Source organism: Erythrobacter sp. GH1-10, assembly GCF_045363165.1.
Lineage (GTDB): Bacteria > Pseudomonadota > Alphaproteobacteria > Sphingomonadales > Sphingomonadaceae > Erythrobacter.
The window spans coordinates 115,041-172,450 of sequence record NZ_JBJFLP010000002.1; the positions used below are offsets into that span (position 1 = coordinate 115,041).

At 61.3% G+C, this 57,410-nt stretch carries 51 protein-coding genes (2 of these 51 cut by a window edge); 43 read left to right on the forward strand and 8 right to left on the reverse strand.

The features are described from left to right. The 3 genes in view from ACI5KX_RS14555 to ACI5KX_RS14565 are tightly spaced (at most 15 nt apart) and all read left to right on the forward strand, a layout consistent with a single transcriptional unit that may run on beyond the window. Positions 1-3,039: the 3' portion of a CHAT domain-containing protein gene (locus tag ACI5KX_RS14555; RefSeq protein ID WP_406811474.1), read on the forward strand. The gene continues 105 nt to the left of window position 1, outside the view; only the last 3,039 of its 3,144 coding nucleotides appear in the window; its start codon lies beyond the left edge, outside the window; it ends in the stop codon at positions 3,037-3,039. A gap of 15 nt (positions 3,040-3,054) precedes the next feature. Then, entirely contained in the window at positions 3,055-3,486 is a 432-nt protein-coding gene (locus tag ACI5KX_RS14560; RefSeq protein ID WP_406811475.1) for a PAAR domain-containing protein, read from the forward strand. An 11-nt stretch (positions 3,487-3,497) separates the two neighbouring features. After that, positions 3,498-3,992: a DUF4123 domain-containing protein gene (locus ACI5KX_RS14565; RefSeq protein ID WP_406811476.1), complete on the forward strand. Its 495-nt coding sequence runs from the start codon at positions 3,498-3,500 to the stop codon at positions 3,990-3,992. A 3-nt stretch (positions 3,993-3,995) separates the two neighbouring features. Here ACI5KX_RS14565 and ACI5KX_RS14570 read toward each other — a convergent pair whose 3' ends face one another. Then, positions 3,996-5,345 (reverse strand): M23 family metallopeptidase, encoded by a 1,350-nt coding sequence (locus tag ACI5KX_RS14570; protein ID WP_406811477.1) that lies wholly within the window; start codon positions 5,343-5,345, stop codon positions 3,996-3,998. Positions 5,346-5,458: 113 nt separating this feature from the next. Between ACI5KX_RS14570 and tssK the strand changes: the two genes are divergently transcribed. From tssK to ACI5KX_RS14600, 6 genes are read left to right on the forward strand one after another with little or no spacing between them, the layout of a single operon-like run. Next, positions 5,459-6,796: a type VI secretion system baseplate subunit TssK gene (gene tssK, locus ACI5KX_RS14575; RefSeq protein ID WP_406811478.1), complete on the forward strand. Its 1,338-nt coding sequence runs from the start codon at positions 5,459-5,461 to the stop codon at positions 6,794-6,796. Then, the gene (icmH, locus tag ACI5KX_RS14580) at positions 6,793-8,271 is read left to right on the forward strand and encodes a type IVB secretion system protein IcmH/DotU (RefSeq protein WP_406811479.1); all 1,479 of its coding nucleotides are present in this window, start codon (positions 6,793-6,795) and stop codon (positions 8,269-8,271) included. The genes tssK and icmH overlap by 4 nt, the downstream gene beginning before the upstream one ends. A gap of 24 nt (positions 8,272-8,295) precedes the next feature. Next, on the forward strand, positions 8,296-11,787 hold the full coding sequence (tssM, locus tag ACI5KX_RS14585; RefSeq protein ID WP_406811480.1) for a type VI secretion system membrane subunit TssM: 3,492 nt from the start codon (positions 8,296-8,298) through the stop codon (positions 11,785-11,787). Further along, positions 11,769-12,275, forward strand: a complete 507-nt coding sequence (gene tagF / locus ACI5KX_RS14590; protein ID WP_406811481.1) for a type VI secretion system-associated protein TagF — start codon at positions 11,769-11,771, stop codon at positions 12,273-12,275. The genes tssM and tagF overlap by 19 nt, the downstream gene beginning before the upstream one ends. After that, positions 12,272-13,003, forward strand: coding sequence for a PP2C family protein-serine/threonine phosphatase (locus ACI5KX_RS14595; protein WP_406811482.1), 732 nt, complete (start codon positions 12,272-12,274; stop codon positions 13,001-13,003). Before tagF ends, ACI5KX_RS14595 begins: the two co-directional genes overlap by 4 nt. Further along, complete coding sequence (locus ACI5KX_RS14600) at positions 13,000-15,042, forward strand: serine/threonine-protein kinase (RefSeq protein WP_406811483.1); 2,043 nt, start codon at positions 13,000-13,002, stop codon at positions 15,040-15,042. Before ACI5KX_RS14595 ends, ACI5KX_RS14600 begins: the two co-directional genes overlap by 4 nt. 9 nt (positions 15,043-15,051) lie before the next feature. Here ACI5KX_RS14600 and tagH read toward each other — a convergent pair whose 3' ends face one another. From tagH to ACI5KX_RS14615, 3 genes are read right to left on the reverse strand one after another with little or no spacing between them, the layout of a single operon-like run. Then, positions 15,052-16,596: a type VI secretion system-associated FHA domain protein TagH gene (gene tagH / locus ACI5KX_RS14605; protein WP_406811484.1), complete on the reverse strand. Its 1,545-nt coding sequence runs from the start codon at positions 16,594-16,596 to the stop codon at positions 15,052-15,054. Further along, entirely contained in the window at positions 16,593-17,180 is a 588-nt protein-coding gene (locus ACI5KX_RS14610; protein WP_406811485.1) for a DUF6931 family protein, read from the reverse strand. Before ACI5KX_RS14610 ends, tagH begins: the two co-directional genes overlap by 4 nt. Positions 17,181-17,217: 37 nt before the next feature. Next, positions 17,218-19,206 carry a type VI secretion system Vgr family protein gene (locus ACI5KX_RS14615; RefSeq protein WP_406811486.1) on the reverse strand — a complete coding sequence of 663 codons (1,989 nt, stop codon included), beginning with the start codon at positions 19,204-19,206 and terminating at the stop codon, positions 17,218-17,220. Positions 19,207-19,420: 214 nt separating this feature from the next. On the opposite strand from ACI5KX_RS14615, the gene ACI5KX_RS14620 reads away from it, so the two are divergent. From ACI5KX_RS14620 to ACI5KX_RS14690, 15 genes are all read left to right on the forward strand, one after another. Then, complete coding sequence (locus ACI5KX_RS14620) at positions 19,421-20,128, forward strand: OmpA family protein (RefSeq protein WP_406811487.1); 708 nt, start codon at positions 19,421-19,423, stop codon at positions 20,126-20,128. Positions 20,129-20,158: 30 nt separating this feature from the next. Further along, positions 20,159-21,187, forward strand: coding sequence for an ImpA family type VI secretion system protein (locus tag ACI5KX_RS14625; RefSeq protein ID WP_406811488.1), 1,029 nt, complete (start codon positions 20,159-20,161; stop codon positions 21,185-21,187). An 89-nt stretch (positions 21,188-21,276) separates the two neighbouring features. After that, the gene (gene tssB, locus ACI5KX_RS14630; RefSeq protein WP_406811489.1) at positions 21,277-21,813 is read left to right on the forward strand and encodes a type VI secretion system contractile sheath small subunit; all 537 of its coding nucleotides are present in this window, start codon (positions 21,277-21,279) and stop codon (positions 21,811-21,813) included. Positions 21,814-21,880: 67 nt separating this feature from the next. Then, the gene (gene tssC / locus ACI5KX_RS14635) at positions 21,881-23,371 is read left to right on the forward strand and encodes a type VI secretion system contractile sheath large subunit (protein ID WP_406811490.1); all 1,491 of its coding nucleotides are present in this window, start codon (positions 21,881-21,883) and stop codon (positions 23,369-23,371) included. 45 nt (positions 23,372-23,416) lie between these two features. Beyond that, positions 23,417-23,899: an Hcp family type VI secretion system effector gene (locus ACI5KX_RS14640; RefSeq protein WP_406811491.1), complete on the forward strand. Its 483-nt coding sequence runs from the start codon at positions 23,417-23,419 to the stop codon at positions 23,897-23,899. 25 nt (positions 23,900-23,924) lie between these two features. Next, a complete protein-coding gene (locus tag ACI5KX_RS14645) occupies positions 23,925-24,716 on the forward strand; it encodes a type VI secretion system accessory protein TagJ (RefSeq protein ID WP_406811492.1) in 792 nt (263 codons plus the stop codon). 2 nt (positions 24,717-24,718) lie between these two features. Next, complete coding sequence (gene tssE, locus ACI5KX_RS14650) at positions 24,719-25,249, forward strand: type VI secretion system baseplate subunit TssE (protein ID WP_406811493.1); 531 nt, start codon at positions 24,719-24,721, stop codon at positions 25,247-25,249. Then, on the forward strand, positions 25,249-27,105 hold the full coding sequence (tssF, locus tag ACI5KX_RS14655) for a type VI secretion system baseplate subunit TssF (protein WP_406811494.1): 1,857 nt from the start codon (positions 25,249-25,251) through the stop codon (positions 27,103-27,105). The genes tssE and tssF overlap by 1 nt, the downstream gene beginning before the upstream one ends. Next, a complete protein-coding gene (gene tssG, locus ACI5KX_RS14660; protein ID WP_406811495.1) occupies positions 27,069-28,097 on the forward strand; it encodes a type VI secretion system baseplate subunit TssG in 1,029 nt (342 codons plus the stop codon). Before tssF ends, tssG begins: the two co-directional genes overlap by 37 nt. Positions 28,098-28,120: 23 nt before the next feature. Then, the gene (gene tssH, locus ACI5KX_RS14665) at positions 28,121-30,844 is read left to right on the forward strand and encodes a type VI secretion system ATPase TssH (protein ID WP_406811496.1); all 2,724 of its coding nucleotides are present in this window, start codon (positions 28,121-28,123) and stop codon (positions 30,842-30,844) included. Between the two features lie 40 nt (positions 30,845-30,884). Continuing rightward, positions 30,885-31,121, forward strand: coding sequence for a hypothetical protein (locus ACI5KX_RS14670; protein WP_406811497.1), 237 nt, complete (start codon positions 30,885-30,887; stop codon positions 31,119-31,121). A 58-nt stretch (positions 31,122-31,179) separates the two neighbouring features. After that, positions 31,180-32,268 carry a hypothetical protein gene (locus ACI5KX_RS14675; RefSeq protein ID WP_406811498.1) on the forward strand — a complete coding sequence of 363 codons (1,089 nt, stop codon included), beginning with the start codon at positions 31,180-31,182 and terminating at the stop codon, positions 32,266-32,268. A gap of 168 nt (positions 32,269-32,436) precedes the next feature. Next, complete coding sequence (locus ACI5KX_RS14680; protein ID WP_406811499.1) at positions 32,437-33,495, forward strand: efflux RND transporter periplasmic adaptor subunit; 1,059 nt, start codon at positions 32,437-32,439, stop codon at positions 33,493-33,495. Next, on the forward strand, positions 33,492-36,602 hold the full coding sequence (locus tag ACI5KX_RS14685; protein ID WP_406811500.1) for an efflux RND transporter permease subunit: 3,111 nt from the start codon (positions 33,492-33,494) through the stop codon (positions 36,600-36,602). The genes ACI5KX_RS14680 and ACI5KX_RS14685 overlap by 4 nt, the downstream gene beginning before the upstream one ends. Beyond that, on the forward strand, positions 36,599-37,996 hold the full coding sequence (locus ACI5KX_RS14690) for an efflux transporter outer membrane subunit (RefSeq protein WP_406811501.1): 1,398 nt from the start codon (positions 36,599-36,601) through the stop codon (positions 37,994-37,996). Before ACI5KX_RS14685 ends, ACI5KX_RS14690 begins: the two co-directional genes overlap by 4 nt. Here the strand turns inward: ACI5KX_RS14690 and ACI5KX_RS14695 are convergent. Then, a complete protein-coding gene (locus ACI5KX_RS14695; protein WP_406811502.1) occupies positions 37,968-38,822 on the reverse strand; it encodes a DUF2569 domain-containing protein in 855 nt (284 codons plus the stop codon). The genes ACI5KX_RS14690 and ACI5KX_RS14695 overlap by 29 nt on opposite strands. Positions 38,823-39,116: 294 nt before the next feature. On the opposite strand from ACI5KX_RS14695, the gene ACI5KX_RS14700 reads away from it, so the two are divergent. The 13 genes from ACI5KX_RS14700 to ACI5KX_RS14760 all read left to right on the forward strand — a co-directional run bounded on the left by ACI5KX_RS14700 (position 39,117) and on the right by ACI5KX_RS14760 (position 50,555). After that, on the forward strand, positions 39,117-39,293 hold the full coding sequence (locus ACI5KX_RS14700; protein ID WP_406811503.1) for a Flp family type IVb pilin: 177 nt from the start codon (positions 39,117-39,119) through the stop codon (positions 39,291-39,293). A gap of 73 nt (positions 39,294-39,366) precedes the next feature. Then, on the forward strand, positions 39,367-40,272 hold the full coding sequence (gene cpaB / locus ACI5KX_RS14705; RefSeq protein ID WP_406811504.1) for a Flp pilus assembly protein CpaB: 906 nt from the start codon (positions 39,367-39,369) through the stop codon (positions 40,270-40,272). Further along, the gene (locus ACI5KX_RS14710; protein ID WP_406811505.1) at positions 40,259-41,710 is read left to right on the forward strand and encodes a type II and III secretion system protein family protein; all 1,452 of its coding nucleotides are present in this window, start codon (positions 40,259-40,261) and stop codon (positions 41,708-41,710) included. Before cpaB ends, ACI5KX_RS14710 begins: the two co-directional genes overlap by 14 nt. Beyond that, complete coding sequence (locus tag ACI5KX_RS14715; RefSeq protein ID WP_406811506.1) at positions 41,700-41,984, forward strand: hypothetical protein; 285 nt, start codon at positions 41,700-41,702, stop codon at positions 41,982-41,984. Before ACI5KX_RS14710 ends, ACI5KX_RS14715 begins: the two co-directional genes overlap by 11 nt. A gap of 17 nt (positions 41,985-42,001) precedes the next feature. After that, positions 42,002-43,510: a TadE/TadG family type IV pilus assembly protein gene (locus ACI5KX_RS14720; RefSeq protein ID WP_406811507.1), complete on the forward strand. Its 1,509-nt coding sequence runs from the start codon at positions 42,002-42,004 to the stop codon at positions 43,508-43,510. Then, a complete protein-coding gene (locus ACI5KX_RS14725; protein ID WP_406811508.1) occupies positions 43,507-44,001 on the forward strand; it encodes a TadE/TadG family type IV pilus assembly protein in 495 nt (164 codons plus the stop codon). Before ACI5KX_RS14720 ends, ACI5KX_RS14725 begins: the two co-directional genes overlap by 4 nt. Next, on the forward strand, positions 43,998-44,609 hold the full coding sequence (locus ACI5KX_RS14730) for a TadE/TadG family type IV pilus assembly protein (RefSeq protein WP_406811509.1): 612 nt from the start codon (positions 43,998-44,000) through the stop codon (positions 44,607-44,609). Before ACI5KX_RS14725 ends, ACI5KX_RS14730 begins: the two co-directional genes overlap by 4 nt. 45 nt (positions 44,610-44,654) lie before the next feature. Continuing rightward, on the forward strand, positions 44,655-45,797 hold the full coding sequence (locus ACI5KX_RS14735; protein WP_406811510.1) for a CpaE family protein: 1,143 nt from the start codon (positions 44,655-44,657) through the stop codon (positions 45,795-45,797). Between the two features lie 3 nt (positions 45,798-45,800). Next, positions 45,801-47,198: a CpaF family protein gene (locus ACI5KX_RS14740; protein ID WP_406811511.1), complete on the forward strand. Its 1,398-nt coding sequence runs from the start codon at positions 45,801-45,803 to the stop codon at positions 47,196-47,198. A gap of 3 nt (positions 47,199-47,201) precedes the next feature. After that, positions 47,202-48,203 carry a type II secretion system F family protein gene (locus ACI5KX_RS14745; RefSeq protein ID WP_406811512.1) on the forward strand — a complete coding sequence of 334 codons (1,002 nt, stop codon included), beginning with the start codon at positions 47,202-47,204 and terminating at the stop codon, positions 48,201-48,203. Position 48,204: 1 nt separating this feature from the next. After that, a complete protein-coding gene (locus tag ACI5KX_RS14750) occupies positions 48,205-49,173 on the forward strand; it encodes a type II secretion system F family protein (protein WP_406811513.1) in 969 nt (322 codons plus the stop codon). A 14-nt stretch (positions 49,174-49,187) separates the two neighbouring features. Then, positions 49,188-50,021, forward strand: coding sequence for a tetratricopeptide repeat protein (locus tag ACI5KX_RS14755; RefSeq protein WP_406811514.1), 834 nt, complete (start codon positions 49,188-49,190; stop codon positions 50,019-50,021). Positions 50,022-50,069: 48 nt separating this feature from the next. Next, positions 50,070-50,555, forward strand: coding sequence for a prepilin peptidase (locus ACI5KX_RS14760; protein ID WP_406811515.1), 486 nt, complete (start codon positions 50,070-50,072; stop codon positions 50,553-50,555). Positions 50,556-50,764: 209 nt separating this feature from the next. Here ACI5KX_RS14760 and ACI5KX_RS14765 read toward each other — a convergent pair whose 3' ends face one another. Next, positions 50,765-51,193 carry a MarR family transcriptional regulator gene (locus ACI5KX_RS14765; protein WP_406811516.1) on the reverse strand — a complete coding sequence of 143 codons (429 nt, stop codon included), beginning with the start codon at positions 51,191-51,193 and terminating at the stop codon, positions 50,765-50,767. A gap of 79 nt (positions 51,194-51,272) precedes the next feature. Here ACI5KX_RS14765 and ACI5KX_RS14770 point away from each other — a divergent pair, with 79 nt between their 5' ends. From ACI5KX_RS14770 to ACI5KX_RS14795, 6 genes are all read left to right on the forward strand, one after another. After that, entirely contained in the window at positions 51,273-52,421 is a 1,149-nt protein-coding gene (locus ACI5KX_RS14770; protein WP_406811517.1) for an acyl-CoA dehydrogenase family protein, read from the forward strand. Then, positions 52,418-52,846 (forward strand): thioesterase family protein, encoded by a 429-nt coding sequence (locus ACI5KX_RS14775; RefSeq protein ID WP_406811518.1) that lies wholly within the window; start codon positions 52,418-52,420, stop codon positions 52,844-52,846. Before ACI5KX_RS14770 ends, ACI5KX_RS14775 begins: the two co-directional genes overlap by 4 nt. Positions 52,847-53,049: 203 nt before the next feature. Then, positions 53,050-53,934 (forward strand): DUF5694 domain-containing protein, encoded by an 885-nt coding sequence (locus ACI5KX_RS14780; RefSeq protein WP_406811519.1) that lies wholly within the window; start codon positions 53,050-53,052, stop codon positions 53,932-53,934. A gap of 304 nt (positions 53,935-54,238) precedes the next feature. After that, complete coding sequence (locus tag ACI5KX_RS14785) at positions 54,239-54,706, forward strand: hypothetical protein (RefSeq protein ID WP_406811520.1); 468 nt, start codon at positions 54,239-54,241, stop codon at positions 54,704-54,706. A gap of 20 nt (positions 54,707-54,726) precedes the next feature. Continuing rightward, complete coding sequence (locus ACI5KX_RS14790) at positions 54,727-54,918, forward strand: helix-turn-helix transcriptional regulator (protein WP_406811521.1); 192 nt, start codon at positions 54,727-54,729, stop codon at positions 54,916-54,918. Between the two features lie 90 nt (positions 54,919-55,008). Further along, positions 55,009-55,923: a TraB/GumN family protein gene (locus tag ACI5KX_RS14795; protein WP_406811522.1), complete on the forward strand. Its 915-nt coding sequence runs from the start codon at positions 55,009-55,011 to the stop codon at positions 55,921-55,923. Between the two features lie 55 nt (positions 55,924-55,978). Here the strand turns inward: ACI5KX_RS14795 and ACI5KX_RS14800 are convergent, their stop codons facing one another. Then, a complete protein-coding gene (locus ACI5KX_RS14800; RefSeq protein ID WP_406811523.1) occupies positions 55,979-56,344 on the reverse strand; it encodes a hypothetical protein in 366 nt (121 codons plus the stop codon). A 233-nt stretch (positions 56,345-56,577) separates the two neighbouring features. Further along, positions 56,578-57,410, reverse strand: partial view of an arylamine N-acetyltransferase gene (locus tag ACI5KX_RS14805; RefSeq protein WP_406811524.1) — the 3' portion only. Its footprint extends 106 nt past the window's final position; the window shows 833 of its 939 coding nt (coding positions 107-939); its start codon lies off the right edge, out of view; the stop codon is at positions 56,578-56,580.

A 57,410-nucleotide genomic window follows, 5' to 3' on the forward strand; every position in this document is an offset into this window, starting at 1 on the left:
TCACTTGGCGCCAATGCCAATGGAGACCCGTGCACGGCATCGCCGAATTTCACCGATCCGCTGTTTGGCGAAGCCTATTCGAAGTATACGAACTCGTTTTCGGTAAACTGCAGCGGTACGTCGACATCGACCCTCGCCCGGGTCCGCGTGTTTGACAGTCTCCAGAAGCGAAGCGATTTCACGAATTCCAGCCTGACATGCGGTGAAGCAATCCCGATCACGCTCGACGGGTTCTCCAACGCTTCTGCACGCACCTGTGTCGATCCTTCGCTCGGGTTTTCGACCGTGGTGGTCGATGCCGAGGTCGGCGGCGTGCCCTATCAGATTTCAGCGGCATCGAATGCAGTCGGTGCGGGCTACCAGGCGGCGCTTATCCTGGCCGGACTGGACTCTTCCGAGGGCGCCACATCCGCCCGCACTCCGGTCGATATCGCGGCTCTTCCGGGTCTACCCGGAAACGTCGAGGCCGCTCCGGTCGCGACTTCCGCAAGCGAAGAGGCCACCGCCGTTCTGGGGCGCGGAACCGCGCTGGTTTTCCGCGGGCTCAATGCCGATGCGTCTCGCTACCTGCGCGGCGCGCTTAACGACCTGCCGCCAGACACCTCCAACCGCGACCGGGCCGAGATCCTGCTCGAGGCGGGACTTGCGGATTCGAACATCCAGTTCTTCCAGAGTGCGCAGACGAATCTGGATGCTGCGGAGGAATTGATCGGCGGGCTGAGTACCGCAGACCAGCGCATTCTCCGACCGAAGCTGGGAATCTACCGCGGCCTCGACGCGCTCAATCGACGGAATTTCGAAGAAGCGAGGGGGCTGTTGGCTCCGCTCACAGCTCGTGCGAGCAGTTCCGCAGGGGATCTGAGTGACCCGACGATCCTCGTCCGGCTCAACGCTACTGCCGGAGACTCCACCGACGTTCGCTCCTCCATTGCGCTGCCCGATCTCGAGGTGTTGCGCGAGACCTTCCTTGCGATCCAGGCGAGCTGGGCGCTGAGTGTCGCCGAGTTGTCGGTCGGCAACGAGGGGGCGGCGCTTGCCGCGATCACGACCGCCGAAGAAACCTACGCCGATCTTGCGGAATCGGTTTCGGAAGCGGGAATCGAAGAGGTCGGACTGTACTGGCTCAACGCGAAGCTGCTGCGCCAGCGTGGCCGGGTGCAGGCGGGGTCGGGCGATTTCGACAATGCGATCTCCTCGTTCGATCTTGCTGTCGACCAATTGACCCGCGGCGCACTTGCCAGATCGGGAACCGGCAGTGATCCGGCGATCGCCGAAGTCCAGCTGGAACGCGCGTCGCTGATCGAGCGGGCCGGGCGTTCCGAAGCGGAAATCGAAGCCGCCTACAACGCGGCGATCGATGCCATGCTCGATGCGCGTGAAGAAAGCTCGGCTTTCCCCACCGCTCTCTTGCATCCGTTCCTGGAGCAGCTCGCCCAGGGCATGGCGGCGGGTGACCAGGATTCTGCCGCGCGATTCTTCGAGGTGCTGCAGGTTTCGGGCGAATCCAGCGCGGCGCGCCAGGTCAGCCAGTTGCAGGATATTGTTGCCGAGGACTCCAATGTCGGGGGCCAGCGCCGCCTGCGTCAGGACCTTCGCAGGCAACTTACCCAGCTCGAACTCGACATCGTCGATGCGCGCCGGTTGGGGCTTCCGGTCGAAGAGCTCGAAACGACGCTGGCGCAGGTGCAGGCGCGCTTCTTCGAAATCGATGCCGAGCTGCAAGCCAACTCGCGACTGAGCCAGGTCTCCTCGAAGCCGGCCCAACTGGGCGAAGTGCAGGAAAAGCTCAAGGAAGGCGAAGGCTATATCCGGCTGTCGGTGATGGGGGACCGCGTGTTCGGCATTCTGATCGAGAAGGGCACCGCGCATGCGATCCTGCCCGAACAGTCGACTGCCGAAATTCTCACCCTGAGCAGGCAGGTCAGGCAATCCGCCGACTTCAACGAGGAAACGGGCAGGGTGCCCGGTTTCGCGGTCGATCTTTCTGCGGTGCTGTACCAGTCGCTGTTCAGCGAAGTCGACGAAGTCATTAAATCGAAAGAGGAGCTCGTTTTCGATGGTGGCGAGATTCTTTCGGGCACCCCGGCGGCTATGCTTGTCACCGATGTGCAATCGGCAATCGATTACGGGCGTCAGGCGAACAAGCGCGATTACAGCCGGATCAATTTCCTTGCGAGCCTGATGCCGACATCGGTGGCTATGTCCCCGCGCAGTTTCATCGCCTCGCGCAGCTTCGCCACGACTTCGGCGACGAAGCCGCTGCTCGGCTTCGCATCGCCCCAAGGGTTGGGGAACCAGCCGGTGGGAAGCGGCGGCAGGTTCCAGATCGGTCCTTGCCTGCTCGATGCCGACAAGTTCCGCCAGTATACCAACCGGTTTGCGCCGATCCCGTCGACTGAAATCCAGCTTGCTTCCGATGCGCTGGGACTACCCGGCAATCCCGATCTCATTTCGGGCGCGGAGTTTTCCGACACCTCGGTCAAACGGCTGGGTGAGCCCAACGGGATGCTGTCGGACTACAAGGTCCTGCACTTTGCGACCCACGGGATCACCGAGGGCCAGTTCGATTGCGATCGCGCCCCGGCCGCGCTGATTACATCCTATGGCGGCACGGCGGAATCCGATCTCCTGCTCAGCTTCGAGGAGATCGCAGGCCTGCGGCTCGACGCGAACCTTGTGGTGCTCGCTGCCTGCGACACCGCTTCGGAAACCAGTGAGGAAGCGCAGATTCGCAGCGGCGAGGCCCGCCCGGGCAGCACGCTCGATGGACTTGTCCGCGCCTTCTTTGCCGCGGGCGCGCGCTCGGTTCTGGCGACCTATTGGGAGGCTTCGAACACCGGCCCGACCGAGTTCTTCATGGATCAGTTCTACTCCGCCGGGCGAAGCGATGACATCGCGAGCGCGCTCAACGATGCGCAGCGCACGCTGCAGAGCATTCCGGAAACCTCGCACCCGTATTTCTGGGCCGGTTTCTTCGTTGTCGGCGACACCGATAACCGTATGCTCGACGGCCCGGGCTCGCAGCTCGCCGCGAAATGAGATAAGGACTTCGGCATGCCGCCTGCCGCACGTATCACTGATATGCACACCTGCCCGATGGTCAATCCCGGGCCGGTTCCGCATGTCGGCGGGCCGATCGTCAAAGGACAGCCCAATGTCCTCACCGTGATGATGCCGCAGGCGCGCGTGTCCGACCAGTGCATTTGCGCGGGTCCGCCGGATGTCATCGTCAAGGGCTCGATAACAGTGCTGGTCGGCAGCCTGCCCGCCGCGCGCATGGGCGATATGACCGCGCACGGCGGGGTTATCGTCATGGGCGCTCCAACCGTCCTCATCGGCGATGGCGCCAATGCAGGTGGCGGCGGCGCCGGTGCCGGAATGGGGATGTCCACACCGGTTCCCTTCTCCGCGCCGAACCTCCAGACCAAGGCCATGATCGGCGCGCACAAGAAGGCGAAGCCGTTTTGCCGCATTTGCGAGCAATAGGCTGACCTCGGATGCAGGATTGGTATGCGATCGTCGACGGTGCCGCCGATCCGAGGCTTTATCCGATTGTTACCGCCTCCTCCCGTTATGCGTGCCTGTATGAAAAGGATTACCCGGAGGAGACGCGCGCCGCGTTGCCCTATCTCGTCAAGCTGATCGATGGCGAGCAGTTGCCCGATCTGTGGCGACGGCATGAATCCGGGCGCTTCTGGGGGATCGTGCTGCAATCCTCGCTCGATCTTCCCGCCCTGCGACGGCACCTCAGGAAGTTCACCACAGCCAGATTGCCGTTGGGGGACGTGGTTCTGTTCCGGTTCTGGGATCCGCGCGTGTTCACGACTTTCGCAGAGAATAGCGAACGTGAAGAAATCGAACCGTTTTTCGAAAAGATCGATACTGTCATCGCCGATCTCGGCCCGGAGGGACGTAGGCGTTATTCATGGGCCAACGGCCTGCAAATGGCGCAGGCCGCGCCCGTTGCGCACGAGCAGACCACCGCGCAATAGGATTTAGCGGGCTGCCATCGCCTCACCTGCGGAAACCAGGTTGTCGCGGTGGGCCCTGAACATCGCCAGCGCATCGCCACTCAGGCTTTTTTGCTCCGAAGTTTCGAAAGTGAGCGGATCGGTGTCCACTCCGTCGATCCAGATCTCGTAGTGCAGGTGCGGCCCGGTCGATCCGCCGGTCGTACCGACATAACCGATGATGTCGCCCTGCCGAACCGGCTGTCCCACGGTCAGACCGGCGGCGAACTGGTTGAGGTGCATATATTTGGTTTCCATACCCTCGCCGTGGTCGAGCTTGACGAGGTTGCCCGCACCGCCCGCCATCGCGCGGAAGGTGACGGTCGCGTCGCCCGATGCGTATATCGGCGTGCCGGTGGGAGCCGCGAAGTCGACTCCGCGGTGCTTTTTCTGGACTTTCGAGATCGGGTGGGTGCGATACCCGAACTTCGATGTGATTCGCGCGCCATCGACCGGGGTCTGCATCAGGCTACGGACATTGCCGGTGCCCTGTGCGTTGAACCATTGCGTCTCGCGCTCGTCGGGCGGAACGAACGAGTAATAGGTCCGCGATTTCGAAGGCGTTTCGAGTGTCACCGTCAGCAGTTTCGGAATGCCTACGATACGGCCCGATTCGGTCACCTGCTCTTCCCAGGTTGCGCTGAAATCGGCACCGATCCCGACTTCCGTCTGGAAGTTGTAGTCGAACGAGAAGATCTTGGTGAACTCGCTGACGAGGCTGTCCGGCATGCCGGCAGCGACCGCCGAAACGTAGAACGTGTTGTGCTCGATCGTTCCTTCGACGCTGCGGACCTTGGTGGTCGCGGTTTCGAGCAAATTCTCGCGGTCGTAATTTCCTTCTGCATTCCGGACGAGCCGAACCGCCGTTCCATTGTCGAGTTCGGCAACCAACGACTGGACGAAGGGTTCGGTCTGGGTATCGCCCAGTTCCACTTTTACCAGCATCGGCGCATCGGCGCCGAGCGCAGCGACCGCCTCTTCGGCTATGACATAGGCATCGCCGAGCGGCACGTTCATCGTCTGGAGCGATGCGCCCAGCTCGTTCATGCCCTGGACCTGGATAATCCGCGTCGCGGTTGCAGGCGGAGCCGGTTCGGTCGATTCCGCCGGGACATCAGGAATTGCAGCGGAAACGGCTTCCCCTGCGTCTGTTCCGGTCGGCCAGAAGAGATAGAGGGCGCCCAGCACGATCAGCAGGGCCAGACCTACGCCAAGCCAGACTGTTTTTCCGCCTTTGCCTGTCTCCGCCTGACCTGCCGGAGCTTCGCTGCCCGTGTCGAGCGGCTCGGGAGAAACCCAGGTCTTGGGATTAAAGCTGGTGGACTCGTGGTTCATGGCTACCGTTCTCGCCATTGTCGCACAAAATGCGAAAACCTCCCAAGGACAAAACACATGCTTTATCTGGCAAGCCCGCTGTGCTTAACTGTGCGGATTGGGGGGAGTAAAGTATGAGCGACCGAAATCGTGTTGCCTGGCGGGAAGGGATGTTCCTTCGGCCGCAGCACTTTCAGGCGCAGGATCGCTTTATCGAATCCTTCGTGGCGGCGCGCCACGATTGGGCCCTGCCCTATTCCTGGGGGGTCGCCGAACTCGAAATCGATCAAGGGCTTGCCGAGCTCGGCCAATTCGCGATCCGCTCTGCGCGCGGGATCATGCCGGACGGAACGCCGTTTTCGATACCTGCCGACATGCCCTCCCCGCAGCCCGTCGCCGTGAGCACAGAAGTGCGCGACGCGACCGTTTACTTGACTTTGCCGCCACGGCAGATGGGCGCGACCGAGTTTACAGACGCGGACGGCGCTTCGCTCGATGCGAGATTTGTCGTCTCCGAGGTCTCGATCACCGACAATTTCTCGGCCGAGCGCACCGCTGAAGAGATCGAGGTCGGATCCCCCAATTTACGATTCGGTCTGACCCCCGATGAAACCGAAGGCCGTTTGCTGCTGGGCATTGCGCGCATTCGCGAAGTTTCGGGCAAGCGGCTCGTGTTTGACGATCGCTTCATTCCGCCCGCGCTCGATATTCGCGCCTCGCGTTTGCGCAACGGGCTGACCGACCTGATCGGACGGGCCGAGCAGATGGTGAGCGAGCTGGCTCTGCGTGCCGCAGAGACGACCGAGGGCGGCCAGGACACGTACAAGGCGTTCCTGTTACTGCAGGCGCTGAACCGCTGGGGCGCGATCCTCAAGCATCTCGTTTCGATGCCGGCGATCCATCCGGAGCGGATGTTCGAAAATCTCGTCGCCATGGCGGGCGAGATTTCGACTCTGACCCGCAAGGAGCGGCGCCCGCCCGAGCTGCCCGAATACGATCACGAAAACCTGGCCGGATGTGTCGATCCGGTCATCGACCTCCTCCAAATGCTGCTTTCTGGCGAATTCGATCGCTCGGTCGAGCCGCTACCGCTCGATTCGCGCGGACCGGGCCAGTTCCTGCACGTCATCAAGAACCGCACCCTGCTCAAACAGAGCTACATCTATCTCGCGGTGGCGGACAAGACGAAGTCGATGGAAGATATCCGCAAGCGCTTCCCAGCGGTGTCGAAGATCGGCCCGAACACCAAGATGCGCGAGCTCGTAGGGTCGAACCTGCCGGGTATCCCGCTGCGCCACACGACCACGCCGCCGAGCCAGATCCACGTCCTTCCCGGCTATGTGTATTTCGAACTCGATCGGGGCAGCCCCGATTGGGCCGAGATTTACGAGGCGCCGGCGATGGGCCTGTTCGTGTCCGACGACTGGCCAGAGCTTAAACTCGAACTATGGGCGGTTAAGCAGAAACAATGAGCGGAGACGACCGGAACAAGACCGTATTCAGGCCCTCGCCGCTCAAGAAGGGTGGCGGCCAGGACGGGACTCCTCCGGCAAGCCCAGCTCCCTCAGGCGGATTTTCCGGTGACGACGATTGGGGCGCGCCGGCACCGGCGGGTGCGCCGCCACAGTCTCCACCGCCTCCGGCTCCTTCATCGGGCGGGTCGTTCGAGCCACTGGGCAACGATCCGTTCGCCGACAATCGACCGCCTGCTGCAAGCGGCGGGCCGGCGGTGAGTTCTTCGGACGAGAAGTTCAAGGACACGGTGCCGCCCCCGCCCCAGCCGCGCAATGATCGCAACGTGATGATGGCGCACGCCGCGCCGGTTCTGGCGATGGCAGCGGCGGTGCAATCGGGGCGCTGGCAGGTCTCGATGGGTGAATTTCACCGGCGCGCGAAGGAATCGATCGGCCACTTCGAAACCGCAATCCAGAAGGTCTATCCCGAAGGCGTGCGCCAACGCGCAAAATACGCGCTGTGCGCCACGATCGACGACATTGCCCAGAACCTGCCCGGGGCGGGCGGTGGCGGCGCGCAATGGGCCCAGCGCAACATGGTGGTGACCTTTTTCCGGGAGAATATCGCGGGTGATCGCTTCTGGGATTTCGTGAACGAGATTCTGCGAGATCCCGAGAAAAATCGTGACATGATCGAGCTGTTCCATGCCTGCCTTGCTGCCGGGTTCGAGGGGCGTACGCGCGCCATGCCCGATGGCTACAGCAAGAAGCAGCAGGTGATGTCGAACCTGGTGGGCGCGCTCGAACATGTGCCCAGCCTTTCGCAAAGCGAAGTGGTGAGCCACTGGAAGGGCGAGAACGCACCGCGCAAGCCGAACAATTTCTGGAGCGTCATCGGCCTCGTCGCGGCGGGGGCTGCCGCTCTGTTGTTCCTGATCTACCTGATCTTCTTCGTGACACTGATGTTCACCGGCGAAGATCCGCGCGACAATGTCGCCGCCATTTTCCCCGACGATCCGGTCTCGCTCAATCGCAGCGCCGCTCCACTCGCTCCGCCGCCGACCGATACCGAAGCGCGCTTGCGCGAATTCCTTTCGGACGAGATCGACCAGGGTCTGGTCACGGTTCAGAAGAACCGGGTCAGAACTACGGTCGGCACGCTGTTCGAACCGGCCTCGGCCGATCTGGTGAGCGGGCGTGCGGCGATCTTCGACAAGATCGGACAGGCGATCAATCTCGAGAGTGGACCGGTCACGATCGAAGGCCATGCGGATTCGGACAAGATCAGCCCGACGATCCAGTTTCCGGACAATATGGCCCTGTCGCGGGCGCGCGCGAATACCGTCGCCCAGATCGTCCGCGGCCAGCTCGACGATCCATCGCGCATCACCGTTGTCGGCATGGGCGATACCGTGCCGATCGCATCCAATTCGACGCCCGAGGGCAAGGCGCAGAACCGCCGTGTCGAATTCGTTGTCGAGCTTGGCGATTAATCCTCAAGGCGTGGGAGAGGACCGATGAAAAAGTTCTTTACCAGCTGGTGGACGATATCGATCGTCACCATGGTATTGCTCGCCGCGCTGGTGTGCTTCGGCATTCCGTTGTTCGTCGAATGGATGCAGCCGTGGTGGGTGCGCGCTCTCTTCGGCGGACTGTTCCTGCTGCTGTGGGTCTTGTGGTGGTTCCTGCGGCGTCGCAAGATCAAGAAGGCCGAAGCGGCGCTCGCCGCCGAACTCGCCGGGCCCGATGCGAGTGAGGAAGAGGCCGTTGCGGTTCAGGGCCGGATGGCCGAAGCTCTCAAGGAGCTTCGCAAGGCCAGCGGCAGCAAGCGCGGATATCTGTATTCGCTCCCGTGGTACGTGATCATCGGTCCTCCCGGCGGGGGCAAGACCACCGCACTGGTCAATTCGGGGCTACGGTTCCCCTATTCCGACCAGGTGCTGAAGGGCAGCGGCGGGACCCGCAATCTCGATTTCCTGTTCGCAGAGGAAGCGGTGCTGGTCGACACGGCGGGCCGCTACACCACGCAGGATTCCGATAGCGAGGTCGACAGCGCGGGCTGGACTCGGCTGCTCGAGCTGCTGAGGAAGCACCGCCCGTTCGAACCGATCAACGGTGTGTTCGTCGCTATTCCGGCCGACGATCTCCAGCGCGGGGACGTGCGCGTGATCGACGAGCATGCGGCCATCATCCGCCGCCGCCTGCGCGAAATCCGCGAGGCGTTGCAAACCGAAGTGCCGGTCTACCTGCTGGTGACCAAGGGCGACCTGCTGGCGGGCATGACCGAGTATTTCGACGATCTCGATGTCGATGGCAGGCGCGCGGTATTGGGCCATACCTTCCCGTGGAAGGGCCCGAAGCTGACATCCGAAGACGTGACAACCGCGTTCGACGACTTCGTGAATGACGTGGCCGAGCGCGAACCCAAGCGGCTCGAAGAAGAAAAGGACATTCGCCGTCGCGGACTCATTCTCGGCTTCCCGAGCCAGCTCCATGCACTGCGGCCTGCGCTGCACCGCCTGATCGAGGGCGCGTTCCTCAACGAGGATCGCCCGAGCGGTCGGCTGCGCGGGTTTTACATCACCTCGGGCACGCAGGACGGCAGTGCAATCGACCGCATCCTGCAAGGCGTCACGCAGGCATACGGCAACCAGTCGGGCGCGGCAGGAAAGGGCGAAGGCAAGGCTTATTTCCTCAACCGGCTGTTGCAGGACGTCGCCTTCAAGGAGGCGGGCCTCCCGGTTTCCGATGCGGCGGTGCTGCGCAAGCGCAAGACCCAACTGACCGCGATCGTGGGCGCGATTGCGGCCTTCGCCTTGTTGACGGTCATTCTTTGGGCTGTGAGCTTTGCCGGGAACCGCGAATTCCAGCGCGAGACCACGGCAGAGGCGCTCGCGCTCGCGCAGGATTTCGATGGATCGCGGCTCGATCTCGTGCGCATCGGCGACAACGACGCTTCGCTCGAACAGGTGCTTCCGCTGCTCGATGCCCTGCGCAATATGCCTGAAGGATATCAGGCGCAGGAAGACGGCGGACCGTCGCTCTGGCGGCGGTGGGGGCTGTTCCAGTCCGGTCTCAGCCAGCGCAACGAGGAAGCCTACCACATCGGCCTGCGCCGTATCCTCCTGCCGCGCATCATGCTCAGGCTCGAAGAGAAAATGCGGCAGGAACAGGGCGACGCGCTCGCGCTGTATGAACCGCTCAAGGTCTATCTGATGCTCGGCGGGCACGCGCCCGAAGGTGCGATCGATCCCGAAACGATCCAGCGCTACATCCAGAAGGACTGGGCGAACGAGGTCTATCCCGGAAACGAGCTCAGCAATGTCCGCGCGCGGCTGGCCGATCACCTCACGGCATTGAGCGAGGATCCCAACATTTCCGCCGCGTGGGAGGGCCAGCAGGCTCCGCTCGATGCCCAGCTGGTCCGCGCATCGCGCCAAGTCGTGCTGACGATGAGCCTCGCCCAGCGCGCCTATGCGATCATGCGCGAGAAGGCCTCCAACCCGGACGAGGACTGGTACATGTCGGCAATCCTGACCTCGGGCGATGCGGCGGCCTTCGCCAATCCCGAAGAGGTCATGAATGTCTCGGTTCCGTATTTCTTCACCAAGGACGGGTTCGACAAGAGCTATCTGATCGCGCGGCAGACCGCTCGTTCGGACCTTGAATCGGAACTTTGGGTGCTGGGAGACGATGCCAACACCGCGAGCACCCAGCGCGAGCTCGGCAATCTGGCGGCAGGTATCTCGGGCACCTATGCCAGCGAGTACATCGCCCACTGGACGCGTGTGATCGAATCCCTCGAAGCCGGCAATTACTTCGACGACCCGCAGGTCTTCCGTGCCTTCACCAAGGACCCTTCGCCGCTGCGCAAGGTGCTGCTCGAAGTGCGCGACAACACATTGTTCGCCGAAGGCGGCGCGGTCGATGAAGCGGGCAACCTGCTCGAGGAACAGGTCAACCGCAACCGGATCGTGCGTAATGTGACGCGCGTGGCGGGGGCGGCGGAAGGTCGCGGTCTCTCGGCCGATGCCGAAATCCGCATGGCGTTCGACGAGATCAACACCTGGACCGGAAGTCGCGAAGAAGCGGGACGGATCGAGGCCTTCATCGCTTCGATCCGAAAGGTGTTCGAGGAAACCCAGATCGGCAGAGGTCCGGGAGGTGACAACAACGAAGGCATGGCACGCGCCCGCGGCGAGCTCGATACCGAAGCCGCGACGGCACCCGGTCCGATCCAGGGTTTCGCGCAGGATGTGAAGACCGGCGGTGCAGCAACCCAGGTCGGGATGCTGCAAGGCCAGGCAGACCTTGCCTACACCGGGGAGGTCCTGCCCTCATGCGTGCAGGCGGTGGAGGGCAAGTTTCCTTTCGACGCCGGATCGGACGAGGATGCCGGCATCTCCGATGTGCGCAGCGCATTCGGATCGGGAGGCACGATCCCGACCTTCGTCTCCGCCCAGCTTGAGCCATATCTGGACCGTAGCGACGATTTCTGGCGCTGGAAGGAAGGCGATCCGGTCGCGGCCTCGTTCAACCCGGTGATGCCGGGCAACCTCCAGAAAGCCGATGCCTTGATGGAAGTGATCAACGAAGGCCTGCCGCTCACGCTGGTGCTGAGCGACCTTGGAAACGAGGCCAGCCGCGTTGAGCTTACGACGGGAGGGATCCCGTTGCGGTTCGACCTCGCCGAGAACTCTTCCCAATCGCTGCAGTGGCAGTTTGGCGGGGGAATGGTGCCCTCCTCGGAAATCAAGATCTTCGCGAACACCGGTATCGAAGGTCTCGATCCGATGGAGGAAGTCATGTGGCGTAGGCCCGAACAGGGCCCGTGGTCGCTGTTTCGCTTGTTCGAACGGGCGCGAATCCGCAACATTTCGGAGAACACGGTCGAGGCGGAATTCAACCGCGGACCCGGCAAGGCAGTATTCGAAGTTTCCTTTCCGGAAGAGCTCAATCCGTTCAGTGGCGGCGGACTTTGGTCGGTGAAATGCCCCGAGACGCTGTGATCGAAGGCGTTCTCGAACACCCGGCAATCATCGGTAAGCTGCCGGGCCACGGCGATTTCATCGCGCGCGGCGTTGCCTATCGAGCGCGCGACCAGTTCGACCTGTGGCTCAGCGAATGGATGAAGGCAGGACGAGAGGCGCACGGCGAAGATTTCGAAGCGGTCTATGAAGTCGCTGCGCCGTGGTTGATCGAGACGACCGCGCGCACTGCCATCCTTATGCCGAGCATGGATTCCGTCGGGCGCCTCTATCCGATCCTCGCCATTACCGACCCCGACTGTCTTACCCAGTCGATCTACGATTGCCTCGTGGGCGCCCTGCAGGATGGCACGAAAAGCGACGACTTGAGAGAGGCACTCGATGGCCTCGCCCGATCCGAGCGCGTTCCTGCGGCTGAAGGCTGGTTCCTGCCCGAAGGGGCCGAAGCGAGCCTGCCATCACCCGATACGGTGCCTGAGTGGAGTGCGATTGGGGAGATCATGGTGTGATCGAAGTCGGTTTCCGATCTGCAGGGCGCAGCGAAACGGGCCTTGTGCGCTCGCACAACGAGGACTCGATGCTGCTCAACGACGAAGCCGGGCTTTGGCTGGTGTTCGACGGGATGGGTGGCCATGAAAACGGGGCACTTGCCTCGCGCACGGCTGCCCACGCGTTTCTGGACATCGAGCTGCCCGAGGATTTCCAGTCGGCGGTCACGCTTGCGGCGGACCGCATGCACCAGACCAATGCGCACCTGGCGCAGCTGGTCCAGGAGAACGGCGGCGGCACGATGGGCACCACTGCGGTGGGGCTGTTGCTGCGCGGGCGCCAGTTCGCGACGATCTGGGTGGGAGACAGCCGCGCCTACATCTATCGCCAGGGGGGGCTGTTCCAGCTGTCGGTCGATCATACGCACGTCCAGGATCTGCTCGATCAGGGGATCCTCTCTCCCGAGGATGCAAAGGGGCACCCGATGGGGCACGTGCTGACCCGCGCTCTCGGCGTCGAAACCGAGGTGCAGGTCGATATCACGCAGGACGAGGTTGCACCGGGCGACCGCTACCTGCTGTGCAGCGACGGATTGAGCGGACCCGTGTCCGACACCGAGATCCGCGATCTGATTCGCAAGGGCTCTCCGCAGGAAGCGGTCGACGCGATGATAGAGCGTGCCTATGAACGAGGGGCGCCCGACAATGTCACTGCGGTCGTCATCGAGATTGGCGGGGGCCAGGAATGAACGACAAACCCGGAGAAGACGAACGCACCGTCTACCAGCCGAAGGGCACGACGCCCGGCGCCGGTGACGGCGAGAGTTCGTCGTCCGAGGAAAAGACTGCGCCGCCATCCCCCGAGCCGTCTCCGGTACCATCTCCCGAGCAGCCCCCATCCGCCCCGCCGGAGGCGGAAAAGCCCAAATCCGATAGCCAGGTTGCCGAGGGCGAGGTCCTCAATGGCATTTATCGCATCACTCGCTTTCTGGCGCGCGGTGGCATGGGCGAAGTCTATGAGGCCGTGAATGTCCACCCGCCGTCCGAAAGGGTGGCAGTCAAGGTGATGCTGCAGCATCTGGCGAAAGACGAGTTGGTCGCGGCGATGTTCGCCAAAGAGGCCGAGATGCTCACCCGGCTGCATCACGAGGCGATCGTCCAGTATCGCCTGGCGGCGCGCGATGCCGAGGGGCGGCCCTATATCGTCACCGAATTCATCGACGGCCCGAGCCTCGAAGACAAACTCGGGAAGCTGAAGCTTTCGGACGAGCAATTCGCGGCGATCACCCAGAAGCTCGCGGCAGGCCTGGGCACGGCTCATACGCTGGGGGCGATCCACCGTGATATCGCGCCCGATAATATTCTGCTCGCGGACGGCGACCCCTCACGCCCGAAGATCATCGACTTCGGTATCGCCAAGGACGCGCGTGAGAACACAGCCACGATCGTCGGGGACGGGTTCGCCGGAAAGCTGCGCTATGTCGCGCCCGAACAACTCGGCGAATACGGGCGCAATGTCGGACCCTGGTCGGACATTTACAGCCTCGCCCTCACCTTGAGAGCGGTCGCGGCTGGCAAGCATTCCGATATGGGCGGATCGCCGGCAGATGCGGTGCGCAAGCGCATGTCGGTGCCCGACCTTTCCGATATCCCGCCGCGTTTCCGACCAGCCTTCGAAATGGCGCTGCAACCCGATCCGGCCAACCGCCCGCAGTCGATGGCCGAGTTCATCCTGCGCCTCAATTCGGACAGCGTCAGCACTGGTGGCGATCAGTTCGAACCTATCGAGGAGCCGGTCGAGGAAAAGACCACGATCGCGCTCAAGCCCAAGGAGTCCTCGACTGGCGGAGGTGGATTGTTGGCATCGCTTCCGGGTGGACTGGGACAGAACAAGATCGCCCTCATCGGCATCGGCGCAGTCGCGCTGGTGCTGCTTCTCGTCCTTACGGTGGTTCTGACGAGTTTCGGCGGGGAAGAGGAGGTTCCGTCCCGTGGCCCCATCGTCGATGCCGCACCCGATAACACCGGAGAGGACTCTTCGCCGCAGCGGCAGCTCGACGTCGGCTCACCGCAGTTTGCGCGGCTCGCCGCTACGGCGGCAGCCAATGTCGAATGCGCCTGGCTCAGTTTCGATGGGGCGAGCGGATCGACGGCCCGGTTCAAGGGCGGGGCTGCCAACCCCGCAGAGGCGCAAACGCTTCTCGCAGGCGCCCTGGAATCGGCTGGAGCAAGCTCGCCAGCGCTCGACTTCAGCAATGTCGTGCGGTTCTCGCAGCAATACTGCCCGGCGATCAATGCGATGCGTGCTGCGCGCAGCGATCAACCGCTGATCACGACGCCGCAAAGCAGCTATGAAGCGCTACGCCAGTCGATCGCGGTCGATGGCGGGACATTGGAAGAAGCGAGCTATGCGAAGGCTCTCGTGCAGGTCCAGAACGTGCAGCCGGGCGAGGAAATCGCGCTGATCACATTCGATGCGGCAGGCGGACTGTTCGCCTTCACGCAAGATCGCTCCGAGACCAACGAGTATATCAAGTTCCTGCAGGGCGACGCGACGGCAAGCGGGTTCCAGGTCAACTACCCTGCCGAACTCAGCGATGGACGTGAACGGGGACTCATCGTGGTTACAAGCCCGCAGCCGCTGCCCAAATCGCTGATCAACACCGCCGCGGGCCAGAACCCCGAGTTCGACGAAGGCTGGGCGAATGATTTTAGTCAGGGTGCAAGGGCCAACGGGTGGAAGGTCGATGCGGTGTGGTTCACGGTCGAAGACCGGCAGCCCGGGTAAGGCCGGACCCTAGCGGCTCGCCTCTTCGTAGGCGCGGCGGAATTCCTTCGAGAACACTTCGAGAAACGCTTCGGCGGAGCCTTCGGCCACGCCGCTGAACTGGCTCTCGTAGGCTTTCCAGAGTGCGGCCTCGCGCTGGCCGCGCATGACCTTTGCCAGAAGGCCCTGTTCCTTCGTCCGCGCCTTGATTGCGGCCGGAGAAAAGCGGTTGAGGGTTTCGCGCAGGGCCCCCTGCATCGCCTTGAGGGTGGCGATCTGGTGCGCCTGGAGATCGTGATAGGCTTCTTCGATCGCCGTCTCGGCTTCCATGTAGCCCGTCATCTTGGGGTTGAGCATCATCTGCAGTGCCTGGTCGACATTGCGCGCGAATTTGAGCGGATTGTTGCCGTCGAAGCCGAGCGATGTTCCGGTCGCTCCCATTTCCTCCTTGGCCCGGGCACGCGCTTCGAGCAGGATCATCAGGCCCGCAAGCAGGTGCCGCAGCATCCGCCCGGCCTTTGCCGAAGCTTCGCCCGGCGGGATGGTGACCTGGTTCGAGGGCACGCCAAGTGCACCCAGCAACGCTGCGTAAACCGCATCCGGGGATGCAGGAGCAGGAGCAGGCGAGCTCGGTGCTGCTGGAGCTGGAGCTGGCGCTGGCGCGGGGGTCGGGGAAGGCGACGGAAACTCGGTCGGCGCGCTTGCTGGCGGTGCCGGTGCGGGCTCGGGAGCGGACGAACCATCCAGCGAGCCGAACGGATCGCCGCCTGGCGTGGGCGAAGGCTCTGACGCTGGAGGCGCTTCCGGCCACGCATCGTCAGTACCACTGTCGAGCGGTCCGCCGAACGGATCGCTGCTCGGCTCCGAAAACTCGGCCGGAAGATCGCTATCTTGCGGCTGGTCCCCGATCGGGGCGAAGCCTTCGCTCTCGTCCGCGTCGGTAGCAAAAGGATCGAACCCTTCGTCGACAGTCCACGCCGCGCTGGTCCAGTCGACCTGGTTCTTGGCGGTGAAATCGCCGAAGACGTCATCGGCGGTCGGGTCGGTCGAGCTCCGCGAAACCTCTTCCGACCAGTTGGACGAGCGATCGGGAGCGGCCCCGGGAAGGTCCCACCCTCCGTCGTCTTCGAAGCCCTGCGGTTGCGATGCCGCGGCAGGGGGGCGGCCTCCGGGGACATCGTCCCAATCGGAGAATCCCGGCTGCCGCTTGGAGTCCTCCTCCTGCTGCCTTTCGTTCTCGAACTTGTGAAGCGCCGACCCAGAAAGGCGCGCCTCGACCACATAGGGTCCGATTCGGAAGCGATCGCCGGGCGCGATCTTGTGGGCGCGGTCCAGACGGTCCTCGGAATTGCCTAGGAAGGTGCCGTTGGTGCTGCCCTCGTCGACAAGATAGTAATCATCGTGCCGGAATTGCACTTCGCAGTGCGTGCCGGAGAGCGTGCGCGTGTCATCGGGCAGGATCCACTGGCACGACATCGAGCGTCCGATCTTGGCCCCGCGATTGTTCAGGACCAGCTCGGTGCTGCTGCCGTTTTCCAACTGTGACTTGTTTACGATCTTGAGAGTTAGGGTCATGTTGCCGTGAGTGCCTCACGCCCCCTTACCGCAAATTTGTCCGCGAGATCGAGTGCCCGTGTCGCAAAGCCCGGATCTTCGATCGCCTTCGCCGCGACGATCGAATGCAGCGCTCCTCCTATCAGCTTCATGCACACATCGGATGGAACGGCAACCGGCGCGTTGTCTTCCGGAGCGATCGAACCACCCGAAAAGAATATCGCAAGGCCGATCAGCGTTTCGGGCCATTCGTTGTTCGAGTTTTCGGCGAGCGCGAAGACGGCCCTGCGGTTTTCGTCATCCGGCTCGTCGACCCAGCGCCGCGCGCTGTCGCGCAGTAGCATTTTCTGCGAGTAATCGGGATCGTCCTCGGGAACCTCGGGAAGCGAGGCGAGCGCCCACTCGATCGCTTCAAGCTTGGGTAGGGCGCACGCGGCATAGGAGATCGCCGCCATGGGATCGTCGCCTTCGCGCAGCGACCGGAAAAAGTCCTCCGGCGCGACATCCTCGCCCGGCCAGAGATCCTGCGGGAGGCCTGCCTCTTTCGCGATCTGGAGCGCGGCGCTCCACATTACGATGGTCCATTTGGTCATTGCGGCCCCCATTGCCTCGCTGAAGCCCTGCCCACCGGGATAGGCAAGATCAGTTGATCTTAATCAGCGCGCCTTTTTCCGTCAAAATGCCGCCGGCCGAAACTTCGGTCATCGCATCGCCCTTCACATTGGTCATCATCGCCTTGAGCGTGGCGTCCATTTGCGTGAGTTTGAGCGAGGTGTTGCCCACTTTCAGCACGATCTCCTGCATCGCCTCGATCGTGATCTTGCCCATATCCGCCTTGATGGAGATGTTCCCCATCTTCACGTTCAAATCGTCACTGCCCATCTTGATGGTTGTCTCGCGACTGCCGTCGGTGATGGTGTTCTTCTCGTTCTTTTTGAGCGTGTATTCCTTGTTTCCGTCGATCGTCACCTTCTCGTCATTCTTGACATAGCGCTGGCGGTCATAGCCGACTCTCAATTCCTCGTTGTGACCAATGTGCGTACTGGTGTCGTAGCGGATGCGGACATTCATATCGCGCTCGGCATGGACGAAGATCTCTTCCTTGCCGCCCTTGTCCTCGAACCGGATTTCGTTCGCCTTGGGTTTGCCCGTGTCGAGATCTTCGGCCTGGGTGTATGGCTTCTGGTCGCCATAGGTGAGCGTGCGCCAGACTGCGCGAGTCTTGTTCGCGGGCAGCTCGTATACCGGCATGTGTTCGGCGTTGAAGACTCGCCCGGTAATCACCGGCTGGTCGGGATCGCCGTGAAGGAAGTCGACCAGCACTTCGTGTCCGACACGCGGCAGAATGACATTCCCCAGTCCTCCGGTCTGCGAGACGCGGATCCAGCATGTCGATTGTTCGTCGGGCGTATTGGCGCGGTCCCAGTGGAAGCGAACTTTTACGCGACCGTATTCGTCGGTGTAGATGGTTTCGCCTGCCGGACCGGTCACGATCGCCGACTCAACGCCGATGACGCGCGGTTTTTCGGTCTTCCGCTCCGCCCGGAACTGGGTCTTGGCCGGGATCGCGACGAAATTGACCTGATCACGGTCGCGCACACCCGTGCCCGAATGATAGCTCTGCGAGCGCAGGTTATGATAGCTCGAAATGATCATGTACTCGGCGTTGAGACGCTTCGTCGGGTGGTTCTCGACCTTTACCGTCGTGCCGGTGCAGATCCCCTTCGAACTGGTCTGGCCCGAATAGGTCTGCCTCCGCGCCCGGAATTCCTCCAGCCTGACCTTGCTCAGCCTGTCGGCTCTGCTTTTGTCGATGAACTGGCCGGGATAATCGTAGTGCTCCTTGGAATCCTCGGGGTGCTGCCCGCTGTCGACTGCCTTGCCTTCGACCGCTTTGGTCGGCTTCTTGAAGTCGTAGTCCCGAAGCGAGACCTTTTCGTGGCCCGTGCTCGCCACGCGCTCGGTCCATCGCTCGAGCATGTGATGCCCGCCGAGATCGGAAGAAGCGCGATAGGACTGCGCTGTGCCACCTGTAGGGTTGAATGCCAGCGTGTCGACGGTGCCGGGCTTGTGCGTGCTGGCCTTGTCGCAGATCACCATCAGATGCTTCTGATTGCTGTGCTCGAAGAAGTAATAGAGCCCTTCCTGCTCCATCAGCCGTGACACGAACTGGAAGTCGCTTTCGGCATATTGCACGCAGTATTCGAACGGCTCGTAGCTTTCGCTGGTGCGCAATTCGTAGTCGCTGATCCCCGCGCGCGAAAACACGTCCTTGATGATGTCGAGGACGGTTTTTTCCTGATAGATCGCGAATCCGCGCTGGCTGTCCATGAAATGTGTGAAGGGGCGCAGAGAGAGATTGTAGTAGAATCCGTCGCCTTCCTCGCGCAAGTGGACCGCTTCGGTCAGGATCCCGTTGAAGTGGCGGACGAGTTCCTGCTCCTCGTAAAGCTCCAGCGAAATCTTCTCGCCGAGATGCGGGGCGAGGTCGATCTCACCCAGCGCCGCTGTAATTTGCAGCTCGATTTCAAACGGTTGGGACAGCGTCTCGCGCGCGGTCATCGAAACGAAATCGACCTGTTCCCCGCCAAGGTCGGTCGTCAGTTTTGTCTCGCGGTATTCAGACGTCATCACCCGGCTCCCTTGGAAACGCTGTGTTCTGCAACCCGGAGCCTGCCCGGATCTCTGTCCTAAAGAGGGACGGACCCGTGTCGTTCGGCTTGTCAGTAGATAAACAAGATGTTACCTCCTGCACAAGATAAAGAGATATCTGAAAAGATCCCGTCAGGTCGCATTCCAACGGTTCCCCCCGCTGCGGCGGAGGGCCATTTTGTGGAGTCGAACGATGAAGTACCGTGTCATGATGATCGCTGCGACCGCTGCTCTTGCAGCGCCGGGCGTGGCCGCCAACGGGATGGATGAGCAGGATGTCGATCCTGCGCGCGTCGCAGAGCTTCGCTGCCAGTTGGTCGGTATTTGCGGCGAAACCGTCACTTCGGATGATGGCGGCATCGACAATGAAGAAACCCGCGGTGGCAGCTTCCGCGATCTGAAGAACAAGGCGACTTCCACTTCGACCGCCCCTTCGACCACGCCCCGGCGTGAAGTCCGGCGCGCGACCGAGCGCAGGGCGCCGGTGCCTTCGACCGTCGGGCAGCGCCGCACCCGGACGACCGTAGAAAAGGCCGTGGACGTCAGCGAGGAAGTCAAGGGAAGCGCAGACCTGTTCGTGACCTTCGCGCGCAATTCGGATCGCCTCGTTCCGTCCGCTCGCCAGGATATCAAGGAACTGGCGCAGGTGCTTTCGATGCCGAACGCGGAAGGCGGTGAGCTGCGCCTGATGATCGCCGGCCACACCGATGCGACCGGCGACGAGGAATTCAACAAAGAGCTTTCGACCAAGCGCGCGGAAGCCGTGCGTCAGGCATTGATTGCCGAGGGGGTCAAGCCGAGCCAGCTCGAAGCGGTCGGCTATGGCGAGGAGCAGCTGAAAGACAGCAACAAGCCAAATGACGGCATCAATCGCAGGGTCGAAGCGGTCGTAATCGACTGATCGGTCCAAAGGGGGGGATGGATCGCTGCAGTGAAGACACTTGAAGAGTTGTTGGCTCCCGTCTCGGAGGATGCTCCGAGCGGCGAGGACATGGATGAAAGCATCGAATTCGATCGGCTTCGGACTGCTTTCGAGATCAATTTCCCGATCGATGCCCGCGTCGTCGAACTTGACGAGGGCGATGTCGAGCCGGCTGCTGTCGACTGGGACGAATTGCTCGAGCTGATCGAGGAACTGAGCGAGAAGACCAAGGATCTGTTCCTAGGGGTTTCCTATGCGCGTTGCGGCTTCGTTGTGCGCGACCCCGAGGTGGTTGACCGAGGGCTGCAATTTGCAGCTGGGTTGCTCGAAGAGCATTGGGATACGGTCCATCCGACGCCCGATAGCGATTATGGTCCGGCGGGCCGATCGTTGATCTTCGAGGACCTGGCCAAGCGCGGTGCGTTTGCGCTGCCGTTTCTCGAACTGCCGATCATCGATGATGGGCGTTCGCGAGTCACGGCTGACCAGCTCCGCGAAGCGGAAGACCTGGGCGCCTCATCGGACTCCTATCCCGATGTAATGCGCATGCTCGACCAGATGGACGACGAGGCCAAGACCGCGATTGTCGATCTGCTCGGGTCCTACAGTTCGTCGATCGACCGGATCGAAACCGCATTGAAGGAAAAGGGTGAGGGCGAAGTCCCCGACTTTTCGACCACGAGAGACTTCATCGGTGTCGTGCAGACCGCGTTCAGCAAGCTGGCCGGCCTGGATGCCGGGGAAGATGGCGAGGCGGCCGATGGTGACGAGGCGTCGGCCGATCCCGGATCGGGCGGCGGCGCGGATGGACCCGCCTTCAGCGGCTCGATCAAATCGCGCGACGACGTCTTGAAGGCGCTATCGGCGATCGAACAATATTATGCGCGGGCGGAACCGGGGCATCCGGTCAAGGTCGCAGCCGGCCGTTTGCGCGGTTGGGTGACAAAGGATTTCATGGAAATCCTGGCCGACATCGTGCCGGGCAGCGTCGACGAGGCAAAAAATGTTTTGCTTGAACGTCGGGATGAAGAGTGGTGATACTTGCTGAACGCTTAACGCGAGTCCCCTGACGATTCGAAGTTGTCGCATTGCAACATCGTCAGAGGCTATGATTGGGGGGAAATATAATGTCGGATTCAGGCCAGAAATTCATCAGTCGGAATCGGTCGCCGCGTGTGCATATTTCATACGATGTAGAAACGTATGGTGCCCGCAAGTCGGTCGAGCTCCCGTTTGTGATGGGCGTTATGTCCGATCTTTCCGGCAAGAGTGAAGTTGCCAAGAAAGATCTTAAGGATCGCGAGTTTTCCGAGTTCGACGTCGACAATTTCGACAAGCGCATGGCGGCGATTGCGCCCCGCGCAGCCTTTCTGGTCGACAACGAACTCGAAGGCGAGGGCAAGCTTGGGGTCGACCTGACCTTCAAGAAAATGGAGGACTTCGATCCCGGCAAGATCGCCGAGAACGTCCCTGCACTCGCAAAGCTGCTCGAAGCCCGCCAGCAGCTCAACGACTTGCTGATCATGATGGATGGCAAGCAGAACGCGACCGAACTGCTCGACAAGGTGCTCAAGGACGAGAACCTGCTGAAAGCGCTGAGCGATGCGAAGGCCAAGAGCGAAGAGGCCGAAGAAGCCGCATCCGACGCCGAAGGCGACGAGTAAGATCATTTTGAGGACGTCGGCGGCGGCATCGGGAATGCGGCCACACCGGCGGGACACGGAGGAATAAATGGCGACAGATCCGGGCAAGCTCGAGGAACAACAAGGCCAGGAAGCGATCGAGTTCGACGATTTCGCTGAGCTCATTCAGCGCGATTTCAAACCGCGCTCAGACGAAAGCAAAGACAAGATCCAGGAAGCGGTCCAGACGCTCGCGCAGCAGGCGCTGTCGGGCGCGGTCAAGATGGGCGACGACGTCTTTTCGACCGTCGACCGGATGGTTTCCGAAATCGATCGCAAGCTCTCGCAGCAGATGAATGCGATCCTGCACCACCCGGAATTGCAGGAACTCGAATCCGCCTGGCGCGGGCTAGACTACCTCGTTTCGAACAGCGAGACCGGCCAGGACCTGAAGATCCGCGTGATGAATATCAGCCGCGCGGAACTCTCTTCGATGTTCAAGCAGTATCGCGGTACGGCCTGGGATCAGAGCCCGCTGTTCAAGAAGATCTACGAGAGCGAATTCGGCCAGCTAGGCGGCGTTCCGTACGGCGCCTTCGTCTGCGATCTGCAATTCGATCACTCATCGAAAGACCTCAACGTCATGAAGGGCCTGGCCCGCATCGGCGCAGCGGCGCACGCGCCGATGATCGCGGCAGCGGATTCGAACCTGATCGGGATGGACGACTGGACCGAAGTTTCGGACCCGCGCGACCTTGCCAACCGCTTCGACACCACCGAGCACCAGGCGTGGAATGCCTTCCGCAAGTCCGACGACAGCAAGTATCTCGCGCTGACGATGCCGCGTATCCTCGGCCGCGCGACCTATTCGGCCAAGGACAACCCCATCGAGGAATTCGAATTCGACGAGGTTACCAACGGCGAGCACGACAAGCACCTGTGGGTGAACTCGGCCTATGCGATGGGCGTCAACATCAACAAGGCGTTCCGCGAATATGGCTGGTGCACACGCATCCGCGGTGTGGAATCGGGCGGCACAGTGACCGACCTTCCGATGGCGACCTTCCCGACCGACGAAGGCGGTGTGGACCAGAAGTGCCCGACCGAAGTCGCGATCTCGGATCGTCGCGAGGCCGAGCTTTCGGATCTCGGCCTGCTGCCGCTGATCCACCGCAAGGGCACGACCGATGCGACTTTCATCGGGGCCCAGACCTGCCACAAGCCGGCGAAATACGACGATCCCAACGCGACCGCGAACGCGCGGCTCGCGGCGCGCCTGCCCTATCTGTTCGCAAGCTGCCGGTTTGCGCACTACCTCAAGTGCATGGTTCGCGACTGGGTCGGCGGGACCCGCGAAGGGCCGCAATTGCAGGCGGACCTCAGCGACTGGGTCCACCAGTATGTGACGGCGGATCCCGATTCCGCCAGCGAAGAAACCAAGGCGCGCCTGCCGTTGAAGCGAGCAGACGTGACCGTGGAACCGGATCCGGAGAATCCGGGCTACTACAAGAGTCGCTTCCTGTTCGTGCCGCACCACCAGTTGGAAGGCATGGACGTGAGCGTAAGCATGGTGTCGCAGCTTCCCCAGGGACAAGGATAATCCTCCTGGGCGCCCCAAGAAATACCAATGTGATGGAGAAATAGTATGGAAGTCTCGGTATTCATGAAGCCAGACGGCATCGAAGGCGAAGCCACGGATGACGGCCACGAGAATGAGATCAAACTGACGAGCTGCAGCTTTTCGGCTTTCAACTCGTCCTCGTACAACAACGCGTCGAAGACCGTGTCGAAGGGTCAGGCCACAATGGCCGACATCGCCTTCACCAAGGAAGTCGACAAGACCTCGGTCTCGCTGTTCAAGGCTTGCGCCACCGGCAAAGTCATTCCCAAAGTCACGATTTCGTTCCAGTCGAATGTCGGCGACGACAAGAAGATCGACTTCCTGAAGTACGAACTCGAAAACGTCGTGGTGAACACTTACAGCTTCTCGGCATCGTCGATGGCTGACGAGAGCGGCAGCCTGACTTATGCCAAGATCCGTCAGATCTACGACCAGCGCGACGAGAAGGGCACGTCCAAGGGCAAGGTCGAAGGCTTCTTCGACGTCCTGCTGAACAAGGGCGGCTAAGCGGCTCCGGCCGCCTGCACAGGCTATGGCAAAGGCTGATGAATTGCTCGCCGCCGGCGACGTTGCCGGTGCGCGCCAGCAACTGATCGAAGAGGTGCGTGCGAATCCGGGAGATCTCCGGGTTCGCATGTTCCTGTTCCAGATGTGCTCGCTGCTGGGCGAGTGGGAGCGTGCCAAGGCGCAGCTGGAGACGATCGCCAAGCTCGAACCGGAAGCCCGGATGCTTGCGGTCGCCTATTCGCAATGTATCGATGCCGAAGCGCAGCGGGCGGAAGTGTTCGCCGGAACCGCTGAGGTTTCCGTGCTCGCCAAGAACGAATGGGGAGAGACACTCGCGAAAGCACTGCAGGCTCGCCAGAGCGGACAGGGCGATGCCGACGCGCTTTACGGACAGACTTTCGATGCCGCTCCGACGAGCGCAGGGACAACCGATCAGGGGCTCGAATTCGAATGGATCGCCGATGCCGATCCGCGCCTTGGCCCGGTGACCGAAGCGATCATAGCCGGTCGCTATGGCCTGATGCCCTTCGACGCTCTCGAAAGCCTTTCGATCACCGAACCGGTGGATCTTCGCGACACGATCTGGATCCAGGCGGAATTCGGCATGAAGCAAGGCGCTCGCGTCGCTGGCTTCATCCCCGTCCGATATCCGGGCAGCGAGAAATCCGACGATGCCGCAGTGGTTCGCGGGGTGACCACAGACTGGGTCGGCGATGGCGATTCCGAGTATCCGCTCGGCCATCGCCTGTTCGCCTTCTCGGACGAATCCGAGGTGCCGTTGCAGCACCTGCGCGAGATCCAGTTCCGTGCGGAGTGACCATGCCAGTCAAGATCCGCCTAACGCCGACCATTTTTGACAAGCTGGTATCCGGCAACGACTTCGGCGGTCTTTCGGCGGATGCTGACATGCCGACCGTAGCGCGCGAGGATTTCCGCAATTTCGCGGTCGCCAATGTCGAACGGTTTACGGAAAAGTCTCTCAGGGCATCGGTCCTTCGCGACCTTGCCTGGTTGCTGAACACCATTTCCTTTGAATCCGCGTGCGATCTCGAAGGCTATCCCCGGGTGAGGGACTCGGTGGTCAATTTCGGTGTGCGCGACTTCGCCGGGCGCTCGCATGGGCGCGAATCCGAGCGCGAACAGGCCCGCGAAATTCGCAGCGCCATCCGCCGGTTCGAACCGCGTATCGATCCCAACACGCTACGGGTCGAGCCCCAGGGGCGCGGTGATAGTCCTGGCAAGGTCAGCTTCTTGATCGAAGGTGAAATCCTCGGCGGTCCGCAGCTGATGCCGCTGCGTCTGCGCACCGATATCGACCTTGAAAGCCAGACCGTGGAGGTGCGCGAATAATGGACCCTCGGCTGATCGAATATTATGAAGCCGAGCTCGAATATTTGAGAGTGCAATCGCTTGAATTCGCGGAAAAACATGAGACGGTCGCGACCCGTCTGGGGCTCAGCGGTACCGAGCGCGATCCGTATGTCGAGCGCCTGCTGGAGGGCGTCGCGTTTCTTTCGAGCCGCGTCCACCTCAAGATCAACGATCAGTTCCCGGAGTTCACGCAGCATCTGCTTCAGGCGGTGCAGCCACACTACCTTTCACCAACTCCTTCGATCTGCATCGCCGCTTTCGAACCCACGGCGGGCGACCCCGGGCTTACGACGGGGCACCGTATTCCCCGACGGACGCGGCTGACTGGTGAACCACCTGCAAAGTCGAAGACGCCGATCACCTTCGAAACCGGGCAGGAGGTCACCCTGTGGCCACTCAAGATAGCCGGTGCCGAATACATGGGGAGCCGCGCTGCTGCTGCCAGATATGCCGACAAGGCGGGCGTGCGCGCGCAAGCGGCCCTGACGATCCGGATCGAACCGCAGGACGGGCTCGATCTTTCCCTGATCACGGCGGACGAGCTCGAGATATATCTCGACGGTGGCGAAGGCGTGCCCAATGAACTCTATCGCCAACTGATCGGCGAGGCGATCGCCGTGGTGGCTCGCCCTCTCGATGCCACAGGCGATCAGTACGCGCTGTTGGATGTGCCGGTGCAGCATGGCTTTGGCGATGAATGCGCCCTGCTGCCGCATGACGGTCGTACGCTGGGCGCCTATCGCACGCTCACCGAATATTTCGCCTGTCCCGAACGGTTTCGCTTCATCAAATTGCGTTCGCTGCAGAAAGCCTTCGCGCTGTCCGACAAGGCGGTGGAAATCACGATCCTGTTCTCGCGCTCGTCGGAGACGCTGGTTCAGTCGGTCAGCGAGCGCAATCTCCGGCTATTCGCCACTCCGGCGATCAACCTGTTCGAAAAGCAACTGAGCCGTATCCCGTTCAGTGAAACCGAGCACGAATTCAAGGTCGTGGCGGATCGCGACGGACCGCTCGATTTCGAGGTCTTCCGGCTCCTGACCGTCGAGGCTTACGACCGGCAGAACCAGAACCCGCGCGAGGTAGCGCCGCTCTATTCCTACGGCTCGCTGCTCTACGATTACCGCTCGGCGTTGTTCTACACCACGCGGCTCAGGATGCGGCAGCTATCTCGCAAGGAGCGGCGACTGCGCGGCCGCGAAGACTATATCGGGACAGATACGTTCATCTCGCTCACCAGCCCTGGCGATCCGGCCCGGCTCGAGAGCATCCACGATCTCGCCTTGCGCGCGCTTGTGACCAACCGCGAATTGCCGATGGACCTCAAGGTCTCGGGCGATTTCCATCTTACGGCCCCCGGCATTCCCGCTCGCGGGATCAAGATCGTGCGATCGCCAACGCGGCCGCTTCCGCCGCTGGGTCTCGGCGATGCCGCTTGGCGTATCATCGGCCACCTGACACCGAATTACGCCACGTTGATCGGCGAGCGCGGCAAGGACGGCGAGATGCTGCGCAACCATCTGGCGCTTTATGGCCGCCCAGAGGATCCGGTGATGCGTTCGCAAATCGACGGGATCGTTTCGGTCAAGGGCAGCCACGTGACTCGGCGCGTTCCGGGGATCGGGCGGATGGCGCTCGCGCGCGGGCTTCGGATCGATATCGAGCTCGACGATGCCGCCTTCGATCAGTCGCGCATGTTCCTGTTCGGCGCCGTGATCGAACAGTTCCTGAGCGGCTTCGTGACGGTCAATTCCTTCACCGAGACCCACTTCAACTCGAAACTCCAAGGGGAGATAGCCGCATGGCCGCCAAGGATCGGCAAGCGCGAGCCTATCTGACCTTTGCGCAGAGGGCTGCGGAAAATCCGCGCAAGTTCAGCCTGTTCGCACTCGTCCGCGGGCTGGCTGCACGCGCGCTCGACAAGGCGCCCGTCGGCAGGAGCAAGCTTCCCAATCAGGACATCGTCCGGCTGCGGCAAATCCCGCACACCCGCTTTCCGGCGCCGACGCTGGACCAGCTGGAACTCAAGGATGGCCGGGCCGAGGCGGCAGGGTACTGGCTCGGTCTGACGGGGCCGATGTCCCCGCTCCCGCTGCACTTCACCGAATTTGCTGCCTACGAGCGCAAGTATGCCAAGACATATCCGTTCGGCGACTTCCTCGACCTGCTCGCCGGGCGGTTCCTGCAATTGTTTTACCGTGCCTGGGCGGTATCACAGCCGGCCGTTCAGGCCGACAGGCCCGAGCATGACCATTTCGCGAGATTCGTCGACAGCCTGACGGGGGCGACCGAGGGCACCGACGAGAACTCGGCATTCCCGGCGACCAGCAGACTCCATTACGCAGCGCTGTTCGCCTCGCGGCGCAGCGCGGGCGCGATTGAGGGAGGGCTGAGGCATCTGCTCGGTCTGCCGATCGAGCTGCGCGAGTTCATGCCGGTCCAGCGCGATGTCGATCCCGATGACCAGACAAGGCTCGGCGTGCAGCATCATCAGCTCGGCCAGGCCGTGCTGGGTCGGCGGGCCTATCTCGTCACCGACAGTTTCGAGGTGAGGATCACCGCCCGCAACGCGTCGGAATTCCGGCGGTTGCAGCCCGATGGAGGGCTGTTTCCTGTGGCGGCCGAAGCGCTGGATGCGCTGGCACCTTCGCATCTCGAGTGGAGCATCACGCTGTGCATTCCGCAAACCGAGATCGAACCGGCGCGGCTCGACGGGCAGTCGCGACTGGGATGGTCATCCTATGTCGGTCAAGTGCCTGCGGATGCGGCGAATGACGATTTGAGAAGTGACGTGCATTTGCGCCGGTCGGCGATCCGCTCGCGGACCTGACCAGGCAAGAAGGGGGAAATTTAATGACTGAGATCAGCCGTTCCGCACTATTTGGACGCTTGAATCCGACCGCACTGAAGTCGATCGAAAGCGCCACGCAGTTCTGCAAGATGCGCGGAAACCCCAATGTCGAATTGGTCCACTGGCTGCACATCCTGCTGCAGGATGCACAGAACGACCTGGCGGCTATTCGCTCCGCATTCAAAATCGACGACACGCAGCTGTCGCGCGACATGGTCGCGTCGCTTGATGCATTGCCGCGCGGGGCCACGTCGATTTCGGATTTTTCGCCGCAGATCCTAGACGCCATCCAGCATGGCTGGTTGTACGCTTCGCTTCAGTTCCAGGCGGCGAAGATGCGCACCGGGCATCTTCTGCTCGGAATGCTCAAGACGCAGGGCCTGTATGATCGGCTGATTGGCATCAGCTCCGAATTCCGGAAGATCGATGCCAACCGGCTCTCCAGTGATTTCGAAGGTATTACAAAGGGCTCGACCGAAACAACTCAGGTCGCCGGGGCGGCCACTCAGGCGGGCGACGGCACGGGCGAGCCCGGACCGGGACAGGTTCCAGCCGGCGAAGGCGGTGCGCTCGAACAGTTCTCGACCGACCTCACCCAGCAGGCGCGCGACGGAAAGATCGAAGAGATTATCGGCCGCGACGCCGAAGTGCGGCAGATCGTCGATATCCTGCTTCGTCGCCGCCAGAACAACCCGATCCTCGTCGGCGAGGCGGGCGTCGGAAAGACCGCAGTGGTCGAAGGCTTTGCCAAGCGCCTTGCGGAAGGCGACGTGCCGCCTGCGCTGCAAGGCGTGTCGCTGCGCGCACTCGACATCGGCATGATGCAAGCCGGGGCGAGCGTGAAAGGCGAATTCGAAAAGCGCCTGCGGTCGGTAATCGACGAGGTCGAAGGGTCGGCAACCCCAATCATCCTGTTCATCGACGAGATCCACACGCTGGTCGGTGCTGGCGGGGCCGCGGGGACGGGTGATGCCGCAAACCTCCTCAAACCTGCACTCGCGCGCGGAAATCTCAGGACAATCGGCGCGACGACATATGCCGAATACCGCCAGTATTTCGAGAAGGACCCGGCGCTGACCCGCCGGTTCCAGACCGTCGATATCGCCGAGCCCGATCGTGACAAGGCGATCCTGATGATCCGTTCGATCGCGCCGATGATGGAGGAGCATCACAAGATCGTGGTGCTCGACGAAGCGGTCGATGCGGCGGTGACCCTGTCGCAGCGCTATGTCCCCGCGCGCCAGCTGCCCGACAAGGCGGTGAGCCTGCTCGACACCGCCGCTGCGCGCGTCGCCGTGTCGCAGCACGCCACCCCGGCGCGGGTCGAGGACCGGGCGCGCAAGCTGCAATTGCTCGAAGTCGAGCGCGAGGTGGTCGAGCGCGAACTCGGCGCGCAATACCGCAATGACGACCGCCACGAAAAAATCTTGGCTGAGATCGAGGAGGCCAAGGCGGCGCTCGAGGAGGCGGAAGCCAAGTGGGAAGGCGAGAAAGCTGCATTGGCCAGGGTTGTCGAAGCGCGTGACGCGCTGACCGCGGCGCGCAAGACCTCGAAGCCAGCCGAGCCTGCCGACGGTTGTGAGGCTGCGGAGGGCGAGGAAGAGCCAGCCGAGAAGACCGCTGAGCCCGCAATGAGCGAAGACGAAGCGATGGCGGCGCTCACCGCCGCACTCGAGGAACTGGACCAGGCGCAGGGCGACGATCCGATGGTCTTTGGCGTGGTCGATGGCGATGCCGTGTCTTCGGTGGTCGCCGACTGGACCGGCATTCCGGTCGGCCGGATGGTCAAGGACGAGATCAAGTCGACGCTCGACCTCGCCGAACGCATGAAGCAACGCGTGATCGGGCAGGATCACGCCATGGACGCGATCGCCAAGCGCATCCAGACCAGCCGCGCGAAGCTCGACAATCCGAACAAGCCGGTCGGCGTGTTCATGCTGTGCGGCCCCTCGGGCGTCGGCAAGACCGAAACCGCGGTGGTGCTTTCCGAGCTGCTGTTTGCGGGCGAGGAATCGATGATCACGATCAACATGAGCGAATTCCAGGAGGCGCACACCGTCTCCACGCTCAAGGGCGCACCCGCGGGCTATGTCGGCTACGGCCAGGGCGGCGTGTTGACCGAAGCGGTCCGGCGGCGCCCCTATTCGGTGGTGCTGCTCGACGAGATCGAGAAAGCGCACCCGGACGTCCACGAGATGTTCTTCCAGGTGTTCGACAAGGGCTTCATGAACGACGCCGAAGGTCGCTACATCGACTTCAAGAACACGCTGATCCTGCTCACCAGCAATGTCGGCACCGATCTCATCATGGACATGGCGGCCGATCCCGAGCTGATGCCGGAACCGGAGGCCATGGCGACAGCGCTTCGGCCCGAGCTGCTCAAGGTCTTCCCGCCCGCGCTGATCGGGCGCACGGTGCAGCAGGCCTATTTCCCGCTGTCGAAAGAAATGCTCGGCAAGATCGTCGACCTGCAGTTGAACCGCATCCGCAAGCGGATCGCGGGCAACCACAAGATCGAATTCGATTACGGGCAGGACGTCATCGATCTGATCGTCTCACGCTGCAACGATGCAGATTCCGGCGGTCGCATGATCGACAACATCCTGACCAATACGATGCTGCCCGAAATGTCGGTCCAGCTGCTCGAAAAGCAGATGGACGGGCACGAGGTGAAGAAGATCGAAGTGAAAGCCGGCGATCACGGGTTCGAATACGAGTTCGGGTGAGAATGAGGGTCGGCAAAACACGCAATTGAATGGGGAACGAATGGCAGATTGGCTCGACAAGAGGCTGGGGAATTTTTGCAAGTCGATTCAGGACCAGATCGATGAGCTCCCCTTCCTCGATCCGGCGCAGAAGCGGAAATTCACCGACATGCTGGAGGAATGCGCTGACAAGGCGGACAAATCGAGTCTCGACTCGCTGGTTTTCATGCGCCGCGAAATCCAGCCATTGCGCAGGCAGATCCAAGCGCGAACGCGCAAGGATATCAAGATAGGCTGATCGCGCGGGGATTGCGGGTTCAGCGGATACAGGGTTCGATGCGAGAGGAGGCGATTGAATGACCGATTTCTACCTCCTTGCCGCGCAGTCGACCTGTTCTGCGAAAGATCTCGTCGGACAGAGCTATCACAGCGCCGACAAGGAGGTGTCGAACCGATTCTTGGAAGCCAATTCGTTCTCGAAGCCGACCGACCGGCTGATGCGCGGCGAGCTGTATGCGGTGCCCAGCCTGGTCGAGGGACCTCGGCTCGAACCGGGCATGGTCGGCAAGGCGGTCTCGCGAGCCAATTTTCAGACCCGCAACCAGCGTGCAGACCCTGCGCCCAACGAATTCAACGCGAACTTCAGCTGGATGAAGGACGTGCTCACGCACGACAGCACCAAGTCGGCGCTGATCACGACCGAAAAGGCGCTGTCGGTCTACGAAGACCGGGCGGCGAAGATCGCCGACCTGTTCGAGGATTACCGCAAAAGCTACGAGGCGACTGCGCGGCTCGGTGCCGACTTCCACAAGCAATCGGGGGAGTTCTACAATCGCCTCTTCATCGAGCGCGACATTTACAAGCAGCTCGGTGCCTCGCGTTCGGCCTTCATCGACAATGCTAACCGCAGCGGTCTGAAGGACCAGCTCGGGATCAGCCACAAGGCGCTGAAGAACCAGGTCAGGCTCGGCAAGGACCTCAAGGAGCTCAAGAAGATCGAGGATGTCGCGGGCAAGGCGCGCGGTATCTCGTCGCACCTGAAGACCGGCGGCAAGCTGGTGAAGATCGTCTCGCTCGGAACGACCGCGAGCGAAATCTACACCGAGTACGATACGTATGGCGGTGCGGCCGCGCTCGACAAGGCGGGCGAGGAGGGAGCCGGGATGGCAGGCTCGTTCGTCGGCGGCAGGGTCGGTGCGGCAGCGGGGGGCTGGCTCGCGGGGACTGCGGTCGTGGCATTCGGCGTGAGCACCGGAGGGCTGGGCTTCGTTGCGATCACTGTCGGCGGTGTCCTGACCGGCACCCTCGCAGGTTCGCTCGGCGGCGAGAAACTCGGCAAGACGGCTTATTCGGGCACCAAGGAGGTACTCGGCCAGTGGCGCGATGACCTTTACACCGTACGCGACGACTTCTTCGACTTCTTTGTCGAGCGGGTCATCGAATAAGCCAGGCCGGTTATCCCGATAACTCACATCGAAGATTGCAATGGACCGCTTCGGCGTCATCCGCGTTTGTTGAGCTTAAGCCGGAAGCGATAGCGCGACGATTTAGCGGAACGTGATCGCCCCCGATCCATTCCTATGACCATGCTATCTGCGGGATTCCCCCAATCCATGAAAACGTTATTGCTCGGCCTCATCGCAACAGCGCTGGCGGCCTGCTCGTCCGAACCGCAATCGCGCGGGGAGCGCAGCGTCACTGTCGTCGCGAAGCCGGTGCAATTCGTTCAGGAAGAACGGGTGGTCGAAGCAATCGGCACCGCACGCGCAGCGCGCTCTGCCGAGCTTTACCCCGAGGTCTCCGGCCAGGTCGTGGCCGTGCGCTTCAAGCCCGGCAGTTTCGTGCGCAAGGGGCAGCCGCTGGTCGAACTCGATGCACGGCAGGAGCGGTTGGCGCTCCGTCTGGCCGAAGTGCGCGTGCAGGAAGCCGAGCAACTGCTTGGTCGATACCGCCGCATCGAGGACACAGGCGCGCTTTCGGAAAGCCAGATCGAAGCGGGCGAGACTGCGCTCGCGGCGGCAAAGATCGAACGCGACCAGGCTGCGGTGGCGCTCGAGGAGCGCACGATCCGCGCGCCGTTCTCAGGGCATATCAGTTTTTCCGAGATCGACCCGGGCGATCGTGTCACGCCGCAAACGCTGATCGCCCAGCTCGACCAGCGCGGGCGACTGTACGTTGAGTTCAACGCACCCGAAGCGGTATTCAAGCGCCTCCGGCCCGGAGAAACGGTCGAGGTGTCGGCTTTCTCCGATCCTGACAGTTCTATCGCTTCGTCGATCGAAGCGGTCGACAGCGCGATCGAGCAGGAACAGCGCAGCTATCGTGTACGCACGGTGATCGACAATCGCGACGACCGTTTTCGTCCGGGAATGAGTTTCAGCGTGCGGTTCGCCGATGAAGGGCAAAGCCGCCCCGCCGTACCCGAAGCCTCGGTTGTCTGGGGTGGAGACGGCTCTTCGATCTTCGCCGTGCGCGACGGCAAGGCTGCACGCGTCCCGGTGACCATTTCTTCCCGCCGCGAGGGCACCGCTCTGCTGGCTGCCGACATCGATGCGGGGACGCTGATCATTATCGAGGGCGTGCAAAAGGTTCGTGAAGGCCAGGCGGTAACCCTGGTCGAGAGCCCCGAGCGCCCGGCTGCCGATGTCGAAGTTGCGGGATCGGGAACGTGACCGATTTCCCGATGCTTGCGGTCAAGCGACCGCTTCTGATCTTCGTCCTCAACCTGCTCATCATCATCGCAGGAGCGGCTGCCATACTAGGTACCGAAGTGCGCGAGCTTCCGAATGTCGATCGACCGGTCGTCACGGTCAGCGCAACGCTGCCGGGCGCCGCTCCCGAGACGATGGATGCCGAGGTCACTTCGATCCTGGAAAACGCCGCAGCGCGTGTGAACGGCGTGCGGCAGATCCGTTCCTCGAGCGAGGAAAACAACACGCGTATCCGGGTGGAATTCAATCCTGGCACCGATCTCGATGCGGCTGCTTCGGACATCCGCGAGGCGGTCAGCCGGGTGACGCGGGAACTCCCGGACCGGGTCGAGCAAGTCCGTGTCGTCAAGGCAGATGAGGACGCGGAGTCGATCATGACCCTCGCGGTTTCGAGCGATCGATACGATGTATCGGCTCTTACGCGGATCGTCGAAAACGACATCATTCCCGAACTGCTGGCCGCCGAAGGCGTTGCCAGCATCGATCCCTTCGGCACGCGCGAACGGCAGCTGCGAGTGGCGGTTGATCCGATCCGGCTGGCCCGCTTCGGACTGACGATCAGCGATGTTGCTGCGGCACTGGAGCAGGCCCCTTTCGATACGCCGGTCGGATCGCTCACATCGGAAGCGCAAAACCTGATCGTGCGAGCCGAGGCCACCGCCGCGACGCCCGACCTAATCGCAGAGGTCGTCATCCGCGATGAAGTGCGCATCGGCGATGTGGCGGAATCCTATTTCGCTCCGGCAGACGCCACCAATTATGTCCGCCTGAACGGGGAATCGGTGATCGGCCTCGGGGTCATCCGCCAGGCGAATTCGAACACGATCGCGATTTCGGAAGCGACCCGGCTTGCGGTCGAGCGCGTCAATGCGAGATTCGACGATATCGACATACGGGTCATCTCGGACGATGCGACCTTTATCAAGATCTCGGTCCAGGAGGTGCTGCTTACCCTGGTGGTGACCGTGGGTGTGGTGATGCTCACCATCTTCCTGTTTTTCGGCCACATCAAGCCGACCCTGATCCCGAGCGCTTCCATCCCGATCGCGCTGATCGGTGTCGTCGCGGGGATCTGGTTGCTGGGGTTCTCGATCAACCTGCTGACACTGCTCGCCCTGGTGCTGGCGACCGGCCTGGTGGTCGACGACTCCATCGTGGTTCTGGAAAATGCGCAGCGGCTGCAGAAAGAACAAGGGCTGGGCAAGAAGTCGGCGGCGGTGCTGGGCACGCGTCAGGTCTATTTCGCGGTCATCGCGACGACCGCCGTGTTGATCTCGGTGTTCGTCCCGATCAGCTTCCTGCCTTCGGAGACCGGGCGACTGTTTCGCGAGTTCGGTTTCGTGCTCGCGATTGCGGTGATCCTTTCGACCTTCGTATCGGTCACACTGGTCCCCGCACTCGCGGCCAAGATCGATCTTACGGCGGACGCGGCCGATCCGAATCCGCGCCTCCTAGCGATCGCGCAATCGGCGGCCGGGAGATATCGCGACACCGTCAAGAAGGTGATCGTCCATCCGTGGGTGGCGCTTGGGATCTCCATAGGCGCGGTCGGGCTGGCAGGTCTGGCCTATTCCCAACTCTCGCAGGAACTCACGCCAGATGAGGACCGCGCGACCTTTTACGTCTGGGCCAGGGGGCCCGACGGCGTGGGTCTCAACTTCATGGATCGCGAGATGGACGAGATCGAGGAGGTTCTCGAGCCTCTACTGGAGAGCGGAGAGGTGCAATCCACCCTCTCGATCGTCGGGCGCTATGATCCGAATCTGATCCAGGTAACCGCGACGCTGGCCGATTGGGACGAGCGCGAGCGCAGCCAGACCGAGATCGTCGGTTCGATCGGAGAACCGCTCGATGCGCTGCCCGGTTCGCGCGCCTCGGCGCGAGGTCGCGGCACGCTGAGCGGCGGATGGGGCAGGGGCGGGGGCCTGGACGTCGCCCTCACCGGCAACGACTATGAGGGCATCTACCGGTCGGCGCGTGCGCTTGCCGATGCCATCGCAACGCAATCGGATATCCTTTCGGATCCGGAAATCTCCTATCAGCCGACACAACCTCAGCTGTCGATAGGCATCCATCGTGCGCGGGCTGCCGATCTTGGCGTGGATTTCGACGATCTCGCGCTCACCTTGCGGGCGATGGTGGATGGCGCGGAGATCGTCGACCTCAACGTAGAGGATCAGGCAATCCCGATCTTTCTTACCGCCGATGCGGTCTCGATCACTCGCCCAAGCGATCTCGGCAATCTTTTCATCCGCAGCGACGAAGGAGCACTGGTGCCGATATCTTCGCTCACTGAGTTCCGCGAGGAAGGCGTGGCGGCGGAGCTCGACCGCACCGAGCAGCGGCGCGCGATCGAAGTCGAAGCCGCTATCGCGCCCGGGGTTCCACTCGCCGATGCGGTGGCCGAGATCGAGCGTTTGGCCGAGGGAGCGCTTGCCGACGATATCGATATGCTCCTGCGCGGCGAAGCCGAACAGCTCGAGGAAAGTGGCAACGAGTTGCTGCTGACCTATGCCTTTGCGCTGGTGATCGTCTTCCTCGTGCTTGTGGCCCAGTTCGAGAGCCTTGCGAGCCCCCTGGTGATCCTCGCGTCCATTCCCTTCGCGCTGGCGGCGGCGATATTCGCGCTGTTCCTTTCAGGCACTTCGCTGAATATCTATTCGCAGATCGGCCTCGTCATGCTGATCGGGCTGATGGCGAAGAACGGCATCCTGATGGTCGAATTCGCCGATCAGCGACGCGAGGAAGGGGCCGAGGTTCGCGAAGCGATTGCCGATGCCGCAGCGATCCGTCTGCGTCCGATTGCCATGACCCTGATTTCGACCGTCCTCGGAGCGGTTCCGCTGGTGCTCGCCAGCGGCGCAGGAGCCGAGGCGCGCGAAGCGATCGGCTGGGTGATTTTCGGGGGGCTCGGTATCGCGGCGATCTTTACCCTGTTCCTGGTGCCTGCGCTCTACGCGCTGATCGCTCCGCTTGGAAAGCCGCGCAGCGTCGATCTCGCGCGTCTGAATCGCGAACTGGAGGAGCACAAAGCCTCGGACGAGGGGCTTGCAGGAGCGCCGGCATGAGGAATGCAGCACTGCTCATTGCCTCTGCCGCAGCCCTGACGGCCTGTGTCGGTCCCTCGATACCCGACGCCGAACCGTCCGCCGGCATCGCAATCCCGACGGATTTCCTGGCCGAGACGAGACCCGCGAGCGGGCTCGACGACTACTGGTGGAGGGGGTTCGAAGACGAGGAGCTCAACCGGCTCGTCGAACGCGCGCTCGAAGACAACCAGTCGCTCGAAGCGGCTCGTCAACGGCTGAACGCAGCAAGAGCAATCGTAGCCGCTGAAGAATCGGAATTCTTCCCTACCGTGGATGCCGAGGCAGCGGGCGGGATCGCCGTGGATGACGCGGGCAGTAGCAGCGACAGCGCGTCGCTTGCGGTCGAAGGTGTGTGGACGATCGACCTGAATGGTCGCCTCTCTGCCGAACGTGCCGCCGCCCTCGCAGACGCGCAGGGGGCGGCGTTCTTCGTGGCCGAGCGACAGCGCCTGATTGCGTCAGCCGTTGCGGACCAATTCGTGGAGCTCAAGCGCACCGCTGCTCGCCTGCGCCTGCTCGACCAATCGACCGAACTGCAGCAGCAGACCTTGCAAATCGTCACGCTTCGATACGAGGCAGGCCTTTCCTCCAACTTCGATGTACGCCGAGCGGCGGCCGACCTTGCGCGTACGCAGGCACAACGCGGCCCTCTTCTGCTAGCGCGGACCCGTGCGGCGAACGCCCTCTCCGTGCTCACCGGCAATCCGCCGAGCCCGATGAAACAGGCCGAGGAGGATGTCGCGGTGCCACGCTATCGGCAAGGTCCGGAAATCGGGCTTCCCGCCGATCTCGTTCGACGCCGCCCCGACCTGTTGTTGGCCGAGGCTGAAGTCGCGCGTGCAGCGGCCGGTGTCGGCATAGAGCGTGCCGATCTTGCTCCAAGTTTCGTCTTGCGGGGTGTCCTGTCATCCGGCTCCGGCGGATTCGACGGTCTGTTCTCGAGTGCTCTGGCCAGCCTTGCAGCCTCGCTTGGACTTCCGCTTATCGATGGAGGACGCCGCAAGGCGGAAGTGCGCGCGGCGGAGAGCGAACTGCAGGCGGCGCTTGCGGATTATCGCCAGAACCTTCTCGAAGTGTTCGCCGATGTCGAAGGGGCGCTGGTTTCGATCCAGTCGGCAGAGGACCGGCAAAGCGAATTGCGCCGCGCCGTTCGCGAAAGCGAAGCGGCGTTCGACCAGTCGAACGCGCTTTATCGAGAAGGGCTCGCCTCGCTGTTCGACGTTCTCGATGTCCAGCGGCAGCTGATTTCAAGCCGGGAGGCGCTGATCGATGGCGAGTCCGACCTTGCCCAGGCTCACATCGCGCTCTTTGCGGCCGTCGGCGCTCCGACCGATACCGGTTCGCTCAGCGGGCTATCCGGTGCCGGTAGGTGACGTTCACCCGCTCTGCGAGGATCAGGTAGGGGAGCCAGATCATCATACTGATCAGCACCTTCTGGACATTGCCCGTAAGCAGGCTCTGAAGGGCCACAGCGACGCTGGAGGGTAGCTCGTATGAGGTCGCCCGATGCGCGATGCCAAGCTGCAAAAGAATGTCCATCAGCCAGGCAAACAAAAGCATTTTGGGGAACAACGGCACACTGCGAAGCGCCATGACGAAGCAAACGGCGTAGAAGAAATTCATGATCACGACGTCGAGCGTGACCAGCCAGAAAAGCGCGATGCCCCACGGAGGCGCTTCGGTGGTGAGAGCAGGAATCGCCATTGCGAACTCGGCCGTGCGCAGCATTACATTGAGCAGCATACCGATTATCAGCGACGCCATGAATCCGATCGGTCCATAGCTGGGATGGCGCATCGCCTCACGGACGCTGACGCTTCTCCACTTGCCGACCTGAGAGAAATGCATCGAACTGGGCCGCCGCCGGGCCTCGCCCAGGAATGCCGCTCGTCCGAGCATGAAACCGGCGACCGGGGCGAGTGCGACCAGCCAGTACGGAATTGCGAGCTGGGCGTAGCCTTCGAAGCCTGTTGGCGGCGTGGGCGAAGAGGCGATGCGGAATACCGCAATCAGCGCGACAAGCGTTAGCCATGCGACGGCGAGGCTGCCGAGATTCCGGGCCGTCCAGCGGATCACGCGCCGACTCTCTGCGCGGGCTTTTCGCGACTTGAATTGCAGGAAGCGGGAAAGGCGCGTGCGAATCGGATCGAATTCGTCCTGCCATTTGGCCAGACAGAACAGGTGTTTACGTGTCGCCATAATGCCGCGCCGATACCTCAGTAACCACGGAAATTAACTCTTTCCGCCCCCAAGTGGTTGAAAATTAATTCATTTTTACCGTTGCCACATATTTATTGACGTTTAGCTAACAAATCACGAACCTCACAGACAGTTCCAGTGGGATTTGGCGCGAGATCGGCGTGAGCCGAAAAACACAAAAAGGTCGCGCTGACCTCAACAAACACCAGTGGGACTGGGCAAGCCGGAAATAGAGGCCGGAGCCTAGAGTATTACGCTCATCTTTGGTGGGCAAATATGCGTTGGGGAAAACCTATGAAACTGATGAAAAACTTCCTTCGTGACGAGTCGGGTGCTTCGGCAGCTGAATACGCTCTGATCCTTGCAGTCGTTGGTGCCGGCATTGCCGGTGCGGCGCTTTTCTTGGGTCAAACGATCGACACAGAAATCCGCGATGCGGCTACCCTCGTTGATGGAGCGGTCACACCGTAAGGTGGCTTTGAGCTCGCGGCGATCAAGCCGCGAGCTCAACACTTTTGAAAGCAACAGACTTGGGGGGAAGGCCATGAGGGGCAGGAATCTGCTCATCGTCGGTGCGGCCGTGTTTTTCGGGCTGATCGCGGTGTATCTCGCGAATGCGTATTTCAGCGGCTACGAGGAAGCGCAGCAAGAAGCCGTGCAAAACGAACAGATGACGAGGATCGTTGTCGCCTCGCAGGAAATCGGCTTCGGCACACAGATCACCTCCACCAATAGCCGCCTTGCGCCGTGGCCGTCGAGCGCCCTGCCGCAGGGGGCATTCACCAGCATCGAAAGCGCGACCCAAGGCGGTCGCGTCGCTCTTCGCCCGGTCGTTCCAGGGGAACCCATCCTTGCCAGCAAGGTCAGCGGTGAAGGCGGGCGGGCTACGCTGGCATCCATCATTCCAGAAGATTTTCGCGCCGTCGCGATCCCGGTCAACGAAGTTGCCGGCGTAGGCGGCTTCGTGCGTGCGGGCGACGTCGTTGACGTAATGCTGACCCGCCAGATACCCGGCGACGGCGCCGACCAGAACGACAAGATGACCACCGTTGTGCTTGAGAACGTGCTGGTCCTTGCGATGGATCAGGTCGCCGACGAGAACAACACCGAAGCGGCGGTAGCCAAGACCGCGACGCTGCAGACCGACCAATTTGGAGCGCAAAAGCTCGCCCTTGCCAGTCAGCTCGGCACGCTCAGCCTCGCTTTGCGGAATGTCGAGAACCAGCTCGTCGGAGGCACTCGCACAGTCCTGCCGCGCGATCTCGGCGGGGCGGGCATCTTTATTCCCGAGCGCGATCGTGGGCCGAGCAGGAGCGTTTCGGCGCCTGCCGCGCGTCCTGCGACGAGCGCGCCGTCGACAACTCCTCGCCCCATCAGCGGGCCCAAAATGACCGTGGTCCGCGGGACCGAACCACAAGATTACGGGGTGAAGCGCAATGGCCGGTATTAAGACATTCCACGTCCTTGCAGGGGCAGCGATTCTCGCTCTGGGCAGCGTGGCCAACGCGCCGCTGCATGCCCAGGAACAACTGGCTGAAGTTCCCGTGCACGTCGGCGCGGTCGAGATACCGGTCAACAAGAGCCAGATCGTCACCGCGGACCGCGCAATCGATCGGGCTCTGATCGGTAATGAGGAAATCGCGGACATCTTCCCGGTTTCGGATCGTTCGATTTACGTGCTCGGCAAGAAAATGGGCACCACCAGCCTGACGGTTTACGATAAGGCGAACCGGGTCATCGCGGTGATGGACATCGCAGTCGGCCCGGATGTCATATCCCTGCGCGAACAGATCGGTTCGCTGATGCCGGAAGAAAAGATCGACGCGCGCATCTCCAACGAGTCGATCGTGCTCAGCGGTCTCGTCACCAGTCCTGCTGCGGCGGATCGTGCGGTCCAACTGGCCCGCGCCTATGGCGGCGACAACGTCGTCAATCTCATGTCGCTCGGCAGCAGCCAGCAGGTGATGCTGGAGGTGCGTTTCGCCGAGGTTTCGCGCAGTGTCGGCAAGGAACTCGGCGTAAGTTCCTTCTTCCGGAACAATTCCGGGAATTTCGAAGGAGCAATCGGAGACGGTGCGCAGCTCATTCCTGACCCGGACACTGGAGCAGGCATCCTGCAGCTCGATTCGATCACCGGATCGTTCGGCATTTTCCGCCGGTTCTTCGGCGATGTCGCTGGCCTCAATATCGAAGCGGTGCTCGATGCGCTTGAAGACAAAGGGCTTTCCAAGACGCTTGCCGAGCCGACACTGATCGCGCTTTCGGGTGAGCGGGCTTCGTTCCTTGCGGGCGGGGAATTCCCGATCCCGGTGGTGCAAAGCCAGGGTGCCGCGGGTGGTAACTCCACGGGGCAGATCGGTGGAGCTGTAACCGTCGAGTTCAAGCCGTTCGGTGTGAGCCTCGCCTTCACTCCGACAGTGCTTTCGGACAATACCGTCAACCTATTGGTCGAACCCGAAGTAAGTTCGATCGATCCGACCGCTTCGATCCGTCTCAACGGCATCACGATTCCCGGCCTGCAGACCCGCCGGGCGAGCACGGTGCTCGAGCTGCGCGATGGCGAAAGCTTTGCCATCGCCGGCCTTCTGCAGCGCGATTTCGAGACCACGGTACGTCAGGTGCCGATCCTCGGATCGATCCCGATCATCGGTTCGCTTTTCCGCTCCACGAGCTTCCAGAAGGGCGAGACCGAATTGCTGATTGTGGTGACGCCGCGTCTGGTGGCGCCGATCAAGCCGAGCCAGGTGAGGCTTCCGACTGACCGGATCGAAGACCCTGTGCAGGCCGATGTCCTGCTGAACGGCACCGCTTATCGGCCGAAGCCGGCGGCAGGTGCCGCTGCAAGCGAGCCGGCTCCCGAAACCGGAGGTGATGATTATGAATACTAAGTCCATCGCTATTGTGACCGTATCTGCGCTGGCGCTGTCCGCCTGTGCGGTCTCGGACAAGGAATTCATGGGTTACCAGGATCCGACCTGGGGTGACGCCAATCGCGCGACCATGGCCGCGCAGGTGATCAATCCCAATCCCGAATACGACACGCTCGTTCCGGAAACGAGCGCACAAAACGCGGTCAACGCCATCGATCGGTATCGTGAGGGCACAGTCGAACAGCCCGAGCGGATCAGCACCACCGAATCGATCGGCGAAGGTCCGCAATAAGATGGAGATAAACTGCTGTGAGGAGCGGATTACCCTTCCAATTCTTGCGTGACGAAAGCGGCGCCGTAGCTGCCACCTATGCGTTGGCGCTCTTCGGCCTACTGGCCGTGGCTGGGGTCGGTTTCGACTATGCGAGAATGGCGGGAATGGACTCCGAGCTGCAGAACGGCGCGGACCAGGCTGCCCTGGCCGGTGCGACCCAGCTTGACGGCGCTAGCGGAGCGTGCTCGCGCGCAGCCAATGCTGCAGTGTCGCTGGTTGCCAACCAGACTCTGCTCGCCTCGGGCGCCAATGCCGTCACCATCCCGCTCGAGACCGGTTGCGACGCGACGGGCCAGATCCGATTCTGGCAGGACAAGGACAAAGCCAGCGCGGCGACCAACGATTCCAATGCCAATTACATCGAGATCTTCGTCAACGCCCGCTCTGTCGATTATGCCTTGTTGCCGATTACCGGCCTGATCCGCTCCGACGATATCCGGGGTGTTGCACTTGCGGGTCTCGGATCTGCGATCTGCAAAGTTCCGCCGGTGATGCTGTGCAACCCCAACGAACCCAGCTTCAACGTCAATGACTATATCGGCAAGGGGCTGCGTCTCGTCGCCAATGACGGAGGGGGCTTCGTGCCCGGCAACTTCGGATATCTCGAAACCAATGCCGGGAGCGGCGCGAATGCGACTGCGGCGACGCTGGGCCGCGTCACCTTTCCAGGCGATTGCGTTTCCACTGCACAGGTTACCACCAAGCCCGGCGTTCAGGTGAGCGTGCTCGACGCCCTTAACACTCGAATGGATGTCTACGCTCAAGGCATCAACAACCCCTGTCCGAACGGCGCGACGTGTCCTGCTTCCGCGATCGCGCGCAAGGATCTGGTCAAGGGACCGGGAAATTCCTGCGGGGTCACCGGCAACGGTTGGCAAGTCGGCCCCAATCCCTACCGCCCGACTTCGGCGAGCCCGCTCGACAATGCGCAGGCCGATCTGCTCGATCCGATGGGCTATCCCCGCGACATCTGTCATGCGGTCAGCAACACCGGGGCCTGCATCGGCGGGCAGGTGGGCGACGGCGTATGGGACCGAAACGCCTATTTCCGTTCGAATTCCCACATTTATCCTGGCGGTGCCCCCTTAAGTCTAGGCGCGAATCCGACCCGCTACGATGTGTACAAGTACGAAGCGGCGAACAATCTCACCGCCGAAGCAACGGTCGGCGCCAATCTGAGAGCCCCGGGCGGCCCGATCTGCGGTCCGCAGCCGGGCGTGCCGGTCAATGCCGGTGTCGCCGACAGGCGCGTGCTCAGCGTCGCGGTGCTCAATTGCGGGGGTAATTCGGGCAAGTTTGACAGCACGCCGATTGAGTTTGTCGATGTGTTCCTTGTCGAACCGTCGATCGACCGCGGCAACGGGCCGAGCAAGGTTACCGAAAAGAGCGATGTTTATGTCGAAGTGATCGGTCGGACCACTTTGGGTGGCGGCGCAACCTCGGGGCAGGAGATCCGCAAGGATGTTCCGTACCTGGTCGAATGACGACGTTGGCGATCCGTTTCGCGAAGGATCGCAGCGGCAATGCCGGCGCCGAGATGGCGCTGATGCTGCCGCTTATGCTCACGGTGATGTTCGCCACGTTCGAGGCGGGGCACTACTTTTACAACGAGCAGAAGATCATCGAGGCGGTGCGCAACGGCGCTCGCTATGCGGGCCGCCTGCCATTCAGTGCGTATTCCTGCCCCTCGACGATGATCGGCACGACCGTGAACCAGATCAAGACGGTGACGCGCACCGGCAAGCCAGATGGCACCACGCCGCTGATACGCGACTGGACCGACGGTGATATCGACGTGACCGTGACCTGCAACAGCGCCACCACGACGGGAATTTATGCAGGCAATAGCGGAGGTGCGCCGATCGTTACGGTTTCCGCCACCGCGACCTACAACTCCCTGTTCGCAAGGGCCCTTACCGGCAGTTCCGCCACGCAGGTCCGCGCTTCCGCTCAATCTACGGTGAACGGCATATGATCGCGTGCGCCTCCCTCAAGGCTTTCCACCGCGACGAAAACGGTGCCAGCGCGGCCGAGTTCGCGATGGTCGTACCGCTGCTGCTTATCTTTCTGCTCGGAACGATCGACGTCGGGCTCTATTCTTGGTCGATCAACCGCGCCGAAAAGGCCTCTCAGATCGGCGCGCGCTGGGCGGTTGCCACCGATATGCTTCCGAGCGGTCTTGCGACCTACAGCTTTGCGGTCAGCGGCGGTATTCCACAGGGAACGACGGTTCCGCAAAGCGCATTTCCCGGCGTCACCTGCACGCAAGCGGGCTGCACCTGCAACGGCGCATGCGCTTTCCCGACCACGATGAACCAGGATGCCTTCGACGCGCTGGTCGACCGAATGCAGGACATCAGGGCGGATATCACGGCCGCCAACGTGACCGTCGAATACAGCTATTCCGGCCTCGGCTATGCAGGCGATCCGAACGGGCCGGACGTCGCCCCGATCGTCACGGTCGGCATCGACGACCTGACTTACCAGCCGATCACGTTCCTGATCTTTGGACAGGATATCGATCTTCCCGCCCACCGCTACTCGCTGACCGCAGAGGACAGCGAGGGAACATTTGCGAACTGAGGCGCGCCACAAGTGACAAGGATCCAGAACATCTACGAGCTAGGAATGAACCACGCGATTGAATTGCCGGGCAAGGTTCTGGTGATCGCCAAGGGCGAGACCGTTTCCGGCTTGCGCGAGTTGTCGAAGACGCTGACGCTGCACGAGAGCGGACTCGACGAGATGCCTCCGCAGATCGCGGTCGAAAACGCGGATATCATCGTCGCCGAAGTCGATCCTCAGCACGAAGGATCGATCCAGCGGCTCGATGCCATCTCCAGCGCAAGGCCGAATGTGCCGATTATCGCTGGGGTGGATTCGCTCGATATCCGCACCACCCGTGCGCTCTTGAAACGCGGCGTCACGGACCTTTTGGGCATTCCTTTTTCGATCGAGGAATTGCTCGATGCGCTGGCCGATATCGACCTGTCGGGTCTCCCCAGCAAATCGGCCGAAGTCGAGCTCGCGCCGGTCGTGACCTTCATTGGTTGCGCCGGAGGAGTGGGCACGACCACACTGGCAACGCACTTTGCCGGGGCTATGCTGCAGAACGGTGAGCGTTCCACAGTGCTCGATCTTGACGTCCAGAAAGGCGATGTCGCGGAATATCTCGGCATGAACAACCGCTTGTCGCTGCAGGACATCATCGAAGCCGACAAGCGCCTTGATTCCGAACTTCTAGGCTCGGTGCTCACCTCTCGTGGCGGAATGCCGGATGTGCTTGCTGCGCCGCAGGACATCCTGCCGCTGGAGGATTTCCGGTTTGAACAATTGCAGCCGGTCATCGAGGCTTTGCGCGCGAGTACGGACATGGTCGTAATCGACATGCCGAAAGAGCTGACAAACTGGGGCCTGTCGACCCTGTTCGCGAGCGACCGCATCGTGATTGTCGGCGGATTGAGTGTGCACATGCTCCGCAAGATGCGCCGCCAGATCGACTTCCTGATTTCTATGGGGGTCGAACGCGAGGCGATCAAAGTTGTGGTCAATCGCGTCTCAACCGGGCTGTTCAAGACGATCAGGAGCAGCGAGGCGGAAGAGGCGCTGCGTCACAAGATTGCGGCGGTCATTCCCGAAGATTCGTCTGTCATTCAGGAAGCGCAGGACCACGGGGAGTTCGTGTGGGGCGTTTCAAGCCGGGGCAAGTTCGAAAAAGCCGTACGGGCATTTGCCGACGAGCTTATCCTTGACCTGGAAAGCGAGGCGTAGACCATGTGGAAGATCAAGCAGCAAGCAGCACAAGAGGAACAGGCGGAACCGGTCGAGGTTGAATCGCCCGATGAGGTTGTGCCGGAACTTGGTCAGGATGCGCTTTATCCGAGCTTGAACGCCCGCGAAGAGCGGATGCTCGAAATCAAGACGGCGATCCACCAGGGTTTGCTCGACAAAATCAATCTTTCGCTGCTCGACAAGCTGCCACCCGAGCAGGTCCAGTCCGAGATTACCGCGCTGGTCCCCGAACTGCTCGCCGCGTTCGACCAGCCGATGAATCGGGAAGAGCGTGCGGCGCTGGTCAGCGATGTGATGGACGAATTGCTTGGCCTAGGCCCGATCGAGCCGCTGCTCAAAGACGAGACCGTCACCGACATCCTCGTCAATGGCTGCAACACGGTGTTTGTGGAGCGGGCGGGCGTGCTCGAACGGGTAAAAACCCGTTTCCAAGATGAAAAGCACCTTATGCGGATCATCCAGAAGATTGTCAGCGCGGTGGGCCGACGCATCGATGAATCTTCTCCATTCGTCGATGCGCGACTCTCCGATGGCTCTCGCGTCAACGCGATCGTAGCGCCACTCGCGCTCGATGGTTCGCTGCTCTCGATCCGTAAATTCGCCAAGATTCCGATAGACATGCAGAAGCTGATCCGGCTGGGCAGTGTTCCGCAAGAAATGGCTGTTGTGCTCGAAGCGATCGTCCGCTCGCGGCGCAATGTCCTGATTTCCGGCGGTACCGGTTCGGGTAAAACCACGATGCTCAACGCGATGTCGTCCTTCATCGATGAGCGTGAACGTATTGTGACGATCGAAGACTCCGCAGAACTCCAGCTGCAGCAGACCCATGTCGCCCGGCTCGAGACACGACCGGCCAATATCGAGGGCCGAGGTGAAGTGAGCCAGCGCGACCTCGTGAAAAACGCACTGCGTATGAGGCCGGACCGCATCATCGTGGGCGAGGTGCGCGCCGGTGAAGCGTTCGACATGCTGCAGGCGATGAACACCGGCCACGACGGATCGATGACGACAGTCCACGCCAACTCGGCCAGGGATGCTCTTTCACGCGTCGAGCAGATGATCGGCATGAGCGGCATCGATATTACGGCAAAATCGAGCCGGGCCCAGATCGCTTCGGCGATCAATATCGTTCTTCAGGTCAGCCGCCTTGCCGACGGAAAGCGCCGCGTGCGCAGCCTGTCGGAGATCACGGGCATGGAAGGCGAAACGATCACCATGCAGGAAATCTTCCGCTTCAAGTCGACCGGGGTTGGTGAGGATGGCGAGATTCTCGGTCATTTCGAAGCAACCGGTATCCGGCCAAAATTCCTTACGGTTGCAGCCGAATACGGCATCGAGCTTTCGGCAGACCTGTTCCGTCCGGAAACGAGGATTGGCTGAGCCATGAGCTTCGAGATTATCCGGCTGTTCCTGGCTCTGGCGGTCTTCGCGGCTGTGGCATTGGCAGCTAGCGCTTTTTTCGATGAATTGTCGCGTCGTCGGTCGCAGACCAATGCGATCAACAAGCGGCTGGAAATGATCGGCAAGGGTGTCGATCGCGAACAGGTGATCGGCGAGCTCGTCAAACGCCGGCCGAGCGAATTGCATTTCCTTCCTGATTTCTTGCGCGAGCCGATGCTTTCCTTCCAGCGGCTGACTTTCGCTTCTGGCGTGCCGCTTAGCTTTCAGGCGGTCCTCGTTTACCTCGCGATCTTCACGATCGGCGTTTTCTTTCTGGCGTTGCTTGTGGCCGTCGTGGCCGGCGTGACACTCGGAGTTGGCTCGCTGCAGATCATTGTGCTCTTCGCGTTTGTGACCGGGCTCGCCCTACCGATTCTCGTCCTCCAGCGCATGGCCCAGTCGCGCCGCAAGAAGATGGAACAGCAATTCCCCGTCGCGCTCGATATCTTCGTACGCGCGCTGCGCACGGGGCATCCGGTGGCTTCCGGCATCGAACTCCTGACCAACGAAATGGAGGACCCGATGGGCAGCGAATTTGGACTGGCTTCCGATGAGGTCGCCTACGGTGCCGACCTGATCGATGCCCTGCAGGCGATGGCTGAAAGGTGGGACCTTGAAGACATCAAGATGTTTGTCGTGTCGCTCTCGCTGCAAAGCCAGACGGGCGGCAACCTCGCGGAGATCCTCGAGAATCTCTCGAAGGTCATCCGTGAACGGGCTCAGATGTACATGAAGGTGCGCGCGCTGAGCTCCGAAGGCCGGATGACCGCGTGGATGCTGAGCGTGCTCCCCGTCTTCGCTTTTGTGATGACGTTCCTGGTCGCGCCGAGCTTTTATCTGGATGTCGCTGACGATCCGGTCTTCATCTGGGGTACGGTCGTGCTGCTCGGCATGTATGTATCTGGCGTATTCATCCTGCGAAAAATGGTCGATCTGAAGGTCTGACATGATCGATTTCATTGTCTCCAACTGGGTACTGCGGATCAGCATTCTTATCCTGGTCTTTGCGCTCGTCTCGTTCGTGGGCATCTTCCTAGCGACATTCGTGTCGAACCGTGTCGCGACGGTACGAGGGCTGCGTTCGATCGGAGAGAGCGACGGATTGAAAGCGAACGAGTCGCTTGCTCGCAATCGCAAGCAGTCCGCGTGGACGCGTATCGTGGAGCGTATCGAGGCTAGCGGATTGAACCTCGACGACACGCGTAGCTCGGAAATCGGCAAGCTACTTAAGTCTGCTGGGTACATCTCGCCCGCCGCGCCGCGGATCTATACGCTAGTACGATTACTTCTGATCTTCCTTCTTCCAGTGCTGTTCATCACCGCGAGCCTGCTTGCGGGATGGCAGATTTCAATTTTCGGACTGTACTTGATTTGCGCGACCCTCGGTTTGCTCGGCCTTTACGTTCCGAACCTCTGGGTACGCTATCTGGCTGCGCGCCGCCGGACCCGGATCATCAACGGATTCCCGGACAGCTTGGATCTCATGCTGGTTTGCGTGGAGGCAGGGCTTGGTCTTGAAGCTGCACTCGATCGGGTCAGCCGTGAAGTCGCACCCACGCATCCACTGATATCGAGCCTGCTGGCGGAAACGGTTCTGCTGATGCGCGCCGGTGCATCGCGCGAGGATGCACTGCGCAAGTTGGCCGACAATGCCGGAGTGGACGAAATCCGATCGTTCACGACCTTGCTCATCCAATCAGACAAGCTCGGCACTAGTATCGCTACGACGCTGCGGGTCTACGCATCCGAAATGCGCGAAGCGCGGCGGCTGCGCGCCGAGGAAAAGGCGCACCGCCTGCCGGTGCTGATATCGATTCCGCTGGTCGTATTCATGTTGCCGACAATGATCGGCGTGCTTGCTTTGCCCGCAGTCGTATTGACGATCAGGGAAGTGTTTCCGTCGATGGCAGGGTAAAACAGGGGGGTGTTATGAAACTTGGGAAAATCATTCTGTGTGGAGTCGCCGCCGTTTCGCTCGGCGGATGCCAGAGCTTCCTGGCTGATCTCGGTCTTGCAAAGCGTAGCGCGAGCGATGCGTCGGTCGCGAGTACAGACGGCATGTCGCGGGTAGAACTTGGCCGCGCGGCGCTGAAAGCGGGTGCTCCCGGCACCGCGATTCATCACTTCGAGCGCGCGGTCCTCGATCCAGCGCAAGCACCCGACGCGTACAATGGCATGGGCGTTGCCTACGCCCAACTCGGCCGCGAGGACTTGGCAGAGCGGTTTTTCAATGCCGCCCTGATGCTTCGGCCTCATGACCAGAAGATCGCCCGCAATCTCGAACGGCTGTACAAATCGGATATCGGCAATTCGGCTCGCGCATTGGCGAAGAAAGAGACCGAGGCGCGCGCCGTTCTGGCCCAGGCCGAAGCCGACGCGGTTGCGGAGGGTCTGCTGGATCGGCGGCCCGGAGGAATCGATGATCGCGGCCCGGTTGCGATCGACAGCAGGCGTGGAGCATTACAGCGCAATTCGAAGAAAGAGGTCCTCATCTCCGGTGCCACGCCGGCGCCGATGGTGGAGGCCCCCGCTACACGCAAGCCCCAAGCCGAGGCAGCCAGCGAAACTCCAGAGGTGACAAAAGATCGGCAGGGCACGGTGCAACCGACGAAGATTTCCGCAGCCCTGCCGCTGGAGAGAAAATACTTCGATTTCACCGAAGTCGCTTGCATCGAGGCGCCCAATCGACAAGATGAGGCTGCCCCGGGCGCTATGCAGATCGCGATGGGGAAGTATCCGATCCGAGTAGCAATTGACAGGTAGTGCGGCTCGGGACACGATCCTCGGTCCCAGAACGGGCGGCCTCAGGCGATGACTGATACGATTTCGGTTTCCGTAATCTGCGCTCTCCTCGTCCTCGCGGCCTGGAAAGACTGGCGGAGCCGGGTCTTGCCGAACTGGCTGGCGCTGGCGATTCTGTTGGTGGCGATCGGAAGCGTGGCGATCGGATCAGATCTTGGAGAGCTGGGACTCAATCTCGCGCATTTCGCCGTCGCACTGGCGATCGGCTTCGGTCTGTTCGCCGCCGGGGTGATCGGGGGAGGAGATGCAAAGACCTATGCGGCAGTGGCCGCTGCGGTCCCGATTACCGAGGGGCATTTGCTTCTCGCGTTCACTTCGGCTGCGATGTTCGTTCTCGCGGCTGGCTGGTTCGCGTCATCCTATTTCGGACGGGTTACGAAGCGGGGTGTGGTAGGGAACGGCGATGTTTCAATTCGCGACAAGTATGCTGAAGTCCCGCTCGGGATCGCGATTGCCGCAGGAGCTATCTGCCATTTTTGGCTGACGCGTGGCTAAGGCACTTTCCGGCTGCAACCGACTTCGACTGAAATACGAACCGAATTGCGTTCACCCTCGATAGCGATGCGGATGCTAAGCAACTCGATGCTGGAGGTGCGGTTTCTTTCGAGATTGCTGCCGATGCAGAAGCAACTGTCGTCGCATGACCGTAACGGCAAGATTGCCGGGTGAACGACGATGCGATTGGCCAAAGTCCTTTCGAAGGTCTAGTTTCGACCCTGGGCGATGCTGCGCAAGATCTTATACGCGTTTTGCGTCTCCTCATCCGAGAATTCCGCCAGCCGTTGATCGACGATTTGCTGGAAGATGGGGGCGAGCAGGCGGTGCAATTCCTTTCCGCGCTTGGTCAGCTCGACGTTATTGGTGCGTCGGTCGACTGGTTCGCGCTCAAGCAGGCCCTCTTCTTCGAGGCCGCTCAATAGGCGGGTAATGGCCGGAGCGTCGCGACCGGTTCGCTTTGCAATCTCCGACTGGTTCGAGCGACCGAATTGCCAGAGATCGGCCAGAATGCTCCATTGCTCGGTGGAAAGCGGATAGCCCGCCTCTTTGAAGCCGCGCGCCATGTCTTGCCGCAGCCCGAAATAGGCCTGGTGCAGCCAGAACAGGATCGAGGCGCCGCGGCCTTGCTGGTCCATATTTAATTGCCTCAACAAATGTTGCCTTGATAACATTTCCGCAATCTGTCACAGATCGCCCCGGTTCAGGAGGTGAAGCTTGGATTTCGCACCAACTCCCCGGCAGCAAGCGATGCTTGATGCGGCAGAAGACATTATGAGGGTTCACCGCGAGCGGCAAGAAGCTCGAGGCCAGGATGAGAATTCCCGCTTCCCGAGGGAATTATCCGCAAGCCTGGGCGAAGCTGGGCTGCTGACGCTCTGGGCCGACCCGGACGTGGCCGATCCATTCTCCTGTGCGAGCCTGGTGCAAGAATTGGTCGGATATCATGACGGAACGGCGGCAAGCATTCTGTTCGTAAACAACGCTGCTTCGGCCATTCTTTCGCGAGGGTGTTCCTCTCCTTTGAACCGCGACGTTCTGGACCAAGCTTGCCGAGGCAAGATCAATTTCTCCTTCGCCGTGACCGAGCCGGAGGCCGGATCCGATGTTGCCGCGCTGCAGACAACCGCGCAAGCGGATGGTGAAGGCTTCGTTGTGAACGGTGTGAAATCCTATGCAACCGGAGCTGCGGACGCCGACTACATTCTCATCGTCGCGCTAACTTCGACCGACGGGCCAGCCAAAGGCGGGACGAGCCTGTTCCTGGTGCCGGGCGATGCAGCGGGTCTGACGAAACGCAAACTGGTCAAGCCAACCGGTGATGCTCACGCAACCTGCAAGCTGACCCTCGAAGACGTGCGGGTGCCCTCGGATCACCTCGTCGGCGAACACAACGGGGCATGGCGGCTGCTCTTTCTGGGTGGCGTGGTGGAGCGCTTGCTGGTCGCCGCAGTATCGGTCGGAGTGGCGCAAAGAGCATTCGACCAGGCCCGCGACTTCCTGAGCGAGAGAAAACAATTCGGCCAGTCCATCATCGAATTTCAGGCCGTGAACCATCGACTCGCCGATCATCTGTCGGAAATCGAGGCCATGCGATGGCTCACACGGCATGCTGCCTGGTCAGCGGATTGCGGGATCGATGCCCCGTCACGGATCAACATGGCAAAGCTTTTCGCGTCCGAGCGGGGGAGTGCGATCGTCTCCGATCTCATGCGCTTGGTCGGCGGTCGGGGATACTTTCCGGATGACCCTCTCAACCTCGCTGCGCGAGAGATCGGCCTGTCGCTGTTTGCAGGGGGATCGAGCGAGATCCAGCGAAACGGTATTGCGCGCGGTTTGATGGCGACACCGGCGGCCATGAAATGAAGCAAGGCCTCACGATCGGCGATCGACATTCGCTCACTTACCGCGTGCCTCACAATAAGACCGTACGTCACCTGTTCGAAGATGCCACCGAGTTCGCCGATTTTCCCGAAGTGTTCGCGACGGGCTTCATGGTCGCGCTCATGGAGCGGACCTGCACCCAGGCGCTCGCGCCCTTTCTCGAGGACGGTGAAGGCAGCCTCGGGGTTCACATCGATGTCTCGCATGAAGCCCCGACGCCGCCGGGATTCTCGATTGAGGTCAACGTGGAACTTGCGTCGATCGATGGGCGCATGCTGGAGTGGAGCGTTATCGCGTCGGACGATGTTGAGATCATCGGACGCGGGCGTCACAAACGGGCACTCATCGACCGTTTGCGGTTCGAAGAAAGGCTGGCCAAGAAATGTCGAAAGTTGCCGAAAGAGTAGGTCGAGGATTTGCCCGACGTTGGGCTGTCGTCGCTGCCCTCATCGCTACAATTCTGATCGCTTCTCCTGCGGTGGCGCAGACTGTCACAATTGTCGGCACACAGCACCTGCGCGGTCTCGAGACGCGACCTACAGCCGAACAATATGCGCATGCGATCGAGGCGCTTTCGCAGTTCAATCCGACACAGGTCTGCGTCGAGCGTATGGACGGCGAGCGCCTTCAATCGCTTGCGCATGATCCGATGCGCAATTCGTGGTCGTTGAGCCCCGAGACCCACAGTCGCCCGACGGGAACGCGATATATCCCCCTTGGCGTGGAAATGCAGACGCGGCTGGCGGTCCTGCCTGCTGATGCGCGCGACGAAGCCCGGGACTTGGCGTCGCGCTGGGACGAGATCGAGCTTTCCGAAAGGTTTCGGCTAATTGCTTTGCAGACCGCCGGCTACGAGATCTATTCGGCTGTACTCAACTGGTCGTATCTGGACGAGGATCAGCGTGCTCTCGCAAAACAAGGCACCCTCGCGCCACTGGCCGAAACTCTCGATGAATTGCTCGACAATCCGCAGGAAGTTTATGCCCTTGGCGTTCCGATTGCCCGACGCGCGGGATTGCATCGGCTGTGCATGGCCGACGCGATAGAAAACGAGACGGCTGGAATGAAGGCTGCCCTCGCTCTTGGCGGTCAGGAAATTCTGGATGACCCGGCGGTTCTCGCCGCTCTCGAGGCATATAACGAACGCGTGAAGAGCGAATGGCAACCCGGATCCGGACCCGGAGCGCTGACCAAAATGCTGGCTTTCATGAACAGCGACGAATTCGCGGAGTTCGATCGCGAAAACCAGTGGGAGTTTCTGCGCAGCATCGACAACGAAGCTGGCGCCTTCCATCGCCGTCTCATGCACTGGAACGCCCGGACCGCTCAGATTTCCGCCGAGCTCTTCGAGGCGCTTGCGGAGGGTCCGAATGAGCGGGTGATGCTGATAATCGGCGCTGCGCACCGGCCTTTCAACGAAGCCGAGTTGCGTTCCCAGCCGTGGATCAGAGTTGAGCCAGCATTGGATTTGCTTCGACCGGCCCTGCGTGAATAGCCGGGTTTCGGCGCGATTCAGCGAAAGCGAAGCGCCGAGGCTTTGGAGGAGGAGGCCGATATTGCGAGCCGTGTGGGTCGGCTTGCCCTTCATTGTCCCTCTCGATTCAGGGTTCGGCATGCATTGCGCCAAAGCTCGAACTCCTGCCAACAGATGGCGGCCCGTATGCAATGCGGGCGGGGCAGGGCTGCGCAGCCCTGACAATCGGTCTGTACCGATTATTCTGATACCTGTAATTATCGTATTGACACCTTAGGGTATCGCAATGTAAATCACAGGTATCAGGACAAACAGGAATCTTCGAATGCCCGAAAGCCGTTCAAGCAATCCGGCGGAGGCTAGTGATCGCCTCGCTACACTGACCGCCGCCGCGGCTGGTGTCGCCGCAATGATCTATCTGGCCAATGTTGCAGAACTCTTCGCCTCCGGCCTGCTCGCGGATCTGGTAGGATACGGCCAAATCGGGTTGGGGCTGATCGTCCTCGTGGTTTATCTTCCCGCTCTGTTGCTCTTCAAATCGCGCGGTGGCCATGCCGAGGGCATTCGTTCTGCAGGCGGCTTCATGAACGCCATCATGCGAAAGGCAGCAAGCACGGCCTTCAATCTCACAATTGGCTTTGTGGTTGCTCTAAGCATCCTGGATCGCACCGTGCTCTCGCATTTCACCGCGAAGTCGGCGATCGATCTGGTGATTGCCTTCGCTCTTGCGGCGTTTTCCGTCTCCTTCTTCATTCTCAACCAATTCACCGTCGGCCTCGGAGACGAAGGGTGAACAGTCCGCTAAGCAATCGGATGCGCGTGCTCCGCGCAGAAAAGAACATGAGCCAAGCGGACCTGGCCGACGCCATCGGGGTATCGCGCAAGACGATCAGCACAATCGAGGTGGGGCGCTTCGTGCCCTCGACGGTCATCGCGCTCAAGATCGCCCGGGAGTTCGATGTGCCGTTCGAAGATGTCTTCACATTGAGCGAAGACACCTCCTAGCCCCCTCAAGCCTGCTTCCAACCAGAACCTGCGCCGCTGCGCGTCGCGATCAAGCGCCGAGCGATAGCCCGTACCTGAAAGGAATCTCCCGTGATCACTCCAAGAACACTCCTCAAATCTGCGCGCATGTTCGTGTCGATCTTCGCGCTCGCCGCGTTCGGCGGCCCCGCTCTCAACGCTCACGACGATAGTGCGGCGCCTCCAATCTGGGAGGTCAGCGACGACGATACGACGATTTACCTCTTTGGATTGCCCAACATCATGGATGAAGCGACCGACTGGCGCAGCGCGGCGTTCGAACAAGCTCTCGCAGAAGCAGAGGTCATCATGCTGGAGAGCGATCGGCAAAGCCCCGAGGCTCAAGCGAAGATTCAGAGAACGATTCCCCAAATCGGGGTATTCCGGGACGGTACGAAGATGACCGAAGTGGTCGACGAGGAAACCCGCGCCCAACTGGAAAGAGTTTCGCGATCGCTCGGCCTGCCGCTTCAGGGAATCGAGCAACTCAAGCCCTGGCTCGCGGCGAACCAGTTGCAGTCCGTGATGACGCAACGCCAAGGGCTCATGGCCGCGCCCACGCCCACAAGTGTCATCATCGCGCAAGCGAAGGAATCCGGAGTTTCGGTATCTTATCTGGAAGGCAGTTCAGACCTGCTCTTCGCTGTTGGTCGACTGCCGATCAAAACACAGGTCCGCATGCTCAAGCAGTCGCTCGACACGATCGAAAACGAGCCCGGCGAGGCAAAGAGAGTACTTGCGCTATGGGCAAGAGGCGATGTCGATGGTCTTGTCGAAGCCCTCCACGGTGAAGATGCGTGGGCCGATGAAACCGTCCTTACTGCCATGCTTCTTGAGCGCAATCGTACTTGGTTGGCGCGGCTCAAGGAAGTGATGCAGTTCCAGACCGGCGTCATCTTTGTCGCGGTCGGTATTGGTCATCTTGTTGGGGAAGAAAGCTTGCCGAACGGGCTCGCCGGTGCAGGCTTTGAAGTCCAACGAAAATAACCTCTCTTAGCGGCAGGCCGCCTTCGAGCGGAATCTGCTACTAAGGACGCCCCCCCTATCCGACTTCATTATCGAACGCGGGGCCGGTGCGAGGAGGAGCTGGGCGGTCGTTGCGATCCTCTCTAACGATCTCGACGACCGCGCCTTTTTCGGAAGCCGAGATGTTAGCAAGCACAACCCGCGATCTCTTCTTGCCTTCCGTGCACATCCAGGCAGCCTTAATTTCGCCTTCAGGATTGCCAAAGACTGCGCGCAGATAGCAGCCATCGAGCTTCGTCAGAAGCGTCTTCGCGGAAGCGCCCTCATTGGGATTCATGGCTGCAACCATGCCTTCGGTGTTGCCAGCATCGGCGGCCATAAGAAACGCAACGACCGGTTCCGATTCACCTGCTGCTGTCGCCGGGCTAGTCGCCGCTAGCATACATGTAGTGAAAGCGAGCGTTTTCAAAGGCAAAGCCCCTCTTATTAAGTGCTATGCAATATACGTGACGCGTTTCAAATCAGCAATTCATATCGTGTCTAAATACGGCTTTCGACATGTTTGCTTTCCAATGCCGCCGCTCTGCGCCTTTCAAGCTAGTTGTATTTGTTCTCGCAGATCGGTGCTCAATCGTCTTATTGATGAAATCGGAGATAGTTATCAGCTGACAAGAATTACTTCTCACCGATGCTGTTTCCCAAGGCTTTGGCAATTCTTCGTGCCTGAGCCGCATGCAGATCCAACTCGATTCCGAAAGGGTCGAGAAGCAAGTCAGTCCATTCGCGAAATCCATGCACCCGGGACGAAGATCGTTCGTCACCCTCAGAGCCTGTAAACTGATCATTCCACATGCCCAAGCGGCCCTTTTCGGTAAACAAGCCGACGAAGAGATCATTTCGGAAGTGCGACGAGGGGCTTTGCGACATATAGAAGTTCGCAGCCTCTATGTCCGAGCGGTATGCCGGGACAGTCTCGAAGCTGTATTGATCGGCCCATTGGCCCTCAATCATCCTTTGCACGAGCTTCTCGCCGTTGCGGTCTGTAAGACGGACCAATCCATCACCATCATCGACGGGCTCGTCGGACATCAAGCTGAGCGGCTGACGCGGTGCCCGAGCTCCGAAACCGACATCGGTCAAAAACCGGTTTCTATCGATCTCCACGGTCAGGCATGCATGGTTTCGCATGGGAACCGTCGACGGGTTTCTTAGCCAGACGCGCCCCAGATGCAGCGAGATGTCATAGCCCAGAGCCTCGAGCAATTGCGCGTAGAGGAGGTTCAGTTCAAAGCAATAGCCGCCTCGTCTTCGAACGAGAAGCTTCTCGGCCAGCCGGTCGCTGTCGAGCGAAACGCCGAGTCCCAGAAAGACATCGATATTCTCGAACGGGATCGTGCGCATGTGCGCCTGCTGAAGGATAGCCAGGTTCTCGAGGCTAGGTCCGGTCGGAAGGGAAAGACCGAGCCTCTGAGCATAGAGTGCGACCAAGTCATCGCTTTCGTGATCGA

Excerpts from the sequence above, each read along its gene's own strand:
- ACI5KX_RS14735 (WP_406811510.1), top strand. The coding sequence starts at position 44,655 with ATGAACCACGCGATTGAATTGCCGGGCAAGGTTCTGGTGATCGCCAAG.
- tssF (WP_406811494.1), top strand. The coding sequence starts at position 25,249 with ATGGACCCTCGGCTGATCGAATATTATGAAGCCGAGCTCGAATATTTG.
- ACI5KX_RS14715 (WP_406811506.1), top strand. The coding sequence starts at position 41,700 with ATGAATACTAAGTCCATCGCTATTGTGACCGTATCTGCGCTGGCGCTG.
- ACI5KX_RS14745 (WP_406811512.1), top strand. The coding sequence starts at position 47,202 with ATGAGCTTCGAGATTATCCGGCTGTTCCTGGCTCTGGCGGTCTTCGCG.
- tssE (WP_406811493.1), top strand. The coding sequence starts at position 24,719 with ATGCCAGTCAAGATCCGCCTAACGCCGACCATTTTTGACAAGCTGGTA.
- ACI5KX_RS14615 (WP_406811486.1), bottom strand. The coding sequence starts at position 19,206 with ATGACGTCTGAATACCGCGAGACAAAACTGACGACCGACCTTGGCGGG.
- ACI5KX_RS14785 (WP_406811520.1), top strand. The coding sequence starts at position 54,239 with ATGCCCGAAAGCCGTTCAAGCAATCCGGCGGAGGCTAGTGATCGCCTC.
- ACI5KX_RS14645 (WP_406811492.1), top strand. The coding sequence starts at position 23,925 with ATGGCAAAGGCTGATGAATTGCTCGCCGCCGGCGACGTTGCCGGTGCG.
- ACI5KX_RS14800 (WP_406811523.1), bottom strand. The coding sequence starts at position 56,344 with ATGCTAGCGGCGACTAGCCCGGCGACAGCAGCAGGTGAATCGGAACCG.
- ACI5KX_RS14690 (WP_406811501.1), top strand. The coding sequence starts at position 36,599 with ATGAGGAATGCAGCACTGCTCATTGCCTCTGCCGCAGCCCTGACGGCC.
- ACI5KX_RS14765 (WP_406811516.1), bottom strand. The coding sequence starts at position 51,193 with ATGGACCAGCAAGGCCGCGGCGCCTCGATCCTGTTCTGGCTGCACCAG.
- ACI5KX_RS14695 (WP_406811502.1), bottom strand. The coding sequence starts at position 38,822 with ATGGCGACACGTAAACACCTGTTCTGTCTGGCCAAATGGCAGGACGAA.
- ACI5KX_RS14570 (WP_406811477.1), bottom strand. The coding sequence starts at position 5,345 with ATGAACCACGAGTCCACCAGCTTTAATCCCAAGACCTGGGTTTCTCCC.
- ACI5KX_RS14565 (WP_406811476.1), top strand. The coding sequence starts at position 3,498 with ATGCAGGATTGGTATGCGATCGTCGACGGTGCCGCCGATCCGAGGCTT.
- ACI5KX_RS14670 (WP_406811497.1), top strand. The coding sequence starts at position 30,885 with ATGGCAGATTGGCTCGACAAGAGGCTGGGGAATTTTTGCAAGTCGATT.
- ACI5KX_RS14700 (WP_406811503.1), top strand. The coding sequence starts at position 39,117 with ATGAAACTGATGAAAAACTTCCTTCGTGACGAGTCGGGTGCTTCGGCA.
- ACI5KX_RS14730 (WP_406811509.1), top strand. The coding sequence starts at position 43,998 with ATGATCGCGTGCGCCTCCCTCAAGGCTTTCCACCGCGACGAAAACGGT.
- ACI5KX_RS14750 (WP_406811513.1), top strand. The coding sequence starts at position 48,205 with ATGATCGATTTCATTGTCTCCAACTGGGTACTGCGGATCAGCATTCTT.
- tssH (WP_406811496.1), top strand. The coding sequence starts at position 28,121 with ATGACTGAGATCAGCCGTTCCGCACTATTTGGACGCTTGAATCCGACC.
- tagH (WP_406811484.1), bottom strand. The coding sequence starts at position 16,596 with ATGACCCTAACTCTCAAGATCGTAAACAAGTCACAGTTGGAAAACGGC.
- ACI5KX_RS14710 (WP_406811505.1), top strand. The coding sequence starts at position 40,259 with ATGGCCGGTATTAAGACATTCCACGTCCTTGCAGGGGCAGCGATTCTC.
- ACI5KX_RS14740 (WP_406811511.1), top strand. The coding sequence starts at position 45,801 with ATGTGGAAGATCAAGCAGCAAGCAGCACAAGAGGAACAGGCGGAACCG.
- tssK (WP_406811478.1), top strand. The coding sequence starts at position 5,459 with ATGAGCGACCGAAATCGTGTTGCCTGGCGGGAAGGGATGTTCCTTCGG.
- ACI5KX_RS14680 (WP_406811499.1), top strand. The coding sequence starts at position 32,437 with ATGAAAACGTTATTGCTCGGCCTCATCGCAACAGCGCTGGCGGCCTGC.
- ACI5KX_RS14675 (WP_406811498.1), top strand. The coding sequence starts at position 31,180 with ATGACCGATTTCTACCTCCTTGCCGCGCAGTCGACCTGTTCTGCGAAA.
- ACI5KX_RS14560 (WP_406811475.1), top strand. The coding sequence starts at position 3,055 with ATGCCGCCTGCCGCACGTATCACTGATATGCACACCTGCCCGATGGTC.
- ACI5KX_RS14775 (WP_406811518.1), top strand. The coding sequence starts at position 52,418 with ATGAAGCAAGGCCTCACGATCGGCGATCGACATTCGCTCACTTACCGC.
- ACI5KX_RS14610 (WP_406811485.1), bottom strand. The coding sequence starts at position 17,180 with ATGGGGGCCGCAATGACCAAATGGACCATCGTAATGTGGAGCGCCGCG.
- cpaB (WP_406811504.1), top strand. The coding sequence starts at position 39,367 with ATGAGGGGCAGGAATCTGCTCATCGTCGGTGCGGCCGTGTTTTTCGGG.
- ACI5KX_RS14755 (WP_406811514.1), top strand. The coding sequence starts at position 49,188 with ATGAAACTTGGGAAAATCATTCTGTGTGGAGTCGCCGCCGTTTCGCTC.
- ACI5KX_RS14760 (WP_406811515.1), top strand. The coding sequence starts at position 50,070 with ATGACTGATACGATTTCGGTTTCCGTAATCTGCGCTCTCCTCGTCCTC.
- ACI5KX_RS14790 (WP_406811521.1), top strand. The coding sequence starts at position 54,727 with ATGCGCGTGCTCCGCGCAGAAAAGAACATGAGCCAAGCGGACCTGGCC.
- tssM (WP_406811480.1), top strand. The coding sequence starts at position 8,296 with ATGAAAAAGTTCTTTACCAGCTGGTGGACGATATCGATCGTCACCATG.
- tssC (WP_406811490.1), top strand. The coding sequence starts at position 21,881 with ATGGCGACAGATCCGGGCAAGCTCGAGGAACAACAAGGCCAGGAAGCG.
- tssB (WP_406811489.1), top strand. The coding sequence starts at position 21,277 with ATGTCGGATTCAGGCCAGAAATTCATCAGTCGGAATCGGTCGCCGCGT.
- ACI5KX_RS14780 (WP_406811519.1), top strand. The coding sequence starts at position 53,050 with ATGGACGGCGAGCGCCTTCAATCGCTTGCGCATGATCCGATGCGCAAT.
- ACI5KX_RS14725 (WP_406811508.1), top strand. The coding sequence starts at position 43,507 with ATGACGACGTTGGCGATCCGTTTCGCGAAGGATCGCAGCGGCAATGCC.
- icmH (WP_406811479.1), top strand. The coding sequence starts at position 6,793 with ATGAGCGGAGACGACCGGAACAAGACCGTATTCAGGCCCTCGCCGCTC.
- ACI5KX_RS14640 (WP_406811491.1), top strand. The coding sequence starts at position 23,417 with ATGGAAGTCTCGGTATTCATGAAGCCAGACGGCATCGAAGGCGAAGCC.
- tssG (WP_406811495.1), top strand. The coding sequence starts at position 27,069 with ATGGCCGCCAAGGATCGGCAAGCGCGAGCCTATCTGACCTTTGCGCAG.
- ACI5KX_RS14620 (WP_406811487.1), top strand. The coding sequence starts at position 19,421 with ATGAAGTACCGTGTCATGATGATCGCTGCGACCGCTGCTCTTGCAGCG.
- tagF (WP_406811481.1), top strand. The coding sequence starts at position 11,769 with ATGCCCCGAGACGCTGTGATCGAAGGCGTTCTCGAACACCCGGCAATC.
- ACI5KX_RS14600 (WP_406811483.1), top strand. The coding sequence starts at position 13,000 with ATGAACGACAAACCCGGAGAAGACGAACGCACCGTCTACCAGCCGAAG.